Below are 56,292 nucleotides of genomic sequence, written 5' to 3'. Positions count from 1 at the left end.
AGCCTGGTTGGACATGGACTCCAGATAGGGAAACAGCGCGCCGCCGGCCACGTCGGGAGCAAAATCCACATGCAGCCCCCATGTGGCCATCAGCGCCTTGACTTTCTCGTGCTCGAAATTGGCGTTCAGGAAGTCCCTGGGCGACGACAGCATCAGCCGCAGCAGGCCATAGAAGCCTGTGGCGCCAAGCTGGCGCCAGGCGCGCCACAGCACCTTGGCCGTGGCCAGTGACGGCATGGGCGAACCCAGCACCCCGAAGATATGCGGCGCCTTTTGCTTGAAATCGTCGACCATCGAGCGCCAGGCCTGGGCATCGTGTTCGGACAGATTGCGAATATCGGCAACCGTCTGCTCCAGGTCGCCCCCCACCCCCAGGCTTTGGCCATCGCGAAAGACGCTGGCGAAGCAATGAGGCGCCGGCACGAACCCCAGGCCATGCGCGGCCAGTTCGTCCTTGTATCGGGCATGAAAGGCCGAGCCCGCGAACATGGACAGGTTCATCGCGCCCCAGTCGTGCCTGAAGCCGGGCAAGGTCAGCTCCTGGGTCTTGACCGCGCCGCCGGGCTCGGACCTGGCCTCGACAACCGCCGCCTTCCAGCCCTTGGCCGCCAAATGCACCGCCGCCGCCAAACCGTTATGCCCCGCGCCTATGACTATTGCATCGTACGTCACGCCTTATCTCCTTTAGGATTAAAGCAAATAATGCCATCCCGGACGGCAGCCCGTCCAGCCGCCCGGGGCGGCGCCTTCGGTGCCGTATCGATATTGCCTCGCTAGACCTTGACCCGAAGGCCAAGGCTTGCGCTTTGGCGCGTGGTCATATTGCCAATTGGCGCGCCGTCAGGCGGTAGCTGAACGTCTTGGCATCCAGGCTGTCCAGGCGGCCATCGCTGGTTTCACCATTGGGATACATGAGAAAGGGAACGGAACCGTGCTGGGCGCCCGGCAAGGCGACGTCGTGGCCATGGTTGTAGGCCACCCAGTTCATTTCCCATGAGCCGAACAACATGACCTGCGCGGCATGCACCTTCGGATCGGAAAGCGGCAGATCGCCCTGGCCTTCCTGCAGCATGACCTTGCGCACGTCGGCCGGATCCACAGGCACCCACCCATAGCCGGAGGCGTAGAATTCGGCGCGGCAATGCTGCGCCCCCGTAACATCGCCCGACGCGCCCAGGCTTTGATAGCCCAACTGGGAAGCGGCTACCCGTATCCCGTAGGCGTCGCGTGCCGGAATGCCCGAAGCACGGGCCAGCGCCACGAACAGGGAGTTGATGTCGGCGCATTTGCCATTGAGATCGTTGGCTATGAGCATGTAGCGCACGTCGCCGGTGCCACAGCCCGGCGTGGATGCCTTGCGGCAGGTGTTCAAGACCACCCAGGTGCATATGGCGCGCGCCTTGTCCAGGTCGCTTCGGTGGCCGCGCGTAATGCGGTCGGCGGTTTGCTTGACGATGCCATCGGTCGGCAGTAAGGCGGTAGGCTGCAGATAATGCCGAAGAACCTCCCGGCTTTCAGCGGGCGCATCGGCCGAAGGCGGCTGAGTCAGGTCGACACGGCGATTGCGGGTCTGGAAGGTGCTGACGACCTTGATCTTGCGAGGCGATTGGGAATCCGGCCACTGCGCGGCCAGCATCTGCACGTCGTAACCCGGCGCCAGCATGAGCCGCGCGCTGCCGCCGCCCTCGATGCGCCATGTGGTCTGCGCGGCGCGCTGGTACGACGTATTGCGGGCATACGGCACGGGAACCCAGATGCGCGCATGGGCTCCCGGGTCTTGTATATTGATTTCCGTCGTCAGCTCGAAAGTGCGCCAGTCCGACGCAACCGGCACCGAGGCGGCGCGCGCCGGCAGGCTGGCAATGCCCGAAGCGTACAAAGCCCCGGCGGCGGATGACAAGCGAAGAAAGTTGCGGCGATCCATGGCGACTCCTGTAAACAAGAATACTTTGGAACAAGCGGCTTGCCAGGGCTTGCGAACAAGCCCCGATCCTACCATTGCCAATTACCACCAGGGCGAGATAGGCTTGTTCATCATAGCACCGGAGCGGCGGCTATTTCCCCTCGTCCTGCGCCGCCGCCCTTAGCTTGCCGCCATGCGGCGTCGAGCGGGCGCCCAGCACTTTGCCGTTGATCCTTTGCCCGTACAGATCGGTCTTGGCATCGTGGTATTTTCGTTGGGTTTCGTCGACCGAGCCGTTGTAGCGGGGGTCTTGCGGCCTTTCGTGCGCATTCATGTAATAGGCTACGTCCCAGGCTTCCTGGTCGGTCAGGGAGTTGCCCTTGCTGAGCGGCATATTGGCCTTGATGAAAGCCGCCGCCGTGGGAATGCTGTGCATGCCCGCGCCCCAGTTGAACGAGCCGTCGCCCCACAGCGCCGGAAACACCATATGGCCGTTGACGCTTTGCCCCTGGCCATTGGCGCCGTGGCACAACACGCAATTCTTCTGGAAAACCTGCTGTCCACGTACATAGTCGGCGGCCTGGGGGGGCTTGGGCAGCCGGGGGAAGCCCTGCCCCGCGAGCTTGACGCCGGTAGGCGCGTTCTTGGCCATCCAGTACATATAGGACTCGAGCGCGACGATGACTTCGCTGTCCGCCGGCGGCTTGGCGCCGTTCATGCTGAACTGGAAACAGCCTTGCAGACGCTCGGCCAGGGTATTGACGTGCCCGTTCTTGGCGCGGTACGCGGGATACAGCACATAGGCCGCCCACAGCGGCGACGCATCGGCGCGCCGTCCGGCGTCCATGTGGCAGCTTGCGCAGCTCAGGTCGTTGCCGACGAACTTGCCGGCATAAAGGCTGGGCTTGAGGAAGATGTCCTGGCCCTTCCTGACCATTTTCCCGAACTCGTCGTCGGGAATCGCCGTAGAGTCGGGCGGCGTGAACTGCGGCGCAGGGGCCGGTGCGGGAGCGTTTTGCGCCATTGCCGGCGCCATGCCGGACATGGCCAGAACCAAGACGCTGCGAGCGAAGATCGTGGACAATGGTTTCATCGTTTGGCTCCTTGCACGGGCGTTGCGGCGGCTTTGGCCGGCTGAGGCAAGGCTGCGAAATAATCAGCCACAGCCGTAATTTGCGCTTCGTCCATGCGCTGAGCGATCTCGCCCATCAGCCCCAGAGGTCCCGGATCGCGTTTTTGCTGCTTCCAGGCCAGCAACTGCCCTTTGATATAGGCGGCGGACTGGCCCGCAATGGCGGGGAAATTCTGGCCCACACCGACTCCCCCAGGCCCATGGCATTGAATACAGGCGGGAACGTCGCGACTCCAGTCGCCCCGGTTTGCCAGCCAGGCCCCTGTAGCGGTTTTGGGCGGCTGGGTGTCCAGATGGCCGCTCAGGGTCTTGGCGTCGAACACCGGCGGCAGGCTTGCGTAGTAGGCGGCGACCGCCTTGATCTGGTCGGCATTCATGGACTTGGCAATGGGCGCCATGACGGGATTGTTCCGGGCGCCGCTGGCAAAGGCCGCCAGTTGCGCGGCCAGATAGGCCGAGCCTTGCCCCGCCAGGTATGGAAAACCGGCTGCCGCCATGCCTTCGCCGTGCTGGCCATGACAGGTGACGCAGGCCAGCACGGCGCCGCTGCCCGAGGCCGCGATAGTACCCCCCTGCTCGGCCGTCTGGGCCAGAACCGGCGCGCCCATGGCCAAGGCGCTTCCGATGACCAAGCCTGCCGCACAGTTGCCGAAATGAATTTTCCAAGTCATAGGCCAACCTCCCTTTTATATCTATTAAGTATAAATATATAACGAAAAACCTTAAAAACTACCTTCCCGAAACCGGCGAACCGCCTCGAACGCGGCTGAAATCGGCAAGACGGCTGCCGCGCCGTTCGTTACCAAAAGCGAAATCCCGCAAGCCGCCCCATTGTTTTTGGTACTGTGTCATTTCCGGACCGTGCTTTGTACCCGCGAATGATTTTCCGCGCCTCTCTTCGAACAAGGATAGTCAAATGCGTAAAACCTGCCGCCGATCGGCCAGATTCGCCGCCTCCAGCCTGATTCTTGCCGGCGCGCTTTTCTCCGCCGCGGGGCAGGCGGCAAGCCTGCGCAACGAGGCAAACGGCGGAATAAGCCTTCGCGCGGGCTCCGGCGATCATTTCGAGCGCTACGAGCTGGCCTGGGAATCGCCTTCGCTCTGGAGCCACCGGTTTTCTGGAAATAACGGGCGGCTCGACCTGGTGGGCGAACTCGGCGCCGCGTACTGGACCGCCGACCACTCGCCCGGGCCATCGCATGCCTGGCAATTCAGCGCCATACCGTTTCTGCGCTGGACGATAGACCAGCGTTTTTACATCGAGGCTGGGGTGGGGGCGACCGTTTTCACGCGGACACGCTTTGCGGGCAAGGAGATGAGCAGCGCATTTCAATTCGGCGACCATCTGGGGCTTGGCGTGTATCTTTCCGAGTCCAGCCGAGTGGGACTGCGGCTTTCGCACTTTTCGAACGCCGACATCAAGACGCCGAATCCCGGCCTGAATATTGTGCAGCTGACATACACCTATCAGTATTAGCCATCGGCCGGCAAGCATCGAACCGGCCTCTTGCCAACACACAGGCAAAGGACATATGCTGGGAAAATCGGTTGCCAAGCATTGCACAGCAAATAGGTAAGCACATGAACGACGCATCAATCAAGATTCCCGGCCCCGATCATCCCATCACGATAGAGCGCAATCCGAACAGGGTCATCGTGAGCATCGCGGGCAAAATCATTGCCGACACCCGCCAAGCCCTTGCGCTGCGCGAAGCCTCCTACCCGGTAGTCCAGTATATTCCCCGCAAGGATGTCGACATGGCCATGCTGGAACGCACCCGCCACAGCAGCCATTGCCCGTACAAGGGCGATGCCAGCTACTACAGCATTCCTGCGGGCGGCGCCCGTTCGGTCAATGCAGTATGGACGTACGAGACGCCGCCGGCCTCGGTTGCGCAGATCAAGGACTATCTGGCGTTCTATCCCGATCGCATCGACGCCCTGGAAGAACGGCCAGACTGAAAGCCGGGCGGGCGCCCGCCGGCGGCCCCGTCACCCAAGCAGCTTGAGCAACGCCTGGGCGGTGGCCTCCGAGGACGCCGGGTTCTGTCCGGTAACCAGCAAGCCGTCCACCACGAAATGGGATTGCCAATCGCCGGCCTTGGTGTAATGACCGCCGTTTTTCTTGAGCATGTCCTCGACCAGGAAAGGCACGACATCGGCCAGGCCGGCCGCGGTTTCTTCCGTATTGGAAAAGCCGGTCACGTTCTTGCCCTTGACCAGCGGGCTGCCGTCGGCATCCTTGACGTGGCGCAGCACCCCCGGCGCGTGGCAAACCGCCGCAACGGGCTTGCCCTCAGCCAGGAAAGACTTGATCAGGCCGATGGAAAAAGCGTTCTCGGCCAGATCCCATAACGGCCCATGGCCGCCAGGATAGAACACGGCATCGTAATCCGACGCGGACACTTCGGACAGCTTCTGCGTTTGCGCGAGCGCAGCCTGAGCCTTGTCGTCTGCCTTGAAGCGCCGGATGGACTCGGTTTGCGAAGCAGGGTCGTCGCTGGCGGGATCCAGCGGCGGCTGGCCCCCAAGCGGGGAGGCCAGCGTCACCTCGGCGAAGGCATCCTTGAACGCATAATAAGGCGCCGCAAACTCTTCCAGCCAGAATCCGGTACGGCGTCCGGTAGCGCCCAGTTTTCCGTGCGAAGTCAGCACCATCAAAATCTTCATGTCCCGCTCCCGATTTCCCGCTGCTCCAGCGCTAGGCGGGTTCTTCCATCATAGAGCCAGGCAGGCCGGCATACAACCGGCCCACGGGCCGGATCAACGCCTCAGCCGGCTCACGAGGGCAAGTCGCCATGCGGACCACCTGGGAAGAGAAATGGCAATGAGAAGGGCCAGCCCATTGAAGAACTGCTCGATGTAGAAATCGGCGCCAAGCTGCTGCAAGCCGTTGATGCCCGCCGCCAGCACATAGACGGCCAGCACGGTGCCTGGCGCGTTGAAGCGGCCGGGCCGAATGCTGGTGGCGCCCAGGAAAGCGGCGGCAAATGCGGGCAGCAGGAAATTGCCGCCGATGTTCGGATTCGCCGAGCCCAGGATGCTGGTCGACAATACGCCGGCCAGCGCGGACAACAGCGAGGCCAGGACAAAACACTGAAAACTGATGCGGCGCACATCGATGCCGGTCAAGGCGGCCGCGCGAACATTTCCCCCCGTTGCAAAAGCGCGCCGCCCCCAGGTGGTGTATTCAAAAAGCAGCCACAGCAATGCCCCCACCAGCAGGACGTAAATCAGGGGCAGCGGCACGAAGCCCAGGTCGGTCCGCCCCATGGCAAGAAACCACGACGGCAAGGCGCCGAAAATCGATTCCCCGTTCGTATACCACTGTGTGCATCCCTGGACGACGATGCCGGTGGCCAGCGTCGTAATGAACGCATTGAGCCCGCCATAGGCAACCAGCAGCCCATTCACGACGCCGATCAACAGGCCCGCGGCCAGCGCAATGGCGATGGCCGCGACCGGGCTCATGCCGGCATGCAATACCAGACCGGCCGCCAGGGATTGAGCCAGCGCCATCTGAAAACCGATGGACAAGTCGAATTGCCCGCAGATCAACGGGGGGATAGCCGCCAATGCCAGCAAAGCAAGCACGGCATTGGTCGAGGCGATCATGCGGGCATTGCCGGCGCTAAGGTAGGTATCGGGACGCAGCAGCGCGAACAAAACCACGACTCCGATCAGCACCAGCACCAATCCATAATTGGACACCCAGTTTTTCAACTGCCAGGAAAAGCCGCTTTCAGCGGCCTGCCGCATTTCGGCGCGAGACGGGGTCGCTTTCGGCGCCGTCTCGACCTTGCCCCGCTTGACCTCGGCCTGAAGTCCGAGGCTTGCGCTTTGGCGTGTGGTCATTTTCATCTTGGTATCTCCTTGTCATCGGCCTGCGCGCTTGTTCTTTGAGCGTCGACCGGCTTTAGCGCCTCGTAGACGAGCCGCGACTGGGTCAGGGCCGCGCCCTCCAGCAACGCCACCGGACTGCCATTGGCAAGCACCAGCGCGCGATCGGCAAGCGATTCGATTTCCTCGAAATCGCTGGACGCCAGAATTACCGCCATGCCGCGCGCGGTCTCCCGCCGGAGCAGGTCGTACAGTTCGGCGCGCGCGCCGATATCCACGCCCGCGGTCGGATCGATCATCAGCAGCGCCCGGGGAGTGCTTTCCAGCGCCCTGGCGAACAAGACCTTTTGCTGGTTGCCGCCCGACAGCATCCCTATTTCCAGCTCGCCGCACTCGTCCGGCTGTATTCCGAACCGCCGTATCAATTCAGCGCAGCGACGCCGTTCCGCGGAAATGGATCCCGCGCGCCCATGCTTGGCCAGCGCGAAAATATTTTCCCGGACAGTCAGCCCCGGAAAGACGCTGGCCGCGCGCTCGCCGCTTATGACTTGATAGCCATGGACACGCAACGCACCGGCATCGCCAAGCGGCAGCACCTGCCCATCCAGCATGAACGAGCCGGCTTCCGGCTTGCCCACGCCAGCCAGCCAATGCGCGGCGGCTTCATAGCCCGACCCCACCAGCCCGGTAATGCCCAATACCTCGCCACAGCCCACCTCGAAATCCAGCGGGCTGTTCAGGCCCTTGCCGAGCAAGCCCCGCGCCTGCACGCATGCCGCCCGGGCCATGGACGCCGCAGGCTTGGCTCGATGCTGCACGTCACGGCCGACGATCCAGCGAACGATCTGCGCATGATCCACCTGATCGAGCGCCGCACTGGCCACCCGGCAGCCATCGGCAAACACCGTGGCCCGGTCGCACAGGCCGAAGATTTCCTCGATGCGATGCGTTACGAAAACAACCGAAACGCCCTGCTCCCGGGTGCGCCGGATCACACCATGCAGACGCGTCGCCTCCGGCGCCGGCAGGCTTGCCGTCACCTCGTCGAGCACAATGATTCTGGCCTGGCCGGCCAATGCGCGGGCGATGGCCGTAATGACCTTCTCCGCCTGCGACAAGTCGCCGACCAATCGGCCAGGATCGATGTCGGAGCCAAGCGCTCTCAAGCGTTCGGATACCGCCCGGCTGGTCGCCGGAAAGTCGATCAATCCCCCCTTGCGAGTCACGTAGCCCGTTTCGATCGCCACATTGTCGAGCACGCTCAGGGCATCGACCAGGCCAAGATCCTGGTGAACGAACCGCAGTCCGAACGACGCCGCATCGCGGGGTGTCGCCACAGCGGGCCAATCGCGCCCCGACACCTGGATCTCGCCTTCGTCGGGCCGCAACAGACCGGCCAGCACCTTGATCAGGGTGGATTTTCCGGCGCCGTTCTCGCCGAGCAGGGCATGGATCTCGCATGGCCCCAACTCGAAATCGGCGCCGGCCAGCGCCACGGCCGAGCCATAGCTCTTCTTGAGGCCGCGAACCTGCAAGGCCCACGGCGTATCGGCCATCACTTCTTGCCCCACAACTTTTCATAGTCGGCCCTGAAGTCGACGTCGCCCAGCCAGCCCTTCGTGGCGGGCGCGTTGCTGCGATCGATCAGGCGGAACGCCACGGGTATGTTCGCGGGCTTGGCCTTGCCGAACGCACGATTCATCTCGTCGATGGCCTGCCACCCCATCCATTCCGCCGGATTGGCTATCGTCATGGCCTGGGTGCCCGCGCGAATGGCCTGTATGGCCTGGGGATCGCCTTCGTAGCCGGCCACCTTGACCTTGCCGCTCCTGCCGGCCTGGCGCACCCCTTCTGTCACGAAGAAGGCGTTGGAATCGAAAGGCGCCACAATGTAGTCCGCCTTGGCCTTGCGCATCAGTTCCGCCGCCACAGCGCCCGGCAGGCGCTGCGCCATGGTGCCGATGGTGGACTCGATGCTGCCCACGATCTTGCACTGGCCGCACTGGACGATCTCGGCCTTGAATCCAGCCACCCTCTCGTTCAGCTCTGGAAATTCCTTGTCTTCAACAACGAGGATATTGGCATTTCCACCGGAATCTGCCGCCACCCATTTCGCCATCAGGACGCCCTGCGCCCTGTGATCGGGCCGCACGTACGCGAAAACCGGGCTGCCCGCATCGGGCGGCGGGTTGAAGATGGATACGACCGGAATCTTCGCGGCGGCGGCGCGGGCCAGCCCATCGCCCACCAGCATGGGGGGAACGGCATCGATGATGATGCCATTGGCGCCCGCGGCAATCGCGGACTGTATTGCACTATTCCAGGTGCCGGGGTCGCCCTTGCCGTCGATGACGCGTACCGTCCAGCCGAGTTTTTCGCCGGCTTCCTTGGCGCCGTTGGCGGCCCGCACGCAACCTATGCCCTGGGATGTGCAGGTGACGACATAGATAGTCTTGCCCTTGGCCGGGGCGGGCGCGGCAGGCGGCGCCTGCCACTGGACCACCGGCGCCTTGGCCTTGGCAACGGCCGCAGCCGGATCATCGGCGGCGGGCGCCGCCGAGGAAAACGCCGCCGCTGCCAGCAGCAGGGCGCCGCTCAATATCTTATGGTTCATGATTATGTCTCCGTGGGTTCTAAAATTTCTTCTGATACCTTCAGTTCTACGTCATGCAGCGAAGCGCTGTCTTTGCGAACCACCTCCAGCTCCAGCAGAGTGGCGCACGACGGGCAGCTGAATTCGCGCATCTCCAGCTCCTCATGCAATTTCAGGTGCTCGCCGATATCGGCGGCGGCCAGCCGCCGCGTGGCGGCGTGCTTCTTCCAGTTGCCATCCATCCGCCCCAGCTCCGCGCCGCAGCGGCAGACGAAACTTCCGGCGCCGTTGACGCTTACCGCGGGAACGGGAGCCGCCGTTTGGGGTGAAGGCAGCGGCCGGGCCGGCTTCTTGCCACCGATCCGGGCCGACCGCAGTTGGTCGCGCTGGCGCACACTGGCCGGGAAATCCACGGCGCCGTCGTCCGTCAATACGACGCCATAGCGCAGCGATGCCGCCGCGCGGCTTACCAGGCCGCTTTTCACATCGGCAGCCACGGCTTCCGGGTTCCGCAGCAGCGGATCCCCGTATCCGCCGCCTCCCTGGAAGGTGTAGGCAAGCACGTCCCCCGCCGCCAGGCGCATGCGTCCCGGCTTGGCGCACAGCGACTCTGTCCGCTCGTCCGCCAGCAGCGATGCCGTGCTGGTATAGCGGCTGGCGAGCGCCGCGATATCGCCTCCACCGATCCGCCGCAGGTTCTTGCCGCAAGCGCCGGGCAGCCCGCCGTGCAGGCCGATCGAATTGGGCACCTCCACGCCGTGTCCCAGCATCATGGCGTTCAGGCTGTCCGTGTCGTAGGGCGTAACGGCCAGCCCCACCCCGGCCCCTCCGCGCCGTTCGCCCGGGCCTCCGGTATCCGGCACGAAGGAACGGTACAAATACAGATAAGGGCCATAAGCCTCGTTGACTTCGACATTCGCAATGGTCGGCTGCGGCACGACGTAGTCCCCGGAGCCGTCCAGCCCATCGTGGTCGATGAAGGCCCCGCCGCCCCCCGCCGTGGAATCCAGCAGGAAGGTGCCGAAGGGTTCGCCGTCGCGCCCCTGGCCGGCGAGCGTCATGACCATCATGTGGCCCTTGGTTACCGCCTGGCCTTCGCGCATGAGATCCGGAGAGCAGGCCACCATGCGCGACAGCGCCGCGACAGCCGTGTTCATGACAATCCACGCCGCCGAGATGGTGCCCGACGAGGTAGGCGCGGGCCGCGTGGCATTGCACAGGATTCCTTCCGGCGCCTTGACGACGACCGGCCGCATGACGCCGTCGTTCCAGCGCATGTCATACCCGAGAATGGGCAGCAGGCCGGTGAACAATGCGCCGCGCAGCCCCGACATGGTGCAGTTGATGAACCCGCCGGCCTGCGGCGAAGTACCTTCCAGATCGAAGGTCAGCGTATCGTCCTGCTTGGTGACGGTGAGCACGACCTGGAACAGCTCGTTGGTGTGGCCGTCATGCTCGATATAGTCGCGCGCGCGGAACTTCCCGTCGGGGATGGACCGCAAGCGCTCACGCAGGCTGCGTTCGCTGCTGGCGATCTCCTCGTGCATGACCTGCTCGACGGTGCCGGCCCCATAACGATCCATCAGCTCGCCCAGGCGCTTGGCCGCCACGTTGTTTGCGGCGATCATGGCCTTCAAATCCAGGCCGAGCATGTGCGGCAGCCGCGTCATGCCCATGATCATGCGCCACAGGTCGTCGCGCAGCACGCCTTGCTCCACAATGCGCACACCGGGGATCAGCACGGCCTCCTGCTGGACTTCGGTTGCGCCTATGCCCCAGCTGCCGAAATTCATGCCGCCCATGTCGAGCTGGTGCGCGCAGGAACCGGACCATGCTATATGCCGGCCGTCGTGGAAGATAGGAGCCACGATGGAAACGTCAGGCTGGTGGATGGCGCCCTTGTAGGGGTCGTTGAGGATGAACATGTCGCCGTCCCGGATGTCCTCGGGCCGGAAGTCGTCGATGATGCTCTTGATGACCGTGGACATCGTTCCCGTATGGAAGATCACCTGGGGCCCCATGGTCACGATGGAGCCGTCGGCCAGGTACAAGCCGTTGTTGAAATCGGTGGCTTCCGTCACGACCGGCGAGCCCGATACCGACTTCAGCGTAATGGCCTGCTCTTCCGTGATGGCCTGCAGCTTGTTGCGGATGACCTCGAAACTGATCGCATCGACGTTGTGGGTGGTGGAGGTTTTCATTCCTGCGTCTCCTGGATATCGATCAAAAGGTTGCCGGCGGCGTCCAGGCTGGCGGATTGCCCGGCGCCTACATAAACGGCGGTTTCGGGATGCTCGATGACGGCGGGCCCGTCGACCACCTGGCCCACCGGCAGATCCAGCCATTGCCAGATCAGCGCTTTCACCGCCACGCACTGGCGCGGCTCGAACACCTCCCTCGAGGCCGGCCTGGCCGCCTGATCGGGAGAATTGGCGACAAGATCCGGCTTTTTCAGCCGGCCCACGACATTGACATGGAAAGCGCTGATCTCGACGCCCGCGTCGCGGAATCCCGATCCTTTGCCGTATGCGCCCTCGTAGGCGTTCTCGAATCTTTCCACCACCGCGCGCACACTCTCGGGACCGATTTCCCCATCGGGAAAGGGAATGAGCAGATCATGTACCTGGCGGCGATAGCGCATGGCGACGCTGCGCGCCACCTCGGTATCGTCCCTGGCCACGCCCGAACGCAGGACGCCCTCGAGCGCCTCGCTTTCCAGATCGCCGAAGATTTCCTCGATGCGACCGGCATCCAGGCCCTCCCAGGGCGCCTTGCCTGCACCGCCGCCGGACATGGGTTCGCTGCGCTCCGAGCTGTAGTGGACGTCCGAGGCCAAGGCCCCGTAGGCCGAGTGCACCATGCTGGTGGCCGGCACGACGATGCGCCGCACTCCGAGTTCCGCGCCGAAGCCCGCGCAATGCACCGGGCCGGCTCCGCCATAGGCAAACAGGGTAAAGTCGCGCGGATCATGGCCCCGGCCAACGGTTACCTCGCGCAGCGTATCCGCCATGTGATCGTCGACGATGCGGCGTATGCCCGCGGCGGCCTCATACACCGACAGGCCCAGCGGCCTGGCGATTTGTTCGTCTATCGCCGCCTCGGCGGCGCGGCGGTCGAGCTTCATGCGTCCGCCCAGAAAATTGTCGGGATCGATGATGCCCAGCACCACGTCGGCATCGGTCGTCGTGACGCGGGTTCCGCCGCGCCCGTAGCAAACGGGCCCGGGCCGGGCGCTGGCGCTTTCAGGGCCGACGCGCAGCTGCCCTTGCTCGACTCGCGCTATCGACCCGCCACCGGCGCCGATGGCGCGGATGTCGATCATGGGAGAAGACAAATGAAAGCCGCCCGCCTCGTGGTTGACGGAAACAATGGGAACGCCATCGACGATCAGCGCCACATCGAAGCTGGTGCCGCCCATGTCGGTGGTGATGACATTGCGAAGACCCATGGCCGTTGCAAGCTCCAGCGATCCCATGACGCCGCCCGTCGGTCCGCTGGTCACCAGGGCGACGGGGCGATTGGCCGCCTCGTCGGCGGGCATGACACCGCCCGCGCTGTTCAGCACGAAGAAGTTGCCCTTGAAGCCCTGCTCGCGCAACAGGCCATCCACCTTGCGCAGATAGGCCACCACCTTGAGCGCCAGATAGCTGTTCATGGCCGTGGTTGCCGTGCGCTCGTATTCGCCGATGGACGGCGCCACCTCGCACGACACGCTGACGTAGGCGTCGGGAGCCTGCTCGCGGATCAGCTCGCGTATTCTCAACTCATGCGCCGGATGCCTGAACGACCAGAGCAGCGACACCGCGAACGTCTGGACGCCTTGCTCGAGCAAGCGCGCTATGGCGGCTCGAACCTCGGACTCGTCCAAAGGCAGAATCACCCTTCCGGCATAGTCGACGCGCTCGGTCACCTCTTCAACCAGATGCCGCGGCACCAGCGGTTGAGGATACCGGCGGCGGCTGTACCAGCCCAGTTGGGTGGAGGGTATCCCCGCCGTAAAGCCTTTCAGGCGCTGCAGCGCGAGCGTATCGCCAAACCCCTTCGTCGTGATCAGGCCCGTCAGCGCGCCATCGCGCTCGATCAGGGCGTTGGTCGCCTGCGTCGTTCCATGACCGAAAGTCGTGATGCGGGCAAGCAGTTGCCCGGTGGACAGCCCCTTGCCCTGCGCCGCGTAGTCTATGGCCTCGAACAAGCCTGCCTCCAGGTTTCCCGGCGTGGTCAGCGCCTTGGTCGTGCTTACGCGGCCCTCTTCGTCCATGAGCACGAGATCCGTGAACGTGCCCCCGATATCGATACCTAAATACATGATGTTGTCTCCGTTATTGCGTAACGGCGCGACGCGAGGCCCGGTTCGGAGCCCTGCCGGCCGCGCCATATCCAGGCCCTAGCGATACTTCTGTGCGACGGCCTTGAAGATTTCGTAGTCCGCCTTCTCCTGGGGGTTCTTGCTGAATACAGCTTCGGCGCTTTCCTGGGCAAGCTTGACGAACCGGGCCGCGTCGGGCGCATCGAGCGTCAATGACTTGCCGCCATGCTGCTCCCACACCTTGCGGGCGTTGTCGGCATCCTGGGCGGCCCACGTGTAGATATGTTCGTCGGCCTTGCGTGCTTCCTCCTTGACGATGGCGCTCAGCTCCGGTCCGATGGTTTTCAGGAACTGGGAATTGATGATCGCCACCACGGCAATGTGCGTGGACGGCAAGTAGGTCATCGTCTTGGTGACGTCGTAGAACTTCAGCGACGTGAAAATCGTATTGCCGCTTACCGCGCCGTCTATCGTTTTGTTCTGCATGGCGGGCAGCACTTCGCCCAGCGACATCGACAGCGGCGCCGCTCCCAATGCCTTGAACATATGCAGGAACAGCGGCGAGCCCGGAACCCTGAGCTTCTTGCCCTGGATATCGGTCAGGGTTTTAAAGGGCTCGTTGGTCGCCACGGCGACCGGCGTGTGCATGAACGTCGTCAGCACTTCGTACCCCTTCGACTTTCCGTAGGACGCAAGCAGCTTGCGGATTTCCGGATCGCTCAGGACCTTGTTGCCCTGTTCCATGCTGTCGAAGATGCCGGTCGCCGACAACACGCCGAAGCGCGGATCCAGACTTTCGTAGAAACCCGAGGCGTTCAGCGCGACTTCCACGGTGCCCATCGTCACGCCCTCGATCGTCCTGGGCGCCGAACCCAGCTGGCCCGCTGGGTAGACCTCGACCTTGATCCGCCCGCCGGAGCGCGCATCGATCCCCTTCTTGAGCGTGTTGAGCCACTCCACGCCGGCGTCGTTGGTGGTCGTGGTGGTCAGCTTCATCGTAAATCGAGGCGCCGCCACCGCCGCGGCAGCAATCAGAAACGAACCCGTCAGCGCGGCCAGCATGGCCGCCATCATATTTTTTGCTTTCATTGCCTGGTCTCCAGAAATTTCCTCTTCCACATGTCCCAGGCTCGTTCGACCTGGGTTTCGATTTGCTGCGTCGCCGCCTTCGCTTCCGCGGGCGACAGGAACTCGATGGCGCCCAGATGGGATGCCTGTATCTGGGCCCGCGCATTGATCTCGGCGTACACGGCCCGATAGACGGCCTTTTTAAGCGTGTCCGCCACGACGGTCACGCCATGGCCGCGCATCAGCACCAGCGACTCGTCGCCCAGCGATTCGGCCAGCGCCTCCCCCAAACGGTTGTCGGTAACCAGGAGGCTGGTGCCGTCCCCGCCCGCATCGCGTATCTCGAACACCGGGGCGCCCTTGCCGATGAATCCGGCCATGTGGCAAAGCGGCCTCAACGGCGCCGTCTTGACCACGCTGAACGGCACGACGGAAGGAGAATGGCTGTGCACGACAGCCATCACGTCGGGGCGGGCGCGGTAGATCTGGCCATGGATGAAGCGCTCCAGGTACACCGGACGGCCGGCCGCGTCGATGGGGGTGCCGTCCAGTTCGAACTGCACAATGTCGTCGGCGGCAACCAGCGCAGGCGCCATATTGCGGCACTGCAGGAAGCGCCCCGCGTTTTGCGGGTGCCGCATGCTGACATGGCCGAAGGCGTCGAGCACGCCCTGGTCGAACAGGATGTGGCTGGCCGCCACCAGGTCTTCGATGCTATCCATGATTGATCCGCCCCAGGATATGGTCGGACGCCTTTTCCGCCATCATGATGATGGGCGCGTTGGTCGGCCCCCGGGTTATCCTCGGCATGGCCGATCCGTCCACGACGCGAAGGCCCTCGATGCCGCGCACGCGCAAATTCCCGTCCAGCACCGCCATGGGATCCCGCGACGCCCCCATCCTGCAGGTGCCCACAGGATGGTGCAGGGTGATCGCAGTGCTGCGGACGAACGCATCGATATCCTCGTCCGTCGTCGCTGCCTTGCCCGGCGCAAGTTCCGCGCCGCGCAAGGGCGAAAAGGCATTCTGCGAGCCAATTTCCCGCATGATCCGTATCATCCTGCGCACGGATTCGCGGTCGCTCCGCGTATCCAGGAAATTCTGCCGGATCAATGGCGCGGCGGCCGGATCGGCGCTCGCCAGGCTTATGCTGCCCCGGCTCTCGGGAGTCAGGAAAACCCCCTTTATGGAATACGCATCGTCGTACGGCTTGAGGAGCGCGCCCAGATGCGGCCCGGCGGTCATGGGCGCCGCAGCCAGTATGATCTGCACGTCGGGCAAAGACAGGTGCGCATCGCTGCAAACCAGGCCCACCGCCGCGGCCGGGATTTTGCTGGATATCCCCGTTCCGAAATACCAGGTGCGCAGCATGTCGATGGCAATGCGATCCAGACGCAAAGCGCGATGCAGGGGACCGGGCTTGCGCCGCCGCCAGCGCACGTCGCAGGCAATATGGTCATGCAGGTTCTGGCCGACACCCGGAATGTCCGCATGGACCTTGATTCCCAGGCGCTCCAGCGACGATGCCGGGCCGATGCCCGACAGCATCAGCAGTTGCGGCGAATTGATGACGCCGCCGGCCAGCAGGACCTCGCGCCGGGCAAACACCTTCTCGATCTTGCCCGCCGCCCGAAACTCGACGCCCACCGCTCGTCCGTTTTCCAGCAATACCCGGTTCGCCAGCACCCCCGTGCGCACCACCACATTGCCCCGGGCAACGGCGGGACGCAGATAGGCCGACGCGGCGCTCCAGCGGCGCCCCTTGCGTATGGTCACCTGCATGGGGCCGAAACCCACGGGGCTGCGCGCGTTGTAGTCGCTGTTGCGCGGATAGCCAAGCTGCTGCGCCGACGACATGAAGGCATCCAGCAAGGGGTCTTCGAAGCTCAGCCGGTTGACGGTCAAGGGGCCGCTGCCGCCGCGCAGTTCGCTGGCCCCTTCCGCCCACGATTCGCTGCGCCTGAAATACGGCAGCACATCGGCATACGACCAGCCTTCCAGCCCCAGCTCGTTGGCCCAGCAATCGTAGTCCTGCGCCGCGCCGCGCCCATAGGCCATGCCGTTTATGGACGAGCTGCCGCCCAGCACCTTGCCGCGCGCGCATTCTATGCGCCGATTGTCCATGCCCGGCTCGGGCTCGGTGGCATAGCCCCAGTCGTACAGGCGGTGCTTCAGGATGAGACCCCACGTCAACGGCAGCTGGATGATGGGCGAACGGTCCTTGCCGCCCGCCTCGAGCACCAGGATCTTCAGATCCCGCTCTGCGCCAAGGCGATACGCCAGCGTGCAGCCGGCCGATCCCGCGCCAACGATGATGTAGTCGTATTCCGTCATATCAGGCGAACTTCACGTTGACGTTCTTGGTGTAGGTGAACTCCAGCAGTTCCTCGAAGCATTCTTCGCGGCCGATGCCCGACTGCTTGACGCCGCCGAACGGGGCGCCGATGAAATGCTGGCTGGTGTTGTTCACCCAGACGAAGCCCGTATGGATGCGCCGCGCGGCCCGATGGGCCGTGTCCAGGTCGCGCGTCCAGATGGAGCCCGTCAGGCCGAACTCCACGGCATTGACGTCTTTCCATAATTGCTCTTCATCTTCCCAGCTGAACACCGAAAGCACCGGGCCGAACACCTCTTCGCGCGCCAGCCGCATATGCGGCTTCATGCCGGCGAATATCGTCGGCTCGAAGAAGAAACCGTCTTTCAGCTCCGGCGCGTCGGGCTGCCTGCCGCCGCACACCAGGCGGGCGCCCTCGTCGAGGGCGGACTTCACGAAGCCCTGAACTTTTTCAAGCTGCGCGCGGCTGACCAGCGAACCCATGGTCGTCGCGGGATCGGTCGGAATGCCGGGCTTGTGCCTTTCGGGCAGCACCTTCGCCACACGGCCCAGCACCTGGTCGTGGATGTCGCGGTGCAGAAAGACTCGGCTCGTCGAACCGCAGCTTTGGCCGGACCAGGTGAAATTCATGCCTCCGACGATGCCATCGACCAGCCGGTCGATATCGGCGTCCGGGTAGGCCACCAGCGCATTCTTGCCACCCAGCTCCAGCAGCACGGGCTTCAATCCGTCGGCCGCGCTTTTCATGACCGCCTTGCCGGTCGGCACGCCGCCGATCAGGGTGATCTTGCGCACCAATGGGTGCACGGCCAGCGCTTCGCCGCACTCGCGGCCGCCGCACAGGAAATTGACCACGCCTTTCGGAAAGATGGAACCGATCAGCTCGGCAAGCCGGATGATGGACAGCGGCGCCTGATCGGGGGACTTGACCACCACGGTGTTGCCCGCCGCCAGCGGCGCGGCGATGCGCAGCGCCGCGAACATCAGCGGATGGTTGTAGGCGACGATACGCGCCACCACGCCCAGTGGTTCACGCACCGAATAATTGAGGTTGCCGTTCCCCATCGGCAGGGTTTCGCCCTTGACCTCGGTCGCCAGGCCGGCGAAATAATCGATGCCGTCGGCGGCGAAATCCGCATCCTTGGCGAGAATCGAAACCGGGTTGCCGTTGTTCAGCGAGTCGAGCAGCGCCAGCGAATGCGCATGCTCCCTCAACACGGCGGCGGCCTGGTGCAAAAGCCTTGCCCGTTGAAGCGGCGGCGTTGCCGCCCAGGCCGGAAACGCATCCTGGGCCGCCCGCACAGCGGCGTCGACGTCGCGCGCATCCGCCACGGGCGCCTTGGCAATGGGTTCGTTGTAGGCGGGATTGATGGTGTCCGCATAGACACCGGCCTGGGGCTCATGCCAGGCGCCGCCATAGTAAAGCGCCCGCCGCTGGGGCAAAACGCCATCCGGGATTTGATCTGCACGCATGAAAGCAACCTTCCTTCTATGGGTGGGTACGGAAAACAGGCTCGAAGCGGCGCCGGAACTGGCGATCGCCGTGTGCCCACCGTTGGTCTTCAGACGTATGCTAGGTTGCCAAAACATATACGTCTAATCGATAATTAAGCAATCATTCATAGCCATATGGCTATGAATTCTCTTTTTTCTCTTTTTCCCCTTTTCCCTTTTCCTGCGAGGCAACGCCCATGCGCGGACTCAATGCCCACGTCACCCTCCAGAAGCTGGAGGTGTTCTGCACCGTTGCCGAACTGCGCAGCGTCACGCGCGCCGCCGACTACCTTTGCATCACCCAGCCTGTCGTCACCTCCCATATCCGCAGCATGGAGGACAAGCTGGGGGCCAAACTCATACGCCGCGAAGGACGCGGCATCGTGCTGACGCCAACCGGGCTGAAGGTGCTGGAATGGGCCCGGGACGTCGTGCGGCGCACCCTGGAAATGGAACGCGAAATCGGCGCGGCCACGCCCTTCGGCACAGACAAGGTGGTCGTCGGCGCCTCGATGAGCGTGGGCACGTACCAACTGCCCGGCCTGATCTGCGACTTCCAGACGGAACATCCAGACGGCCAGGTCGAACTGTCGATCTCCAACCCCAAGATCGCCCTGGAGGACGCGCGAACCGGCGAATGCGACATGGCGGTGGTCGTTCTTTCCCCCGAACAGCGCCTGGACGGCCTGGCGGTTCATGCCTTATGGAACGAACCGCTGTTGCTGGTGAGCGCGCCGCACAGCAAATGGGTCGGGCGAACCGCCACGCGCGAGCAAATATCGAAACTGCCGTTCATCAGCACCACCAGCGGGCGAGTCATGAAGCACCTCGAAGAAAGCCTGCTGCGCACCAGCGGCATCGCCTCCCGGCGCATCGTGCTGGCGCTTGGCCACCCCGAAGCCCAGAAAACAGCCGTGCTGCGCGACTTCGGCGTCTGCCTGCTGTTCCGGTCGGCCGTGGCCGACGAACTGGAGCGCGGCACTTTGCGCAGCGTCGAAACCCCCGAATTCGGCATGTCCGTCCCCATCTATCTTGCCCACCGGAAAGACAAGAACTTTTCCCCGTTCCAGCTCAGGTTCAAGGAACACATGGAATCCGCAAACCCCTGACTGGACAAAACCCGCCGGCTTGTGCGTAAATTTGCGTTCTTGAACCAGGGCCCAGGAGAAAAGCATGGAGAAAAATCGCCTTGAAGCCTTCAGCGACGGTGTGCTGGCGATCATCATCACCATCATGGTGCTCGAAATGAAGGTGCCGCACGAGCCCACCTTTCCCGCGCTGCTGTCGGTGCTGCCCGTATTCCTCAGCTACGTATTGAGCTTCATCTACGTAGGCATCTACTGGAACAATCATCACCACATGCTGCATCTGGCCGGCAAGGTCAACGGCGCCATCTTGTGGAGCAATCTTCACCTGCTGTTCTGGCTTTCGCTGCTGCCCTTCACCACAGGCTGGATGGGCGAGAACCATTTCGCTCCCGTCACGCTGTTCCTGTACGGCGTAAACCTGCTGTGCTGCGCCATTGCCTATGTCATCCTGCAAAGCCGCATCATCAGGCAGCAAGGGCCGGGCTCGGTGCTGGCGCATGCAGTAAGCCGCGACTTCAAGGGCAAGATCTCACCCGTCCTCTATCTGCTCGGCATCGGCACGTCGTTCTTCTCGCAATGGGTATCCGGCGCGTTCTACGTCATTGTTGCCTGCCTGTGGCTAATACCCGACAGACGGGTGGAAAGGGAAATCGCGCAGCATATTTCCCAGAACCCCCCTCAATAGCCCTGCAGACGCCCGGAACGGCCCGTCCAGGCCCGTGAAAGCCCGGCAACCGGGCATGCCGGCGATGGCGGCACGGCAAGAGGCCGCCCTTTTGTCAAGGCATCCGGCGCCCCTTGGCATACAATTACCGCATCGCGCTCCCAAGCGGCTGGCCGGGCCTTGCGTAGCCGGGCCACAGATTCTTCTTATGCATTCATCGTCATGATCAAAATCCTTGTTGTGCTCTTCATTGCAGCCAGCGTCCTCTATGTGCATTTCCGCGGCAAGGTGCGCTTCCGGTTCTTCCGCCAGCTTTCGGATCACTCCAGCTTCATGGCGCCCATCAATGCCTTCCTGTACATGTTCTCGAAGGTGCCGGATCGCGCCTACCATTCGCAGGACGAATTCCCCGAGCTCAAGGCGCTGACCAGCCGCTGGCAGGAAATCCGCGACGAGGCGCTGACGCTGCAAGGACACATCAAAAGCTCGCAAAAGCTCGACGACCTGGGCTTCAACTCGTTTTTCAGCCGGGGCTGGAAGCGCTTTTACCTTAAGTGGTACAGCGACAACCATGAATCGGCGCGCCAGCTTTGCCCCCGAACCACCGAGATCCTCAACGGCATCCCCAGCATCAAGGCCGCCATGTTCGCCGAGCTGCCGCCTGGCAGCAAGCTGATGAAGCACCGCGACCCCTACGCCGGCTCGATCCGCTACCACCTCGGCCTGGTCACGCCCAACGATGACCGCTGCTTCATCAACGTGGACGGCATTCCCTATAGCTGGCGCGACGGCGAGGCGGTGCTGTTCGACGAAACCTTCATCCACTACGCCGAGAATCAGTCGGAGGCGGATCGCATCATTCTGTTCTGCGACGTAGAACGACCCATGAAGTACCGCTGGGCGGCCGCCGTCAACCATTGGTTCGCGCGCAACGTCATGGCTGCCGCCTCGTCGCCCAACGACGACAACGACCGCACCGGCGGGCTGAACCGCTCGTTCAAGTACATCCAGAAATTCCGCCTGGCGGGCAAGCGGCTCAAGCAAAAGAACAAGCCGCTGTACTACATCATCAAGTGGCTGCTGCTGGCCGGCATTCCCATCGGGCTGATCTCGTTGCTCTAGGGCCTGCCCACAGGCTCCGGGCAAGGGGGGGCGATGACTGCCCCTTGCCCAACACCCGCTGAAACCACCTGGGTCTCGAACACGCGAGGCCTGAAACCCATGACCGCAATGCGCACCAGCAAAGACCGAATCCGGCACACCCTGCTTTTTGAAGCCATCGCCCTGGCAATCGTCACTCCCGCCGGCGCGCTGCTTTTCGACCTGTCCTTTGCCAGCATGGGCATCCTCAGCGTGCTCGCCTCCCTTGTGGCGACCGTCTGGAACTATCTGTACAACTACGGCTTCGACCACGCAATGCTCCGGCTGACGGGATCGACCGCGAAAAGCCTGCCGCTGCGGGTCTTCCACGCCGTGGCCTTCGAAGCCGGCATGCTGGCCATCATGCTGCCGCTGGTGGCCTGGTATCTTGGCATCAGCCTTTACATGGCCTTCATGATGGACATCCTGCTGGCCGCCTTCTTTATGGTCTACGCCTTCATCTTCAACTACGCCTACGACTGGATATTCCCCATACCGGCCGCGCAGGTGAAAACCCAGTCGTAGCTGCGCACGCCGGCAACGCTCCGCCACGCACCTGTTTGACGCATCCGCTCCCATATAGCGGTGCGCCGGCGCACCATCATCAGCCATAGCTGCGCCGCGGCGCGCGAAATCATCGCCCCCAGAAGGGGCGTTTCGCATTGGGGCGGCCCTGCGGCGGAACGGTACCCCCACGCTTCACCGCTTGCGCGGTTTGCTGCCCCCCGAGGGGGCTTTTTTGCCTTGGGGCGGCCCTACGGCAAAACAGTACCCCCACGCTTCACCGCTTGCGCGGTTTGCTGCCCCCCGAGGGGGCTTTTTTGCCTTGGGGCGGCCCTACGGCAAAAAGACTGGCACGGTTATTGCTTAGTGTGGTGTATCGGGCATTTTGCATCGCGGGCCCGCCTTCGACTGTCCTTCTTTTATCTGGAGCCATCATGCAACGTAGACGAGTTCTCAAGCAACTAACCGCCGCCAGCCTGTTCGCCCTGTCGGGCTGGATCCCGCAAGTGTTTGCCGCCGATACGATCAAGGTAGGCATTCTTCATTCCTTATCCGGCACGATGGCGATTTCCGAGACGTCGCTCAAGGACGTGGCGTTGATGACCATCGAGGAAATCAACGCCCATGGCGGCGTCATGGGCAAGAAACTGGAGCCCGTCATCGTCGACCCCGCCTCCAACTGGCCTCTTTTTGCCGAAAAGGCGCGCCAGCTCCTGGCGCAAGACAAGGTGGCGGTCGTCTTCGGCTGCTGGACGTCCGTTTCGCGCAAATCCGTGCTGCCGGTTTTCAAGGAATTGAACGGCCTGCTGTTCTACCCCGTGCAATACGAAGGCGAAGAGCTGGAGAAGAACGTGTTCTATACCGGGGCGGCGCCCAACCAGCAGGCCATTCCCGCCGTCGAATACCTGATGAGCGAAGACGGGGGCGGGGCAAAACGGTTCGTGCTGCTTGGCACCGACTACGTCTATCCCAGGACGACCAACAAGATCCTGCGCTCGTTCCTGCACTCGAAGGGCGTCAAGGACAGCGACATCAAAGAGATCTACACGCCGTTCGGCCACTCCGACTACCAGACCATCGTGGCGGACATCAAGCAATTTTCCGCGGGCGGGAAAACAGCCGTCATCTCCACCATCAACGGCGATTCGAACGTGCCGTTCTACAAGGAACTGGGCAATGCCGGCATCAAGGCCACCGACATCCCGGTCATCGCATTCTCGGTGGGCGAGGAAGAGCTTAGAGGCGTGGACACCAAGCCCCTGGTCGGGCACCTGGCGGCCTGGAACTACTTCGAGTCCATCAAGAACCCCGTAAACGCCGCCTTCGTCGAGAAATGGAAGGCCTACGCCAAGGCGAAGAACCTGCCCAATGCCGGCACCGTGGTCACCAACGACCCCATGGAAGCCACCTATATCGGCATCAATATGTGGAAGCAGGCCGTCGAAAAAGCCAAGTCGACCGATGTGGACAAAGTCATTGCCGCCATGGGCGGACAGACATTCAAGGCGCCGGACGGCTTCACGATAGAAATGGACAAGACCAACCATCACCTTCACAAACCGGTATTCATCGGCGAGATCCGGGCCGACGGCCAGTTCAACATCGTCTGGAAAACCAAGGGCCCAATCCGTGCCCAGCCTTGGAGCCCGTACATTCCGGGCAACGAAGGCAAGCAAGGCCTTTAATTGAACGGAGCCATCATGTTCGTCAACGGGCCCGCCATGTTCATCGCCACGATCCGGACCATCGCCCTTGCGCTGCTCCTGGCATTGCTGCTGTCGGCGGCGGCCATGGCGGCGGGGGCCGGCACAGTCGACCCGGCGCTGCTCGCCCCCTTGGCGAGCGGCGATACCCGTGCCAAGCTGCAGGCAATCGAACAGCTCGGCGACGCCTCCAGCCAGGAAGCCGTCACAGTGCTGGAGGCGTTGGGCAGCGACAAGCTGTACGTCACCGCCCAGGGAAGAATCCTCGTCTCGGACGACGCAAAACGCGCCGTCGATCCGGCCACAGGCCAGGAACAAGTTTTGCCGGAGGACGCGGAAACCATAGTCCTCAACAACCGCCTGCGCAGCGCCATTGCGGACGCCCTCGCTACCTCCAGGATACTTTCAAAAGAGGCGCCAACACGCCTTGCGGCGGCCAGGCATCTCCAGAAAAGCAGCGACCCGGCGGCGCTGGCGCCCATCACACGCGCGTTGGCACAAGAAACAGACTCCGAAGTGCGCACCGCTTTGGAAACGGCGCAGGCCGGCCTGGAATTGAAAAGCCCGGATCCCGCCATCCGCGAACATGCCGTGAACCTTCTTGGCTCAACCGCCAATGCGGCCTTCCGCCCCGCCTTGGCCGCCTTGCTCGTACAGGATGCCGGCGGCGCCTTTGCCGAACCCGATGCCAACGTGCGCGCAAGCGCGGCAACCGCGATCTCGCGCATCGACAGGCATCTGGCCGCCATAGAGTGGGCCGGCAATATTTTCTATGGCCTCAGCCTGGGCAGTGTGCTGCTTCTGGCCGCACTGGGGCTGGCCATTACGTTCGGGCTGATGGGCGTCATCAACATGGCCCACGGCGAGCTGTTGATGATAGGCGCATACATCACCTACGCCGTCCAGCTTCTGTTCCAGCGGTTCGCCCCCGCGTGGCTGGACTGGTACGTGCTGGCCGCCCTGCCCGCGGCTTTCCTGGCGACGGCCGCGATAGGCATGGCCCTGGAGCGCACGGTGATCCGCCGGCTGTATGGGCGGTCGCTTGAAACCCTGCTGGCGACCTGGGGCATCAGCCTCATCCTGATGCAGGCCGTGCGAACCCTGTTCGGCGCGCAAAACGTCGAGGTCGCCAACCCATCCTGGATGTCCGGCGGCATAACGGTGCTTGGCGGACTGGTGCTCAGCTACAACCGTCTTGCCATCATCGTCTTCGCCTTCCTGGTCGTGGCGTTCGTGTGGCTGATACTGAACCATACGCGCATAGGCTTGTTCGTGCGCGCCATTACCCAGAACCGGCAGATGGCCGACTGCGTGGGCGTTCCAACGGGCCGCATCGACATGCTGGCCTTCGGCATCGGCTCGGGCATAGCCGGCCTGGGCGGGGTGGCGTTGTCCCAGTTGGGCAATGTGGGGCCCGACCTGGGCCAGAACTACATCGTCGACTCGTTCATGGTGGTCGTGCTTGGAGGCGTCGGGCAACTGGCCGGCACCGTCGTTGCGGCAATGGGCCTGGGCGGCGTCAACAAGCTGATGGAACCCTATGCGGGCCCCGTCATCGCAAAAATAGCCATCCTGGTGCTGATCGTGCTGTTCGTACAAAAACGCCCGCAAGGGCTGTTCGCACCCCGGGGGAGAAGCGCGGAATGATCTCTGTCCACCAGCGCGCGGGCCGTTATGCCTTGCAACCGAACCTGTTTTCCCCGGCAGCCTGGACCGCGCTGCTGATTGCCGTCGTCGTTCTGGCGTTGCTGCCGCTGATGAACCTGTCGTTTCCGCCGGGCCATCCGCTGCATGTCTCATCATACGCGGTCAGCCTGATCGGCAAGTTCATGTGCTACGCCATGGCCGCGCTGGCGCTGGACCTGGTGTGGGGCTACGCCGGCATACTATCGCTGGGCCATGGCGTATTCTTCGCGCTGGGCGGCTACGCGCTGGGCATGTACCTGATGCGATCCATCAGCCACGACGGCGGCCAGCCGGCCGGGCTTCCAGGTTTCATGACCTTCCTGAGCTGGCACGAATTTCCCTGGTATTGGGCGTTTACCGACCACTTCCTGTACGCCGTTCTGCTGGTCGTCCTGGTTCCTGGCGCGCTGGCCTTCGTCTTTGGGTATCTGGCCTTTCGCTCCCGCATCAAGGGCGTGTACTTTTCCATCATTACACAAGCCTTGACCTATGCCGCCATGCTGCTTTTCTTCCGCAACGAGACCGGCTTCGGCGGCAACAACGGATTCACGGGATTCAACCGCATCCTGGGCTTCGACATTACTTCGCCCCAGACCCGGGCAACGCTTTACTGGGCAACGCTGCTCATGCTGGCGGGCTGCCTGGTGGCGGCCCGCGCCATCACCCAGTCCAAGCTTGGGCGCGTCCTGACGGCGCTGCGGGATTCCGAAAGCCGGCTGCGCTTCATCGGCTACGACCCCGCCGGCTTCAAGCTCTTCGTCTGGGTCGTCTCGGCCATCATGTGCGGAATCGCGGGCGCCCTGTACGTGCCCCAGGTGGGCATCATCAATCCCAGCGAGATGTCCACGCAGAACTCGATAGAGATGGTCATCTGGGTGGCCATGGGAGGCCGGGGAACCTTGATCGGCCCCATCGTGGGGGCAGGGGTGGTGAACGGCCTCAAGACCTGGTTCACGAGCGCGCTTCCCGAATTCTGGCTGTATGCGCTGGGCCTGATTTTCGTGCTGACGACGATGTTCCTGCCCCAAGGCATCGTGGGCCTTGCGCGCCGGATTGCGCAAGGCCGTTCTGGAAGGAAATGACATGAATCCCTCCCAATCGACCCAAATCGTCGACGCATGCGACGAAGGCGCCGGCGGCAATGCCTCGTACGGCCGCCCGGCGCCCTCCGGTGTGGACACCACCCACGGCGTCATCGTCTATCTGGACGGAATCACCGTCGACTTCGACGGCTTCAAGGCACTGAACAACCTGACCCTGGATATCGGCGTCGGCGAACTGCGGTGCATCATCGGCCCCAACGGCGCGGGCAAAACCACCATGATGGATGTCATCACAGGCAAGACCCGGCCTACCTCAGGCACGGCCTTCTTCGGGCAGAACATCGACTTGGCCATGCTCAGCGAAGCTCAAATCGCCCACGCCGGCATCGGCAGGAAATTCCAGAGGCCCACGGTTTTCGAAAACCACACCGTTTTCGAGAACCTGGAACTGGCCATGAAAGCCGACAAGCGCATCGCGCCGACCCTGTTCTCGCGGCTATCCGGCGAGCAAATCGATGCCATAGAAGCTACGCTGGAACTGATACGCTTGAAGGAATCGGCGGGGCGCCTTGCCGGCCTGCTTTCCCATGGGCAGAAGCAATGGCTGGAAATCGGCATGCTGCTCATGCAGGAGCCGCAATTGCTCTTGCTGGACGAGCCCGTGGCGGGAATGACCGACGCCGAAACGGAACGAACCAGCGAGCTGCTGAACGAATTGAAGGGCCGCCACTCGCTGATGGTGGTCGAGCACGACATGGACTTCGTCGCCCGTATCGCAGGCCAGGGCAAGGTGACCGTGCTGCACGAGGGCTCGGTGCTGGCCGAAGGCACCATGGAACAAGTCCAGGCCGACCAGCGGGTCGTCGAAGTCTATCTGGGGCGCTGACATGCTGCAAGCCAAGGCAATACACCAATACTACGGCGGCAGCCATATTCTTCGCGACGTCTCGCTCCGGCTGGAGCAGGGCGAATGCCTGGCGCTTCTGGGCCGCAACGGCGTCGGCAAGACCACGCTTCTGAAATGCCTCATGGGTGTGGTTCCCATCGGTTCCGGCAGCATCGAGCTCGACCGCAACCCCGTCACCCGCATGGCCCCCCACCAGCGCGCCGCTCTGGGCATGGCCTACGTACCACAGGGACGCGATATTTTTTCCCGGCTGACCGTCGAGGAAAACATCCTGATGGGCCTGGCCTCCAAGCCCGCGGCCCGCGCCCGCCGCATCAAGCAAGAGATCTTCGACCTGTTTCCGGTTCTCGAGACCATGCTGGCCCGGCGCGGCGGCGATCTGTCGGGGGGCCAACAGCAGCAGCTTGCCATTGCGCGGGCGCTGGTGGCGGAACCCCGGTACATCCTCTTCGACGAGCCGACCGAGGGCATCCAGCCGTCCATCATCAAGGATATCGGCAAGGTCATACGACTGCTGCGCGAACGGGGCGACATCGGCATCCTGCTGTGCGAGCAGTATTTCGATTTTGCCCGCGAACTGGCCGACCGGTTCATCGTCCTCTCACGCGGCGAGGTGGTCTCCACAGGCGACAAGACCCAGATCGACGGCGATGATGTGCGCCGGCATTTGTCGGCGTAATATACGCAAGATCAACCGATCACGAGACTCCTGGACATGGCCGCGCTTCCGGACGAATGGCATGCCGCGCTGCAGCTCTCTTTTTTGCGCCAAGAACAGCGCAGGACCGTGCTCGCCGGGCGCAAGCACGAAGGTCCCCTGCTCGTCCAGAAAGCGCTCTATCCCGAAGGGCCGCAAGTCTGCCATGTCGCCATCCTGCACCCCCCATCGGGCATAGCCGGCGGCGACACTCTTTCCATAAGCATCCATGTCGGCCAGGACGCGCATGCCCTGCTGACCACCCCGGGAGCAACCCGCTGGTACAAGGCGAACGGCAGGCGCTCGGCCCAGGATGTCGATATCCGCGTCGAACCGGGCGGGCGCCTGGACTGGCTGCCGCAGGAAAATATTTTTTTCGAACAGGCCGACGCTCGGTCGAGCACCCGGCTGCATCTGCAGACCGGCGCCGGCGCCATAGGCTGGGAAATCACGCAGTTGGGCAGCATTCAAAAGCCCTCGCACTGGGACGAGGGGCGCATTTTGCTCGATACGCAGATTTCGCTGGATGGGCGCCTCATATGGCTGGACTCTGGTGAACTGGACGCAGGCAGCCCTTTTCGCCATAGCCTCAACGGGCTGGCCGGCTATCCCGTACTGGCAACCCTGTGGGCGTTCGGAACCGGCCTGAGCACCGAACAGGTCGACGGCCTGGCCCAGGATCTGCCCTGGACCGACACCCTGCGCATGGGCCTGACCCATATGCCGCAAGAAAACGGACAAGGGCTCTGTCTTGTCCGGGCGCTGGGCGTGCATGCGCAAGATGTAAAAACCAAGCTTATCGAGCTATGGCAGCACTTGCGGCCCTTGCTGCTGGATATCGACGGCGCCCCTCTGCGCCTGTGGAAAACCTGAAAGAGGAAACATCGATGGAACTTACCCCCCGAGAAAAGGACAAGCTGCTCATCTTCACGGCGGCGCTGCTTGCCGAGCGGCGCAAAGCGCGCGGCGTGAAGCTCAACTACCCGGAAGCGGTGGCGCTGATAAGCGCCGCCCTGATGGAGGGCGCTCGCGATGGCCGGACGGTGGCCGAGCTCATGCATTACGGCACGACCATTCTCACGCGCGACGACGTCATGCAAGGCATACCCGAAATGATTCCCGACGTCCAGGTGGAAGCCACCTTCCCGGACGGCACCAAGCTCATCACCGTGCATCACCCCATCCTCTGACCCACAAAGTCGTTCGTGCGCAACCTATGAATTTCTGGAGCCTTCCATGACCACCCGCTCTTCGCTTCGCGCCGCCGGCATCTTCGCCGCCCGCACCCTCGGCCTGGCCTTTCTGGCGCAGGCCGCCGCCTTCGCCCATCCCGGGCACGAACTGCCCATAGCCGGCAGCATGCTCGCCGCGGGCTTCGTACACCCCCTTACGGGGCTGGACCACCTGTTCGCGATGATCGCCGTGGGGCTCTGGGCCGCATCGACACATGAAAATGTTCGACAGGCCATCTGGACGCCCATCAGCTTCCTGTGCCTGCTGCTTTGCGGCGCGCTCATGGGTATTGCCGGCATCGGCGGGGCCGGCGCCGAACCGATGATCATGGCATCGCTCTTCGTGCTGGGGCTGCTGGTTGCAAGTCGGCGATCCATGCCCGGCTGGGCCGCCGCGGCGCTTGTCGGCCTTTTCGCTGTATTCCACGGCATTGCGCATGGGGCCGAGCTTCCCGCCAACGGCAGCGCCGCCGCTTTCATCGCGGGATTCATGCTTAGCACGTTGATGCTGCACGGCGTGGGGCTGGCGGCCGGATTTGCCTTGAAACGGCGTGGCGCTTGGCTGACGCGCATGGCCGGCATCGGCATCGCCGCCTACGGCGTTGCCCTGTTCACCATGGCCGCCTGATCCAGGCGCCATACATTCTTGGAGAAACCAGAATGATTCCAGGCGAAATACTCGTCGAGCCCGGCCATATCGAGCTGAACCGCCAGCGCGCCACCCGCAGTCTCGATGTCGTCAACACCGGAGACCGCCCCGTGCAAGTGGGCTCGCACTACCATTTTGCGGAAACCAATTCGGCGCTGCAATTCGATCGCGCCGCCGCGCGAGGCTGCCGCCTGAATATTGCCGCGGGCACCGCGGTACGATTCGAACCCGGCCAGAAACGAACCGTCGAAATCGTGGAGTTGGCGGGCGACCGCCATGTATACGGCTTTCATGGCGACATCATGGGAGCACTGTGATGGTTGATATTTCACGTCAAGCCTATGTCGAGATGTTCGGCCCGACCTTCGCCAACGGAACCGGCGACCGCGTGCGCCTGGCCGACACCCAGTTGCTGGCCCAGGTCGAAAAAGACCACACCGTTTTCGGAGAAGAAGTGAAGTTCGGCGGCGGCAAGGTCATACGCGACGGCATGGGCCAAAGCCAGCGCGCAAGCGCCGATTGCGCCGACACCGTCATTACCAACGCGCTCATCATCGATGCCGTTACCGGCATCGTCAAGGCCGACATCGGCATCAAGCATGGCCTGATCTCGGCCATCGGCAAGGCCGGCAACCCCGACATACAGCCGGGCGTCACCATCGTCGTGGGGCCGGCCACCGAAGTCATCGCGGGCGAAGGCATGATCGTTACCGCCGGAGCCGTGGATTCGCACATCCACTTCATCTGCCCGCAGCAAATCGACGAAGCGCTGGCCAGCGGCGTCACGACCATGATAGGCGGCGGCACGGGCCCGGCCACGGGAACGCTGGCCACGACCTGCACCCCTGGCCCCTGGCACATTGCCTCGATGCTTAGCGCGCTGGATGCCTTTCCCATGAACATCGGCCTGCTGGGCAAGGGCAACGCCAGCGATCCGCGCCCGCTGTTCGAGCAGGTCGAGGCGGGCGCCATAGGTCTCAAGCTGCACGAAGACTGGGGCACGACTCCCTCGGCCATCGATACCTGCCTGGGCGTCGCCGAGAAAACCGACGTCCAGGTCGCCATTCACAGCGACACGCTGAACGAGTCGGGCTTCGTCGAAGACACCTTCCGGGCATTCAAGGGCCGCACCATCCATTCCTTCCACACCGAAGGCGCCGGCGGCGGCCATGCTCCCGACATCATCCGCGCCGCGGGCATGCCCAACGTCCTGCCGGCATCCACCAACCCCACCATGCCCTTTACCGCCAATACCATGGATGAGCACCTGGACATGCTGATGGTGTGCCACCACCTGGATCCCTCCATCGCCGAGGACGTCGCATTCGCGGAAAGCCGCATTCGCCGCGAAACGATCGCGGCCGAGGACATCCTGCACGACCTGGGCGCGTTTTCCATCATGAGCTCGGATTCGCAAGCCATGGGCCGCGTCGGCGAGGTTGTTCTGCGCACCTGGCAGACCGCCGACAAGATGAAGGCCCAACTGGGCGCCCTGGAAGGCGACAGCGCCCGGGCCGACAACGAACGCATCAAGCGCTATATCGCCAAGTACACCATCAACCCGGCGCTGACCCATGGAATCGCACATAAGGTCGGCTCGATCGAGCCGGGCAAGCTGGCCGACATCGTGCTGTGGCGACCGGCATTTTTCGGCGTGAAGCCCAGTCTCGTCCTTAAAGGCGGAATGATCGCAGCCGCTCATATGGGCGATCCGGGCGCTTCCATCGCCACGCCTCAACCCGTGCATTTCCGCCCCATGTTCGGCAGTTTCGGCAAGGCCGTCAAAACGTCGCTCACCTTCGTTTCCCAGGCTGGGCTGGCCAACCCGCAAGTGCATGCGCTGGGCCTGGCCAAGACGCTCGAAGCGGTGCACGGCTGCCGCAGCGTGAAAAAGAAGGACATGGTGCGTAACAACTGGCTGCCCCATATCACTGTCGATCCGCAAACCTACCAGGTCATGGCAGACGGCCGGCTGCTAAGCTGCGAACCAGCTGCCGTCCTGCCCATGGCCCAACGCTACTTCCTATTCTGATCATGCGCATCGTCAAAAAACACCTGCATGGCGTCAAGGTTGCCGCGGCGCTTACCCGCCACGCCCCCAGGGCTGTCCTGCCATTCGAGCTGCGGCGCCGCAGCCGGCAAAAGCTTACCCTGGACAACGGCGAGGAAATCGGCCTTGCCCTTTTGCAGGGCACGGTCCTGGCCCACGGCGATCTGCTCCTGGCCGACGATGGAAAATTCATTGTCGTCCAGGCCGCCCCGCAATCCGTCCTGAGGGTAACGGCCAACACCGCGACGCAGCTGACGCGCGCCGCCTACCACCTTGGCAACCGGCATGTGCCGCTGGAAATCGGCGAGGCTTACCTACAGCTGGAGCACGACCCGGTGCTCATGGACATGCTAAAGAAGATAAGCGGCGTGGCCGTCGAACAGGTCGAGGCGCCGTTCGAACCCGAGACAGGCGCCTACGGCGGCGGCCACAAGCACGGCCACGACGCCACCTTCGAAGAAGACTACGCCCTGGCCCAGGCGGCCTACGCCGTACACGGCCATGAGCATGGCGACCACGGGCACAAGCACGAACATGGCCACGACCACAGGCATGATCACGATCACGCCGCCGGGCACGGACACGGCGGCCATCATGACGCCAACCCGAACCGCCCCGACGACTCCGGCGATACGTCCAGATAGCATCCATGGAAACAGCCCAGCTTGCCGCCCTGCTGCAACTGTCTTCGCCGGCCCTGCCCATAGGCGGCTACAGTTATTCGCAAGGCCTGGAGGCAGCCGTCGAAACGAAGATCGTCACCGACGAAGCCAGCGCCGGCCGCTGGATCGCCGAACAGTTGGAACTGGTCGTCGCGCAATGCGAAGCCCCGGTCTGGCTCCTGTTGTTCCAAGGCTGGGCAAGCCGCGATCCGGCTCGCATTTCATACTGGAACGACTGGTTTCTCGCCTCGCGCGAGACACGGGAAATGCGCCAGGAAACCGCGCAAATGGGCTGGTCCTTGGCCAGGCTGGCCAAAGACCTGGCATGGGGCGAGCCCGACGCGCTGGACCATCTGCTTGCCCCGGCCACCATCACCCTGCCCACCGCCCATGCATACGCCGCGCACGTCCTGGGTATGGATGATCGGGCCGGCCTTGCGGCATATCTGTTCACCTGGCTGGAAAACCAGGTCATGGCGGCCGTCAAGACCATTCCGCTGGGGCAGATTGCGGGACAGCGCATTCTCGACTCCACGCGCCGGCAAATACCCTACGTCTGCGAGGAAGCCGCGCAAAGGGCTGCGCAAGACCCGCCACGCCTACACACGCTGGCGCCCCAGTTCGCCATCTTGTCGTCTCGCCACGAAAGCCAGTATTCCCGTCTATTCCGCTCTTGAAAGGTCACGCCATGTCCAGCTCACGCAAAACCTCCGCCGCATCCTCTTTGCGCACCAAGCCCCTGCCCCCGCTGCGCATAGGCGTGGGCGGCCCTGTCGGCTCGGGGAAAACCACCTTGCTGGAAATGCTGTGCAAGCGGATGTCCGAAAAATACGATCTGGTGGCCATCACCAACGACATCTACACCAAAGAAGACCAGCGCCTGCTCACGGTTTCGGGCGCGCTGCCGCCCGAACGCATCATGGGCGTGGAAACCGGCGGCTGCCCGCACACCGCCATCCGCGAAGATGCTTCCATCAACCTGGAAGCCATAGACCAGATGCTGGGCCGGTTTCCCAATGCCGACATCGTCTTCGTCGAATCGGGCGGCGACAACCTGGCCGCTACGTTCAGCCCCGAACTGTCGGACCTGACCCTGTATGTCATCGATGTGGCGGGCGGCGAGAAAATACCTCGCAAAGGCGGCCCCGGCATCACCAAATCGGACCTGTTGATCATCAACAAAACCGACCTGGCGCCTTATGTGGGCGCTTCTCTGGCAATCATGGAAGAAGACGCGGGGCGTATGCGCGGCGAGCGCCCCTTCGTGATGGGCAGCATCAAAAGCGGCAAAGGCCTGGACGAGATCATTGCCTTTATCAAAGACCGGGGCATGCTGGCGTAGCGGGAGTCACGCAGAACCGGCAGCCACCGTCACCAGGCCCAAAACGTCCGCTTGATCGAATATACGCCGAACCCGGTCCTGCCACATCTGGGCAAACTGGCGTTTCTGTTCTTCCGAGGCGCCGGCATCCAGGGCTTTATGCAATGCCGGCATCATTTGGGGTGAGGCCGGAACCGCGCCCGCATTGAAGCTTGCCGTTGCCTGGGCGCCCGTATCCAGGCGCTGGAACCGGATCGTGCCGTCGATCGGCGCATTGAAAAACAATAGATTGCGCCGGTCGAACCGCCCGCCCAGACCCTTGAAGCCGTTGTCCGTGGTGGCCCCCGTAATGAAGGCCGCCACATTGGCCATGACGCCGGTCACGCCGTCCTGCTGGCCGTCGCGGAATTCCACCCGGATGGCGCCGCGCTCCGGCAGGTCGTCGCCGTAAAGCGTTTGCAGCGCCTTGATGGTCATAAGATAGGCGCCGGCGACCGTCGGGCACGAATGCCCGGCCAGCTTGACGATTTCAGGGTAAGAATACCGAATGACGCCGTCACTGGCCGCGCCCAGGAATTGGGCCAGGGGATCGCGCAGGGTAATGGTGGGGGTCGTATCGAAAAACGAAGGGAAGCTCATGGTGTATTCCTGGTCTCTACCTTGAAGCGGCTGGGTGGATGGCTTGCCGCGTCGGAGGGCGCGCTTGCGCCCACTGGAGAAACTATAGTGCCGGCACGCCGAAAATCGGGCAGAACCCGGACGGCAAACGTGGATACCCGGCGCGCACAACCCTAAGCACCGAACGAAGCCGCCAGGCGCCGCACCAATCGGTCCGTGCGCTCTTGCGCCGCTGCATCGCCCGACCCCGTGCCAACGGCCACGCACTCCCCCTCGATCCGTTCGGCAAAATCGAACCTGTCCACGGGAAGGCCAGTCTGGAGCAGTTCGTCCGTTTGCGCAACCAGAATCAATGCGCCGACGTTCTTGTTCATGAGCAACGCCATGGTGCGCGCGAAAAGCCCCTGAACCGCCATGGGCATCAGCCGGCCGCCTGGCTCCAGGGTTTCGGCATGGGTGGTTACGTAGCAGGCATGGCCCTGGCCCATCCATTGCTGTTGCACCGCCCGCGCCCTGGCCGCCGCGTTCCCGCCGCCCACGACCACCCCGATGGGAATGCGGCCGTTCCCGTGCATGATCCGCCCCATCAATGCCTGCAGGGTATTCAGCGAGCTTTGGCTGGCGCCGAGCAGCGGCGCGGCATTGACCTCGTTGATGGCGGCGCCGTTCTCGTGCCAGGGGCGCGTAATATCCAGGGAAATGATATCGACGCCCGCGATGTCCAGCCCGAAAAGGGCCGCGGCCTGAACCGCTATGGCCACATTATCGGCGTGCAGCGTCGTCGAATAGTCCACATCCAGTCCGCCCCACTGTGTCGACTCGATGCGACGCAGCGGCGCCCATTGGCCGGCGTCCAGCACGGTATCCATCGTCAGCCCGGCTCGGGCCAGCACCTCTTTGGCCAGGTCGTCCTGCGGATAAAGCGGCTGCCTGTTCCAGATAGGGATGTCCATTTGCCGGTCGTTCGCCGCCTGTATGCATTGCGCGACCGTCATCCGCCCATCGCCCTCGACGGCAATAGGCATGCGCTTGACCGTATACAGAACCTTCCCGCGCACGACCAGAAGGCGATGGCAGACACCGGGGATGGCGCGCTCGACCAGCACCTCCCTGGAAAACTGCGCGGCATGCCGGAAGGCTTGCCGCAGCGCTTCCTCGGTGCTCACGTCGACCGTAACGCCCTCTCCCCGGTCGCGGTCGGCGGGTTTCACGACCAGGGAACCGCCAAGGTCCTGCGCGGCCTTCACGGCGCTGTCCTCGTCCAGAACCAGATGATGATCGGGCACCGGCAATCCTGCCTGGCGCATCCATTGCGCCGCCATGAATTTGTGCTGGGCCGCCTCGGCGCCTATCAGGGAGTCGGTCCCCGCCTTGCTGCGCAGGATGCGCAGCGCGTGCCGGCCCCACCCCAGCTGGAAAATGCCATTGCCCAGATGCCGCCATGGAACGCCGCACTCGCCCGCGGTGCGTAGAATATGGATGGACGATTTCCCCGCCGGCAATATGGACAGCAGAGGCTGCAGCACGCGCTCCTGCAATTGCTGGTAAAGCGCCTCGGGCCTGGCGGGAAGGCTGGAAGCGGCGGCCGCCTCCAGGATGAGGGTTGTCGCCGAGTTATAGGCCAGGTGGGAGGACTGCACCGGAATGAAATCCACGCGCGGCACGGCGACGGTGCACAGCCAGGCACCCGGATGATCCGCATCGGGGCGGCAGGACAGGATGCGACCCGGCTCGAACACCGGAATGCGGGCGGCGCGCTGCAGCCCGGCGGCTATTTGCAGAATGCGCCACATCAGCCGTATCGCGCCGTTGGGCTCGTTTTCGTCGCCGCCCTGCAGCGGCATGGCCAGCTTCCGGGACAGCCATGCGTCGAACTCCTCCCAGTCGATGTTGGACGGACACTGGCCTATCCGGATCGTCAATGCCTGATCCGGCTGGCGCAAGCCGTTGTGAAAACCCGCGTAGTTCAAACTGTCGACGATCATGGCCTGTTTCTGTGCATTATTGGGTTCGGTGCCCGAATGGTTTCGCCAACTATACCGAAAAGCCGGCAAGCCGCACGAAGCACGCCCGGCCGGCTTACCCGCCATGGCAATGGGGTTTCGGCTGTAAAATTCCACCGCCCCGCCCCAGAAACTCCTTTGCCAGCCCATCCATAACACAAGCCCCGCCATGCCGCGCGTCAATCTCGTCGAACCTGTCGTCATGCTGGCCACCGTCATACAGTGGCTGGTTCTTGCCAGCATTACCGGAGTCGTCGTGGGAGCCGGCACCAGCATTTTCCTGCACGGCCTGTTCTTCTTCACGGATGCAACGGCCTCGGTGCCTCTATGGCTGCAAATGACGCTGCTGCCTGTGGGCGGCCTGCTGAACGGCCTTTTGCTGTACTACGGCTACAAGCGCAACACCACCGGTCTGAAGGATTCGATCATCGCCGCTGTGCACAAGCAGTCGGGCAAAATGCCGTTCAAGACGCTGGCAATCAAGCCCATTGCCGCCATCATCACACTGGCCTGCGGCGGCTCCGCCGGGAAGGAAGGGCCTTGCTCCCACATCGGCGGTTCGCTGGCCTCGGGCATCGGCCGCATTTTCAAGCTGAACAGCGAATTGCAAAAGCGCATCGTGGCCTGCGGCGTCAGCGCGGGCTTTGCCAGCGTATTCGGCACCCCCATCGCCGGGGCCATATACGGCGTCGAGGTGCTGGCCATCGGCCGCATTCGGCACGACTTTCTGTTTCCAGCCATCGTGGCCGGCATCACGTCCTTCGAGATCAGCAAGTTTCTTGGCATTCCCTACCAGTACTACAGCCTGAACCTGCTTCCCCAGTTTTCCGAGATCCTGTTCATCAAGACCATCGTCATCGGCATACTGTGCGGCATCGTCGCCTGGATATTCGTGGACATGGTGGGGCTGGTGCGGGCGGCATTCGGCCAGCTGCGCATGAAATCCAACCTATGGCCCCCGCTCATGCCATTGCTTGGCGGCCTGCTGCTTGCGGCCCTGATTCTCGTCATTCCCACGGACTACCTGGGCTTGAGCCTGCCCCTCATGGACAAGGCGCTGGACGGCCAGGCCATGCCTTACCTAGGGTTCTTCTGGAAAACGCTGCTGGTGGCGATTACCCTGGGCTCCGGCTTCTACGGCGGCATCGTGACCCCGCAATTCGTCATCGGAACCATAGCCGGCAACGCTTTCGCGCCGCTGCTTGGCCTCAGCCCCTCGCTGGGCGCGGCCGTTGGCCTGGTGGCCGTGGTGGCCTCGGCGTCCAACACCCCAATCGCCGCCGTGCTCATGGGCATGGAGCTGTTCGGCGGAACCATTGGAACCGTCTACCTGGCGGGCGCCGGCATCGCCGCCTACCTGATCATCGGGCACCGCAGCGTCTACCCCGACCAGCTCATCGCCTATTCCAAATCGTCCTGGCTGCAAGTACGGCCGGACATGCCTTTGGGACAGGAAAAAATACACCTTTCCTACGGCTTGCTGAGATGGTGGGGGCAGTTCCGCGCCAAGCAGGGCCCCCGCTACTGGCGGCAATTGCTGGCATGGTGGCGGCAAAGCAAGCAGCAATAGCCCGCAAACACTTGCAAAACATTCCAACAGCGCGAAACGGCGGAAGGCGGTACCGTGACGGCATAACGGGCAGGCGGAATAATGAAACCACCAAAGCGCTCTGTGCTTTACCTTCCCCTCATCGGCCTCGCGACGATGCTCATTGGAGGCTGCGTTACCGCACCCTCGCTGCAAAACCGGCCCGCCTCGCACGCGCTTTCGGTCGATGAATCCCGGGCCACCACGCTGGGCAGGGCCGAAGCCAGGCTGGCCGCCGCACACCCGGGCAAAACGGGCATACACATGCTTTCGAACGCGCACGAGGCCTTCGCCGCGCGCGCCCTGCTGGCGCGGGCCGCACAGCGCACACTGGATATTCAATACTACATCTGGCACAAGGATCTGACCGGCACCCTGCTGTTCCAGTCGCTCAATGCTGCCGCCAACCGCGGCGTGCGCGTGCGCCTGCTGCTCGACGACCTGAACACTTCGGGGCTCGATCCCTTGCTGGCGGCGCTCGATGCCAACCCCAACATCGAAGTCCGGCTGTTCAACCCGTTTTTCATACGCGCCCCGCGCTGGATCAATTATTTAAGCGATTTCTCCCGCCTCAACCGCCGCATGCACAACAAATCGTTTACCGCCGACAACCAGGTGACCATCGTGGGCGGGCGCAACATCGGCGACGAATACTTCGGCGCGACGGACGACATGGTGTTCGCCGACCTGGACGTGCTGGCCATCGGGCCCGTCGTCAAGGACGTCTCGGACAGCTTCGACAGCTACTGGAGTAGCTTGTCGTCGTATCCCTCCAATCTGCTCTTGCCCGCGGCCAATCCCGCCTTGCTGCGGGAACTGGCCAACGACGCGGCCACCCTCGAACAAGACCCCCGCGCCCGCCCCTACCTGCAGGCGGTGGAAGGCTCCGGCCTGATCCGCCAGCTCCGGGACGGAACCATAGACTTGCAATGGGCCGACACGAAAATGGTCAGCGACGATCCGCGCAAAGGCCTGAACCAGGCGCCGGCCAGCCAACTCCTGCCCAGCAAGCTCGAGCGAATCGTCGGCAGGCCCAGGACCGACCTTGAATTGGTGTCGTCGTATTTTGTGCCCACCGCTGCCGGCGTGGACAGTTTCACGGCCATGGCCCGGCGTGGAGTCCAGATAAAAATACTGACCAATTCACTAGACGCCACCGACGTCGCCGCGGTTCATGCCGGCTATGCCAAATGGCGCAAGCCCTTGCTCGAAGCCGGCATAAAGCTATACGAAATGCGGCGCCTTTCCCCGGCAAGCCAGAAGCGGGAGAGAACCGGCCGCTTCGGCATTTCAGGCACCAGTCTGCACGCCAAAACCTTTTCGGTCGATGGTTCGCGCATTTTCGTGGGCTCGTTCAACTTCGACCCCCGATCCGCAAAACTGAACACCGAGCTGGGATTCGTCATCGACAGCCCGGTGCTGGCGCACGCCATCGCCAAGGCCTTCGACGACAAAGTCCCCGAGGTAGCCTACGAAGTGCATCTTACCGACACCGGCGACCTGTACTGGACAGAGGAAAAGGACGGAAAGGAAATCCGCCACGACACCGAACCCAACGCCAGCCTGTGGCGCCGCCTGGTGGTGAACTTTCTTTCGCTGCTGCCCATAGACTGGATGTTGTAGGACGGCGGCCTGTTCAGCGGCGACGGCGGATTGTGAACCTGAGTCCTTATATAAGCACCGATTCATGTTCGCGGCACAGCCGGGTAATGAACTGCGCAACCGCCTTGACCCTGGGAGAGCGCCGGACATCGGGATGAATGACCATCCACACATCCCGGCTCAGCACTCCTTCGTATCCCGGCAATCTCGACAAGGCCGGATCCTCGCCGGCAAGAAAATGCGGCAATACCGCCACGCCCAGGCCGCTACGGCAGGCCTGATACAGTGCGGCAGCGTCGTTGGACACAAAGGCGAAGCGCCTCCCCGCGGCCAGTTCGTGCAGCCACTTCTGCTGTGGCGTCTCCCGCAAGACATCATCGTAGCCGATGAATTCCCACTCACTGGCCGGGCGGTTCCGCCATTTTTGCGCGGCATACAGGCTGTAACCCATGCCGGCAAGAGGCCGGCCGGCCAGACCGAGTTCCTGCGGACGGGAAAGCCGCAAGGCAAGGTCCGCCTCGCGTCGATACAGATTGGCCTGGCGCGATTCGCCGATCAGCTCCAGCGTAATGCCCGGCCATTGCCGGGCAAGCGCCGCCAGGCGCGGCGCCAGAAAATGGCTGGCAAGGACCGGCGGCGCCGACACCCTGACGACACCCTGCACCGCCCCGATTCCCATGCTGGCACGGCTGAATGCAAGGGTTTGCTCTTCAATGCGGTACGCATGAGCCAAAAGGGCTTCCCCCTCGACGGTCAGGTTCCAGCTCTTGGCCAACCTGTCGAACAAGCGGATGCCGATCTTCTTCTCCAGTGCGCCAACGCGGCGCGATACCGTCGAATGCTCCACGCCCAGCACCCGGGCCGCCGCCGTCAGCGTCCCTTGCCGTGCCAGCTCGAGAAAATAGCGCACATCGTCCCAGGCCAGGGCTTCGTTGGCGACCGCATTTTCTGATGATTTTTGCACAATCAATGCCAATTTTTTCCTATTTCGGATAAATTTTGCACTGATTATCCTATCCCTTCAACACATTTCTGAAGGGTATCGTCATGAAAAACCTGTCTCAGCACGTACGCATCCACGCCTATGGCGCGGCCGAAAAACTCGGGGTGGAGCTGCTCGAGGTGCCGCCGCCTTCAGCCGGGGAAATCCAGATCCGGCACACGGCAATAGGCGTCAACTTCGCCGATATCTACTACCGCACCGGCTTTTATTCCTTGCCCGGCCTGCCGGCGACATTGGGCATCGAAGGCGCAGGCCTGATCCAGGCAGTGGGGCCGGGAGTCACTGGCTTCGCCGCCGGGCAACGGGTTGCTTATGCCGGCCCTCCGGTCGGCAGCTACGCGGCTATCCGGAACCTGCCCGCTGAACGTGCCATCCCGCTGCCGGAAGGCATCCCGTCCGACATTGCGGCGGCCTCCATGTTGCGCGGGATTGCGGCCCACATGCTGTTCGCCTATGTGCGTCCGGTAAAGCCTGGCGACACCATACTCGTGCATTCCGCAGCGGGCGGCCTGGGGCTGATACTGACGCAATGGGCGAGAACGTTGGGCGCCCGGGTCATCGGAACCGCGGGAAGCCGCGCCAAAGCCGACCTGGCCCTTGAGCACGGCATCGACCGGATCGTGCTGTACCGCGAGGAAGACTTCGTCGCCGCGGCAAAGGACTTTACCCATGGCAAGGGCGTCGATTACGCCATCGATGGAGTGGGCGGCGAAACCTTCAGGCGCACGCTGGATGCGGTGGGGCCTTACGGCATGGCGGCCAGCATAGGCCAGGCGTCGGGCGAGATCGGCACCATCCACCCCTCGGAACTGGGCCCTTCCCGTTCCATTGCGATTACGCGCCCCAGCGTCTTGCACTTCATGGCCGACCCAAGCCGCTACCGCGAAGGCGCCAAGGCCACGCTGACCAAACTGGAGGAGGGATTGAGAGTCCGGATAGGGACACAGCTTCCCCTGAAAGAGGCTGCGCAAGCGCATAGCTTGATGGAATCCGGACAAACCGCCGGCTCGATCCTGCTGTATCCGGAATAGTCCGTAACAGTGCCAGTCGAATCCCGTATCGGGGCAAGCAGTCCATCGACAGACTTGCCAGCTGCGGCCGATGCAAACCGGTCGCTGCCGCCTGTTTGCGTAAACACCGACGACGGCCGCAGGCAGCAACAGACTCGACCCGCCGAACCGCTTACGAAAGCCCGGCCTTGTCCAGCCCGAACGCCGCATCCGACGAGCCGGGAACGGTTCTGAAGGCGACATTCAGGCGGTTCCAGCCGTTGATCCCCACCACCAGGAACGTCAGGTCGGAGATTTCCTGTTCCGACAACTGGGCGCGCACTTCGTTGTAAATGTCGTCGCTTACGCCATGCGCCGGGATTTGGGTAAGCGCCTCCGTCCAGGTCAGCGCGGCGCGCTCGCGCGCATTGAACAGGGGCGACTCGCGCCAGATGGCCACATGGTGCAGGCGCAACTCGCGCTCACCGTGGATTTTTCCTTCTTTGACGTGCATGTCCAGGCAGTACGCGCAGCCATTGATCTGGGAGGCGCGCATCGTCACCAGAACGCCGAATTCCTTCACCGCCGGCTTGCTCTTCATGGAAGTACTGAAATCCAGGTATTTCTTGGCAATATCGGGGGAAACTTCAAAGTAGTTCAAACGAGCACTCATCAACGACTCCTATTGGAAAATAATGCCCGGACGCGGCGCCGCACCATGCAGTAACGGCCTCGCCGCGCTACGACAATCTATCTTGCCGCCAGGCCCGACAACAATATATTGATGGAACTTGGCCTATTTAAAAAGTGCCAAGAAGCAGTTTTTGGTATAGGCCATATTATGGGTGCGGGCCTTTATCGCTTCCACCCCCATGCGGGCCACGGCAACCACCGTTTTCCGCGATCTCGCACACACCCGCACCGCCGCTACAGCAAGGCCAGGATGCGTTTGCCCAACTGCTGCGCCTGATGCTGCGATTCGATATTGGTAAAACTCAATAGCAACCCCGGCTGAACCTCGGCTTGCGTCGCCCAACCCGACAAGGCTTCGGCAAACATGCCATGCTCGCGCATCAACGCGTTCAGGGCCTTGTCCGATTGGCGCCCGCCAAGCCGCAGCACCAAATGCATGCCGCCCGGCTGCGGCTGGATATGCATGCCCGCCGCACCTAGCACCTGGCCCAGCCCCTCCGCCACCGCGGTTCGGCGCTCGGCGTAAAGCTTTCTCATGCGATGGATGTGCCGCGCGAAATGTCCTTCGTTCATGAAAGACGCCAGAATCGCCTGGCCAAGCTCCGGAACTCCGGCGGAAAAAACCTCCCGGGTTCGCCCGAACCGTTCGACCTGGGACTCGGGCACCACCAGATAGCCCACCCGTATGCCGGGGAACATGACCTTGCTGAAGGTGCCCGCATACAGTACCCGGCCATGGCGATCCAGGCTTTTGAGGGCAGGCAGGGGACGGCTTGCATACCGGTATTCACCGTCGTAGTCGTCCTCGATGATCCATGATTTTTTTTGCCTGGCCCATTCCAGCAATGCCAGCCGCCTGGGCAGGGAAAGCGACAGGCAAAGCGGGCTTTGATGCGCCGGAGTCACCACCACCGCCCTGGCGTCGGGCGCAGTCTGCACGCCCCGCGACACCACCAGCCCGTCGTCGTCGACCGGAACCGGAACCAGCTCGATCCCCATCTGCCCAAGCAATTTGCGGGTGGGCGGATACCCTGGATCTTCCACCCATGCCTGATCCCCCTCGCGAAGCAGCGCTTCGGCAATCAAGTGCAGCGTGTCCCGATACCCCGAAGTAATGAACACCTGCTCCGGCGCGCAAGTGATTCCCCGCGCCATTTGCAGATAGGCGGCAATGGCCTGGCGCAAGCCGTGCAGACCCTGCACCGGAGGATAGGCCATCTCGACCGCCTGCATGGCGCGCAGGTGCCTGGCGCCCAGCCGCGCCCATATTTTCCGGGGAAAGGCATCCAGCGCGGGCAAACCCAACTGGAAAGGCAGCACGGTGGGCGGATGCCAGCCGAATTCTTTGCCACGCCTGGCCGATGCCGGCGCGGGCTTTACCGCCATGGCCTGGGATGCGACGATTCCGGGAGTAACAATGGTGCCGGCCTGGCCCCGAGGCTGGACGTAGCCCTCCGCAGCCAGCAGGGCATAGGCGGTTTCGACAGTTCCCCGGGCCAGGCCGAGCTCTTTGGCCAGCGCCCTGGCCGAGGGAATGCGCCCACCCGGCTTGAGCAGACCATCGGCGATGGCCCCCTGGAAACGCCAATAGATTTGCCGGTACAGCGGCTGATCCTGGGAAGAATCCACCGTCAGCAGGCTGTGGTTGTTGGAAGCAGACATGGCCCAATCACAATATTGATTTATGGATCTTTTAATTATGGCATTCCGAACCTAGCATGGATAGTGCCGCCGGTACCGCAAGGGAAAAGCCCGCGCGCACCGACGCCATCACTCACCATTCATCCCTAACCTCAAGAAGCCGTCCATGAACGATATAGAACTACGCCATGCCGAAACCGATGATGACCTGCGCGCCTGCTTTGCCGTCATGCGGGAATTGCGGCCCAACCTGCAGAACGACGCCGACTTCCTGCAGCGCATCGCGCGGATGCGTGGGGAAAGCTACCAACTGCTTGCCGCCTGGCAGGCCGGCAAGCCCATTGCCCTGGCCGGATATCGGCATCAGGAAAACCTCATACACGGCCGCTTCCTCTACGTCGACGACCTGATCGTCACGGAAAAAAGCCGCAGCAGCCGATGGGGCGCCAGGCTGCTGGACGAAATGGAGGCCATCGCCCGCAACACCGCATGCCAGCGACTGGTGCTGGACACCGGCCTGGCAAACGCCCTGGCGCAACGGTTCTACTTCCGGTGGGGGCTGCTGACCAGCGCAATACGCTTCGGCAAACCCCTGGCGGAGGGCAGCTGATGAACCTATTGCACATCGCTTGCAGCCCGCGCGGCGCACAGTCCGAAAGCTACCGGCTTTCGCTGGAGATCATCGCGCATATGGAAAAGCGTCACGGCGAAACGCCTCTTGCCATAGAAAAGCTCAATGCCGGCACGCTGGCCCACGTCGATGTGGAATACGCCGACGCGGTGGGCTACCGCGTAGAGCCTCCGGGCGGCCCCTTCGACCCGGGCTCGCTGAGCCAGTCCGAGCAACTGATACGCACCCTGGAAAACGCCGACACCCTCGTAATCGCCACGCCCATGCACAACTACACGGTTCCATCGGGGCTCAAGGCATGGATAGACCACGTCGTGCGGGTGCGCCGCAGCTTTCGCTCCACCCCGCAGGGAAAGGTGGGCATACTGCCGGACCGCCCGGTATTCGTCGCGGTATCGTCGGGGGGCAGGTACTCCGGCGAAAACGCCCGGCAACCCGACTTCCTGACACCCTATCTGAAAGCCGCGCTGGCAACCATAGGCCTGAAGGACGTGACCTTCTTTTCCGTCGAAGGAACCGCCCTGGACAATGAGTCGGTCGCCGCGTCCAGGCGCCTGGCCAGTCGGGCAATGGCGGAGCACTTCGAGGTAATGACATGACCACGAAATTCAAGATCGGCGACCACGTAGGCTGGAACTCCGAAGCCGGCCGGGTCAGCGGCCGCATCATCGAAATCCATACCAAGGATTTCCCGCACAAGGGCTATACGCGCCACGCCAGCGCGGACGATCCTCAATATGCGATCAAAAGCGATAAAACCGAGCACATCGCCATGCACAAGGGCTCGGCCTTGCACAAGCTGGACTGAGTGGCGCCTACACCTTGCGTATACGGGCATCGATCAGCATTGCGCCATCCTGTTCCGGCACGATGTCAACGGCGGCGCTGCGACAGCCGGCCGGCAATTCCACCAACAGGCTGTCGCCCGCGGCAAGCCGATAGCCGCTTGCAGGCCCGGATTCCGGCAATACCGCGAATACGCCTTCCACACAATGCAGGACAGCGCTTCCCACGGATAGGACCAGCCTTTGCGCGGCATGCCTTACGGCAAGTTCGCCCGCGAACCCTTGGTCCCGCCGAACCATGAGATTGAAATCCCGTATGGAGCCAGCGGGCAATTCGGCGGACAACACGGCCTCGCCCGCGAACGCGAACGGCTCTCCACGCCGCAAGCCGCGCCGTCCTTGGTCGGCGGCGTCGACAAGCACCATGCACTCTCCGTGCGTCACGACGATGTGGCGATCGATGCCCGGGAATAGGGAAAACAGGCCGGCTTGGCCGACGTCCGCCGCGCTGATGCGCCAGGCAAAGGTATCCAGGTTGGCGCCTTCGGGGAAGATGGCGATCTGGCGGGTCGTGCCGCCGCCGTTCTTCCATGGAACGGGAGTGATGTCCGACGCCCGGATCAAACAAAAGTCGATCTCCGGTGAAGTCGCGGCAAGGGGTGACGGCATTGGCTTATTTGGTTGGTGGGACACATATTGCACTATAACAATGACAGTTACGGCGACCACCGTCCTTTCTATGCCTGGCTAAATCGGTTGCTTTTATATATCATGCAAAGTAACATGAAACTAAACATGTTTAACACTGAGGCCACCCAATGAGCGACATATCAACAGAGAAGGTAACGCGCCATCGCGCCCGGCTGCGCGCCAGCGGCATGAGGCCGATTCAGTTATGGGTTCCCGACACCCGCGCATCCGACTACATCGACCGCATCAAACGCCAATGCCTGGCACTGCACAATGATCCGGCCGAGCGTGACGTCCTGGCATTCACCGAAGCCGCCGCTGACGATACCGAAGGCTGGAAATGATCCACCGGGGTGATTTCGTTGTAGTGTCGCTACAAGGCAGCTATGGCAAGCCCCGGCCTGCCCTAGTCATCCAGTCCGACCTCCTGAGCGAACTCGATAGCGTAATGATCTGCCCAGTGACCAGCGAGATAAGGGATGCCGCATTTCGCGTCGTTGTAGAACCCGATGCACTCAACGGCCTACAGGCACTTTCACAGGTCATGGTCGACAAGGTGGCCACACTGCCCCGCTCGAAAGTCGGGCCCGCTTTCGGACGTTTGAACGCTGACAAAATGCGGTCAGTCGAGCGGGCCTTGCTGGTTGTTACCGGGATCGCCTGAATCAAGCAGTCCCTGCCACACCATCCAGCTCCCGAATCGCGTCATCCGGCAACACGAGCTCGGCCGCGGCCAGGTTTTCCCGCAGGTGCCCAACCGACGAGGTGCCTGGAATCAGGAGGATGTTGGGTGAGCGGCGCAGCAGCCAGGCAAGCGCCACCTGCATGGGCGTGGCCTTCAGCCGCTCGGCGACGCCGGACAAGATGGAGGACTGCAAAGGGTTGAATCCGCCCAGCGGGAAAAACGGCACGTAGGCGATGCCGTCCCGGGCCAGGTCGTCGATGAGGGCATCGTCATCCCGGTGCGCCAGGTTGTACTGATTCTGCACGCAGGCAATTTCACAAAGCCCGCGCCCTTCGGCGATCTGCGCCGCGGTCACATTGCTCAGCCCGATGTGGCGCACCAGGCCTTGCCGTTGCAGCTCGGCGACGACCGTGAGCGGCTCTTCGATGGACCCTTCCGCCGGGCCATGAATGCCGAACATGCAGCGAAGATTGACGACTTCAAGAACGTCGACGCCGAGGTTGCGCAGGTTGTCGTGCACCGCCTGGATCAGTTCTTCGCGCGAAAAAGCCGGCAGCCACGAGCCATCCTCGCCGCGCCGGGCGCCGATCTTGGTGACGATGACGAGATCGTCCCGATAGGGATGCAAGGCCTTGCGGATCAATTGGTTGGTAATGTGCGGGCCGTAGAAATCGCTGGTGTCGATATGATCGACGCCGCGCGCAACAGCCTCGCGCAGCACGGCCAGCGCCGCATCGCGATCCTTGGGCGGGCCGAACACGCCCGGCCCCGCCAGTTGCATGGCGCCGTAGCCCAGACGCTTTACAGGGCGGCTGCCCAGAACGAGGCTGCTGGATGACTGAATATTGGACATGACCGGTTTCCTTTGAATGAACGATAAGACATCGTAGACAGATTCCATCTGCTTGATAAGCACACCCAATCAATACATACTGTGCTGATTTACGCACAACACACTATGAAAGTGGATCTGGCCAATTTGAACGCCTTCGTGGCCGTGGCGCGTGCCGGCGGTTTTCGCGAGGGCGCGCGCGCCAGCGGCAGCAGCGCTTCCGCGCTGAGCGAGGCGGTGCGCCGCCTGGAGGCCCAGCTTGGCGTGCGGCTGCTGAACCGCACCACGCGCAGCGTCGTTCCCACCGAGGCGGGCGAGGGCCTGTTGCAACGGCTGGGCCCCGCCCTGACCGAGGTCGAGGCGGCCCTCGACGTCGTGAACGGCTTTCGAGACAAACCAACGGGTTCGCTGCGCCTGAATGTTCCGGTCAGCGCGGCGCGGCTGGTATTGCCCCGCATCGTCCCGCCCTTCCTGGCCGCTTACCCCGACATCCGCCTGGAAATCATTACCGAGGACAGCTTCGTCGATGTGATCGCGGCTGGATGCGATGCCGGCATCCGCTACGACGAACGGCTGGAGCAGGACATGATTGCCGTGCCCATCGGGCCGCGCGTCCAGCGCTTCGCCACCGCCGCGTCCCCCGCCTATCTCGATCGCCACGGCCGGCCGAGGCACCCGCGCGAACTGCTCGGGCATGCCTGCCTGCGCAGCCGCTTCTCCAGCGGAGTGATGACGTCTTGGGAGTTCGAGCGGAACGGCGACGTGCTGCGGGTAGACCCCACGGGGCCGCTGCTGGTTCGCGCCGGCGGAGGCACCGACCTTGCCATCGAGGCCGCCATCGCCGGCGTGGGCGTCATCTATCTTTTCGAGGACTGGCTGCGCCCCTACCTCGACAGCGGCGCCCTCGAGCCCGTGCTAGAACCGTGGTGGCCACGCTTTTCAGGCCCCTTTCTTTACTACCCCGGACGCCGCCTGGTTCCCGCGCCTTTGCGGGCTTTCATTGATTTCATCAAAGAGTCCTGACGATCCGCCCACAGCGTTGCGCACAACCGCTCCCACGTCCAGCGACTGGATCGCATCGATCACCATCTCCCAGCGGCCCTCTTCGCACAGGCCGCCAAGCCCCGCCCTCTCGTACCCCTCCATCGCCGCGTGCAGGCACGCGGCCCGCACCGCCTCGGCGGCCTGGTTCAGCTTTTCCTCCGAAATTTTCCGTTCCATAGGCATATTCCTGGAAAGGTTCTCCACTACGGCTTGGCCTGCTCTTCACCCGCGGCAGCCTGCTTGCCCTGCACCATCGTGCGAATCTCGTCCACGACCGCCGCGTTGGCCAGGGTCGTTACGTCGCCCACGTCACGGCCGTTGGAAATCGCGCCAAGCACCCGGCGCATGATCTTGCCGGATCGGGTCTTGGGCATGTCGGGCACAATGAGCACCTGCCGCGGCCGCGCGATCTTGCCGATCATGTCCTCGCACGCCTTGACGACCCGCTCGGCAACGTCATCCGTGTTCTTCGCATCCGGGCTAAGGGAAACATACACGTCGGGCACGCGCCCCTTCACCTCATCCACGACGGGCACCACCGCGGCTTCCGCCACTTCCGGCACCGTCATGCATGCCGACTCGATCTCCTTGGTGCCCAGCCTGTGGCCCGAAACGTTGATCACGTCGTCCAGTCTGCCGAGGATGCGGAAGTACCCGTCCTGCGCCTGCATCGCGCCGTCGCCCGACATATAGGGCCAATCGCGCCAGTCCTTGCTCTTGGGGTTCCTGCAATAGCGCTTGTAATAGGTGTCGACGAAGCGCTGGTCATCGCCCCAGATGGTCTGCATGATTCCCGGCCAGGGATTGCGGATGCACATATTGCCGGCCTGGCCGGAGCCCTTGGGCACTTCCTTGTCATCATCGTCGTAGATGACCGGGTAAATGCCCGGCAGGGCGGGGCCGGCGCTGCCGGGCTTCATGGCATCGAGCGCGGGCACTGTGCTGCACAGGAAGCCGCCCGTCTCGGTCTGCCACCATGTGTCCACGATCACGGCTTCGCCCTTGCCCACCTCGTCGTAATACCAGCGCCAGGCGCTGGGTTCGATGGGTTCGCCCACGGTCGTCATGTGCTTGAAGTGGTAATTGCACTTCCTGGGTTCCTCGGGCCCCTGCCGCCGCAACGCGCGCACGGCCGTCGGCGAGGTATGGAAGATATTCACCCCCAGACGCTCGGCGATGCGCCACGGACGCCGCACGTCGGGATACGTGGGAGTGCCCTCGTAGACCACGCTGGTTGCGGCCAGCAGCAGCGGGCCATAGACAATGTACGAATGCCCCGTGATCCAGCCGATGTCGGCCATGCACCAGTAGGTGTCCGTGGGGTGAATGTCCTGAATGTATTTGGACGTGCCGGCCACATACGCCAGGTAGCCGCCGGTGCGGTGCTGGCATCCCTTGGGCTTGCCGGTGGTGCCGCTGGAATACATCAGGAACAAAGGCGCTTCGGCATCCATCGACACCGGCTCCACCCGCTTGCCCTTGTACTGCTCGAGGACTTCGTTCACGAAAAAGTCGCGTCCCTCGACCATAGGCGCGGCTGAACTGTACTTGCCCGGATACCGTTGCCAGATCAGGACTTTGTCGACTTCCTGCCCCATCTCTTTTGCCGTTTTCACCGCAATGTCGGCATTGACCTTGTGGTCGATCAGCTTGCCCGAACGCCAATAGGCGTCTGCCGAGATAAGGATCCGGCTGCCGGAGTCCTGGATGCGCGAACCGCAGGACTGGCCCGAGAACCCGCCAAACACCTGAGAGTGGACGACCCCAAGCCGCGTGCAGGCCAGCATCGTAATGGGCAGATCGAGCGTCATCGGAAGATGCAAAGTCACCCTGTCGCCCGCCTTGAGCCCGCAGAAGTCGCGCAGCAGCGCCGCCATCTCGTTCACGCGCACGTACAGCTCCTGGTAAGTCAGCGCCGCCGGCGGGTCTTCCTCGGGTTCACCGACAAAGATGAAGGCCGCCTTGTTGCGATACTGCGCCAGATGGCGGTCGACGCAGTTGAAGCACGCATTGAGCTTGCCTCCCGTAAACCATTTCCAGAAAGGCGGATTGTTCGTGTCGAGCACCGTGGAGTACGGTGTCGACCAAGTCAGCATGTCCGCATATTCCTTGAAGCAATCGGGAAAATTATCTTCGCCGAATCGCTTGCGAATATCCGGATCGCGCATATTCGCCTGCTCGATGAATGCCCTCGGCGGCTGGAAATACTGCTCTTCCTTCCAGTGCACCGCAATCTGGGCCTCGGTGGCCTCGGTGCGTTCCTCGGCGTGAGTCTTGTTGGTCATAACCGTCATCTCCTTGCCGGAGCGGGACGCTATCGAGCCGGCCGGCAGCAATAGCGCGCTCCGTGCCTGTTTGTATCGACTGTTTGTTCAATCGGAAATGGGCGCGCCCAGAGGCAGGACCGTGCGATTGAAAGTTATGTTGGTTACCAGCGCGAAGCTCGTGTATACCGCGATGAGCCCGCACAGGACGCCAACCCACCCGCCGGCAACGCTAAGGCCGCTCACACCCAGCAATGCGCCAAAGCCCAGCAGGAAAAAGGTGATCCACAGGGTAAGGAATACCCACCAAAGCGCTTTGTTCAGCTTGAACGTGGCCACCCACATGTAAAGCGTGAATACCCCCCAGCCGAGCAAGGCCACCGCAATGGTGCTGCCGGCCTGCGAGAGGTCCAGCACGCCATGCCCGCCAAGCAGAACCAGGAACGTAAACCACCACCAGAACGCGCCGTACGACAGAAACGCCACCATGCCGAACGTATTGCCGCCCTTGAATTCCAGCAGCCCGGCCAGTATTTGAATGAGACCGCCAAACGCGAACGCTAGCGGCAACACCACCTGCTCGCCGCCCTTGGGCAGCACGCCCGCGTTGATCAGGCTGAGCATTACCGTGGTGAACCCGAAACCGACCAGTCCCAACGGGGCGGGGTTGGCTTGTTTGATTTCTTCTGCCATGAAAGTCTCCTGTCAAGGACACTCAATCCCCCATAGCTTTATTCGTTTATCATGCGCTTACAGGGATGACATTTCAAGGTATTTCCGGGGGGATTTTGTTCAAGATGACAGGAAGCTGAACAGACTGCGCGCACGCGGGGATTCATCGGTTCATGATGTCGGCCGCAGCACGCTCGATATGCTGCATGAATATTTCGCTCAACGATGAAAGCTGCGCATCCCTGCGAAAAATAAAGCCCATGTCCCGTTCAGTGCCGGGGAGCTCGACATCCAGCATCCGCACTTCACCCGAAGCGATTTCATAGGCCAGGTATTCCGGGGACACCGCGGAGACGACATCGCTATGCTGCAAAAGGCCTCGCAATATTCCAAGATCGCCTGCTTGAACCGAGACATGCGGCGGCTTGACGCCAAGGCGTAGAAACAGATTGTTCAGCAGCTCGCGCGTCGGCGCCCCCCTATCCCGCAATACCCACGGATAACGCACCAGGTCGGCGATTTCCACCCTGTCCTTTGCACTCAGAGGATGTCCCGCACGCACCACCGCGACCAATCGGTCCCGGCCGATTACTCGAACCTGAAAATCGCGATGGGCATACTCCGCGCTCAGGCCTGTCAGGATGAAGTCGATCTCACCCGATCGCACACCTTCGAACAGGATTTCAAAAGGCGCATCCACCATGGACACCTGGATATTGGGATGCTTGCCGATCAGCGTTGCAATCGCCTGAGGCAGAACACGGGTACGCAAGGCAGGAAGCGCCGCAAACCTCAGGTGCCCGGACATTTCGCCGCGATGCTGCGCAATATCGACTTCCAGGTGCCGCAGTTCTGCCAAGACCCGCTGAACGTGGAACAGCAGGAGGTCGCCCGCCTCGGTTATGGCCATACCCTTGGATGTGCGCCGGAACAAGCGCAGCCCCAAAGAATCTTCGACCTGGCGAAGCAGCGCGCTGACCCCAGGCTGCGACAATCCCATTATCGCCGCGACGCTGGGCATATGTCCCATCTCGCGCAGACGCACCAACACGGCCAACTGCCGTTCGCCGACCAGCATCGAGAATAACGGCGCATTGGAAGGCGCCTGGTACGGCGCCAGTTCGATGGAAGCCAGCCGCAGCTCCCCGGCGATTCGTTTTGCCCGCCGATAAGCGGCATCGCCGAAGCGGGTGGGCGCCATCCCCGAAGGCTCTCTGTCGAAAAGATTCGCTTCGAACGCAATTTCGAGTTGGCGGATGGAATTGGCCACTGCCGAAGAAGTGCGTAAAAGGTGCTCCGCCGCGCGGACGATGCTGCCCGCCTCGACAACCGCGATAAGCGCCCGCAAGTGCCGCAAATAATTTCTTTCGCTCATGCCAAGCACCTCTTGCGCAGCCAGGTAGACATCATCCGATAAGTAAAATCGTTTCAGGGAACAGCATAACTCACTACCCATCGCGCCGGTGGAAACCTACACTATTTGCAGGCAAATCAGTTATAGCCATAAAGGAGAAGACATGATGCCGCATCTCAAAAAGGCGCTGGGCGGCGCCTTGTTCGCACTGCTGTCCCTGGGTTTCAGCACCAGTCACGCCGACCCGCTCACCCTGCGGGTCGGATACGGTTCAGCGGCCGAGGAGCCGCTATGGGTCATGAAAGCCTCACCCGAAGTCACCCCCAACCAGGGCAAGGCCTATAAGCTCGACTACACCTTCTTCCGGGGAACCGATAAGCGTTTTCAAGCTCTCGAAGCCGGCGATCTCGACATTGCCACCGGTTCCACCCACAGCGTCATGATGGCCGCGGCCCACGGCTTGAAATTCAAGGTTGTCGCGTCCCTGTCCCGCGAGGGCGGCAACGGCTTTGCCACGCAATACATGGCGCTGGACACTTCGCCCATCAAGACGATCAAAGACCTCAAGGGCAAAACCATCGGCATCAACGGGGCCCGTTCCTCTGCCGAGATCTGGGCGCGTCTTGCGTTGACCAAGAACGGCCTAGATCCCGCCCGCGACGTCAAATGGGTAGCCATCCCGTTTCCAAGCCAGGGCGAAGCCGTGCGAGCCGGCCAGCTCGACGTGGGCGCCTTTCCCCAGCCATTTGCCGCATTCGAAGAAAAACGTGGCGGCATGCACACTGTGTTCACGTCCACCGACGGCACCGGTCACGAAGAAGACCTGATGCTGCTGCTGGCCAGTGAAAAAATGGTGAAGGAACATCCCGACGTACTCCGCGCCTTCCTGGCCGACCTGGTAAAAGCCGCTCATTTCTACGCCAGGGAACCACGTAAAAGCGGCCAGGAACTCATCGCTGCCAAGTTCGTCAACATCCCTCTGGACACGTTCGTCAACATGCGGAAAAACGGGCTTCCCCTGGACGGCAAAGTCAATATGGACGCCATGCACAGCCTGGTGGACGACTTGACAAAATTCGGCTACATCGACACGAAGCTGGATCTGAAACAAGTCATCGACATGTCCTATCTGCCGGGGTAAGCAAGCATGCAGCCAAGTACGGAATACCTGAAAGCCGAAGGAATATCCAAGCAATTCCTGCGTAATGGCCAAGCCGTCGTCGCCCTGGAGAACTTCGACCTTTCGATTTCCGAAGGCGAGTTCGTCAGCATAGTGGGGCCCTCCGGCTGTGGGAAGAGCACCTTCCTTCACATCGTCGGAGGCTTCGAAGCCCGCACGGGAGGCACGATCAGCCTTGCCGGACAGCCCGTTTCGAAACCCGGCCCGGATCGCGGCATGCTGTTCCAGGACTACGCCCTGTTTCCTTGGCGCACAGTCCTTGGCAATGTCGCCTGGGGCCTGGAAGTGAAGGGCCTGGACAAGTCCGAGCGGCTTGCCCTTGCCCGCAAGTACATCGACATGGTGGGACTTTCCAAGTTCGAGAACAGCTATCCAGGCGAACTCTCTGGCGGCATGCAGCAACGCGTCGCGTTGGCGCGCACACTGGCCTACGAGCCCCAAATGCTGCTCATGGACGAACCATTCGGCGCGCTGGATGCGCAAACGCGCGAACTGATGCAGGAAGAATTGACCGATATCTGGCAGCAGAATCGCCGGACCGTGCTCTTCGTCACCCACGACATCGAAGAAGCCATCTACCTTAGCGACCGGATCATTGTTTTCACGGCGCGGCCCGGCCGCATCAAGGCCGACCTGCGCGTAAACCTGCCGCGCCCGCGTTCCGCTGCCATTAGAAAATCGCAGGCGTTCATGGGTCAGCACGCCGAAATCTGGGACATGCTGCGCGAGGAAGTCCTGCGGGCCAAGGAGGCGGCATGACCGCCCTGCGCAAGAGTGTTGCCTGTCCGGCCCGCGCGCGCAGTACGTTGCGCGGCCTGATCGGCTGGACGCTTCCCGTCCTGCTGCTGGTTGCGATGCAATGGGCCGCTGGCCGCCACGACGCGCCTCGCTACGTGGTGGCGCCGACAACCATAGCCGCCACCATCTGGCACCTGCTCGTCAGCGGCGAACTATACGTCGACACCGTGGCATCGGGCATCCGATCCTATAGCGGCTTCGTCCTTGGCGCCACGTTCGGTGTGTTCATCGGACTGCTCAGCGCCGTATGGCGCAAGGCGGAGGCTTTCTTCGACCCACTGGTATCGACCTTGTACCCCGTACCCAAAATCGCGCTTCTGCCGGTAATCATCACCTGGCTGGGATTCGGCGACATCTCCAAAATTGCCGTCATCGCGGTGGCGGTTTTCTTCCCGACCTTCATCAATACCTTGTACGGAGCCCGGGCCACGCCCGTCCGCCTGATCTGGGCGGCGCGCAATATGGGTGCAAAGCGCGCCTATATTTTCTGGCACGTCGTGTTGCCGGCCGCCCTGCCGCAAATCTTCACCGGACTGCGGACTGGCCTGGCCTTGTCGTTCATCGTTTTGTTCGCCGCCGAAATGGTGGGCTCGCACAATGGCCTGGGCGACCTCATCATGCGTTCGCAAGACGCCATGCGATACGACTGGATGTATGCGGCGATCCTGGCCATCGGTTTGCTGGGTTTCATCAGCGACAGGATTCTACTGGCGGTTCGGCGCAAGCTCCTGGCGAACAAATACTCGGGAGAAGCGAACCGTGGCTAAAAACATGCTTGCCGCCGTCCGGCGAACAGCCGCTGTGCTCTACCCGCTTGTGCTCCTGGCCATTTTCTGGGAGGTGCTTTCGCGCACCGGACTGGTGTCGCCACGGCTGATGCCATCGCTGGGCGCCATCGGCACGGCCTTTGTCAAAGGCGTCTGGAGCGGCGAAATCATTCACCACGCCTCGGTCTCGCTGCTGCGTGCGCTCAGCGGCTTCGGCATCGCCATCGTCGCGGGCATATTGCTAGGCGTGTTCATGGCACGGATCCGCTGGTTCGAACAACTGGTCGAACCGATATTTTCGTTCGGCTATCCCGTGCCGAAAATCGCGCTGTACCCCGTGTTCATCCTGATACTGGGCTTCGGGTCTTCATCGAAAATCGCCTTGATAGCCCTGGAATGCTCCTTTCCGATCGCCGTCAATACCTATTTCGGCATA

The 56,292-nt window shown here is 62.7% G+C and carries 56 protein-coding genes (1 of these 56 only partly in view); 32 read left to right on the top strand and 24 right to left on the bottom strand.

What is annotated here, in order from left to right; translation table 11 throughout:
• The 4 genes from VNT00_RS13330 to VNT00_RS13315 all read right to left on the bottom strand — a co-directional run.
• Nucleotides 1-672: the beginning of a phytoene desaturase family protein gene (locus VNT00_RS13330; RefSeq protein WP_325588238.1), read on the bottom strand. 900 nt of this gene lie to the left of the window's left edge; 672 of the gene's 1,572 nt are visible here — the first part of the coding sequence; the start codon lies at nt 670-672; its stop codon lies off the left edge, out of view.
• A gap of 145 nt (nt 673-817) precedes the next feature.
• On the bottom strand, nt 818-1,924 hold the full coding sequence (locus VNT00_RS13325) for a transglutaminase-like domain-containing protein (RefSeq protein ID WP_325588236.1): 1,107 nt from the start codon (nt 1,922-1,924) through the stop codon (nt 818-820).
• A gap of 130 nt (nt 1,925-2,054) precedes the next feature.
• The gene (locus tag VNT00_RS13320; RefSeq protein WP_325588234.1) at nt 2,055-2,996 is read right to left on the bottom strand and encodes a c-type cytochrome; all 942 of its coding nucleotides are present in this window, start codon (nt 2,994-2,996) and stop codon (nt 2,055-2,057) included.
• Entirely contained in the window at nt 2,993-3,706 is a 714-nt protein-coding gene (locus tag VNT00_RS13315) for a c-type cytochrome (RefSeq protein WP_325588232.1), read from the bottom strand. The genes VNT00_RS13320 and VNT00_RS13315 overlap by 4 nt, the downstream gene beginning before the upstream one ends.
• 245 nt (nt 3,707-3,951) lie before the next feature.
• Here VNT00_RS13315 and VNT00_RS13310 point away from each other — a divergent pair, with 245 nt between their 5' ends.
• A complete protein-coding gene (locus VNT00_RS13310) occupies nt 3,952-4,512 on the top strand; it encodes an acyloxyacyl hydrolase (protein ID WP_325588230.1) in 561 nt (186 codons plus the stop codon).
• A gap of 104 nt (nt 4,513-4,616) precedes the next feature.
• Nucleotides 4,617-4,997: a DUF427 domain-containing protein gene (locus tag VNT00_RS13305; RefSeq protein ID WP_325588228.1), complete on the top strand. Its 381-nt coding sequence runs from the start codon at nt 4,617-4,619 to the stop codon at nt 4,995-4,997.
• A gap of 30 nt (nt 4,998-5,027) precedes the next feature.
• Here the strand turns inward: VNT00_RS13305 and VNT00_RS13300 are convergent, their stop codons facing one another.
• The 10 genes from VNT00_RS13300 to VNT00_RS13255 all read right to left on the bottom strand — a co-directional run bounded on the left by VNT00_RS13300 (nt 5,028) and on the right by VNT00_RS13255 (nt 18,650).
• Nucleotides 5,028-5,705, bottom strand: coding sequence for a type 1 glutamine amidotransferase domain-containing protein (locus VNT00_RS13300; protein ID WP_325588226.1), 678 nt, complete (start codon nt 5,703-5,705; stop codon nt 5,028-5,030).
• A gap of 93 nt (nt 5,706-5,798) precedes the next feature.
• Nucleotides 5,799-6,896: an ABC transporter permease gene (locus VNT00_RS13295; RefSeq protein ID WP_325588224.1), complete on the bottom strand. Its 1,098-nt coding sequence runs from the start codon at nt 6,894-6,896 to the stop codon at nt 5,799-5,801.
• Complete coding sequence (locus tag VNT00_RS13290) at nt 6,893-8,446, bottom strand: sugar ABC transporter ATP-binding protein (protein ID WP_325588222.1); 1,554 nt, start codon at nt 8,444-8,446, stop codon at nt 6,893-6,895. Before VNT00_RS13290 ends, VNT00_RS13295 begins: the two co-directional genes overlap by 4 nt.
• On the bottom strand, nt 8,431-9,489 hold the full coding sequence (locus VNT00_RS13285) for a sugar ABC transporter substrate-binding protein (protein ID WP_325588220.1): 1,059 nt from the start codon (nt 9,487-9,489) through the stop codon (nt 8,431-8,433). The genes VNT00_RS13290 and VNT00_RS13285 overlap by 16 nt, the downstream gene beginning before the upstream one ends.
• Before the next feature lie 2 nt (nt 9,490-9,491).
• A complete protein-coding gene (locus VNT00_RS13280) occupies nt 9,492-11,669 on the bottom strand; it encodes a hydantoinase B/oxoprolinase family protein (RefSeq protein WP_325588218.1) in 2,178 nt (725 codons plus the stop codon).
• Complete coding sequence (locus VNT00_RS13275) at nt 11,666-13,774, bottom strand: hydantoinase/oxoprolinase family protein (RefSeq protein WP_325588216.1); 2,109 nt, start codon at nt 13,772-13,774, stop codon at nt 11,666-11,668. The genes VNT00_RS13280 and VNT00_RS13275 overlap by 4 nt, the downstream gene beginning before the upstream one ends.
• 78 nt (nt 13,775-13,852) lie before the next feature.
• Nucleotides 13,853-14,863, bottom strand: coding sequence for a TRAP transporter substrate-binding protein (locus VNT00_RS13270; protein ID WP_325588214.1), 1,011 nt, complete (start codon nt 14,861-14,863; stop codon nt 13,853-13,855).
• Nucleotides 14,860-15,564 (bottom strand): class II aldolase/adducin family protein, encoded by a 705-nt coding sequence (locus VNT00_RS13265; RefSeq protein WP_325588212.1) that lies wholly within the window; start codon nt 15,562-15,564, stop codon nt 14,860-14,862. Before VNT00_RS13265 ends, VNT00_RS13270 begins: the two co-directional genes overlap by 4 nt.
• A complete protein-coding gene (locus VNT00_RS13260; protein WP_325588210.1) occupies nt 15,557-17,176 on the bottom strand; it encodes a GMC family oxidoreductase in 1,620 nt (539 codons plus the stop codon). The genes VNT00_RS13265 and VNT00_RS13260 overlap by 8 nt, the downstream gene beginning before the upstream one ends.
• A gap of 1 nt (nt 17,177) precedes the next feature.
• The gene (locus tag VNT00_RS13255; RefSeq protein ID WP_325588208.1) at nt 17,178-18,650 is read right to left on the bottom strand and encodes an aldehyde dehydrogenase family protein; all 1,473 of its coding nucleotides are present in this window, start codon (nt 18,648-18,650) and stop codon (nt 17,178-17,180) included.
• A gap of 218 nt (nt 18,651-18,868) precedes the next feature.
• Here VNT00_RS13255 and VNT00_RS13250 point away from each other — a divergent pair, with 218 nt between their 5' ends.
• The 17 genes from VNT00_RS13250 (at nt 18,869) to ureG (ending at nt 34,038) form a co-directional block, all read left to right on the top strand.
• On the top strand, nt 18,869-19,780 hold the full coding sequence (locus VNT00_RS13250; protein ID WP_325588206.1) for a LysR family transcriptional regulator: 912 nt from the start codon (nt 18,869-18,871) through the stop codon (nt 19,778-19,780).
• A 64-nt stretch (nt 19,781-19,844) separates the two neighbouring features.
• Nucleotides 19,845-20,444 (top strand): TMEM175 family protein, encoded by a 600-nt coding sequence (locus VNT00_RS13245; protein ID WP_325588204.1) that lies wholly within the window; start codon nt 19,845-19,847, stop codon nt 20,442-20,444.
• 201 nt (nt 20,445-20,645) lie between these two features.
• Nucleotides 20,646-21,545: a lipid A hydroxylase LpxO gene (lpxO, locus tag VNT00_RS13240; RefSeq protein ID WP_325588202.1), complete on the top strand. Its 900-nt coding sequence runs from the start codon at nt 20,646-20,648 to the stop codon at nt 21,543-21,545.
• A gap of 33 nt (nt 21,546-21,578) precedes the next feature.
• The gene (locus tag VNT00_RS13235) at nt 21,579-22,088 is read left to right on the top strand and encodes a PACE efflux transporter (RefSeq protein WP_325588200.1); all 510 of its coding nucleotides are present in this window, start codon (nt 21,579-21,581) and stop codon (nt 22,086-22,088) included.
• Nucleotides 22,089-22,501: 413 nt separating this feature from the next.
• A complete protein-coding gene (urtA, locus tag VNT00_RS13230; RefSeq protein ID WP_325588198.1) occupies nt 22,502-23,752 on the top strand; it encodes an urea ABC transporter substrate-binding protein in 1,251 nt (416 codons plus the stop codon).
• A gap of 15 nt (nt 23,753-23,767) precedes the next feature.
• Nucleotides 23,768-25,417: an urea ABC transporter permease subunit UrtB gene (urtB, locus tag VNT00_RS13225; protein WP_325588196.1), complete on the top strand. Its 1,650-nt coding sequence runs from the start codon at nt 23,768-23,770 to the stop codon at nt 25,415-25,417.
• Nucleotides 25,414-26,538: an urea ABC transporter permease subunit UrtC gene (urtC, locus tag VNT00_RS13220; protein WP_325588194.1), complete on the top strand. Its 1,125-nt coding sequence runs from the start codon at nt 25,414-25,416 to the stop codon at nt 26,536-26,538. Before urtB ends, urtC begins: the two co-directional genes overlap by 4 nt.
• 1 nt (nt 26,539) lies before the next feature.
• On the top strand, nt 26,540-27,385 hold the full coding sequence (gene urtD, locus VNT00_RS13215) for an urea ABC transporter ATP-binding protein UrtD (RefSeq protein WP_325588193.1): 846 nt from the start codon (nt 26,540-26,542) through the stop codon (nt 27,383-27,385).
• Nucleotide 27,386: 1 nt separating this feature from the next.
• Nucleotides 27,387-28,085 (top strand): urea ABC transporter ATP-binding subunit UrtE, encoded by a 699-nt coding sequence (gene urtE, locus VNT00_RS13210; RefSeq protein ID WP_325588191.1) that lies wholly within the window; start codon nt 27,387-27,389, stop codon nt 28,083-28,085.
• 36 nt (nt 28,086-28,121) lie between these two features.
• The gene (locus tag VNT00_RS13205; protein ID WP_325588189.1) at nt 28,122-28,976 is read left to right on the top strand and encodes an urease accessory protein UreD; all 855 of its coding nucleotides are present in this window, start codon (nt 28,122-28,124) and stop codon (nt 28,974-28,976) included.
• Between the two features lie 14 nt (nt 28,977-28,990).
• Nucleotides 28,991-29,293, top strand: a complete 303-nt coding sequence (locus VNT00_RS13200; protein WP_325588187.1) for an urease subunit gamma — start codon at nt 28,991-28,993, stop codon at nt 29,291-29,293.
• 46 nt (nt 29,294-29,339) lie between these two features.
• Nucleotides 29,340-29,963, top strand: a complete 624-nt coding sequence (locus VNT00_RS13195) for a HupE/UreJ family protein (RefSeq protein ID WP_325588185.1) — start codon at nt 29,340-29,342, stop codon at nt 29,961-29,963.
• A 32-nt stretch (nt 29,964-29,995) separates the two neighbouring features.
• Nucleotides 29,996-30,301 (top strand): urease subunit beta, encoded by a 306-nt coding sequence (locus VNT00_RS13190; protein ID WP_325588183.1) that lies wholly within the window; start codon nt 29,996-29,998, stop codon nt 30,299-30,301.
• A complete protein-coding gene (gene ureC, locus VNT00_RS13185; protein WP_325588181.1) occupies nt 30,301-32,016 on the top strand; it encodes an urease subunit alpha in 1,716 nt (571 codons plus the stop codon). The genes VNT00_RS13190 and ureC overlap by 1 nt, the downstream gene beginning before the upstream one ends.
• Before the next feature lie 2 nt (nt 32,017-32,018).
• A complete protein-coding gene (gene ureE, locus VNT00_RS13180) occupies nt 32,019-32,678 on the top strand; it encodes an urease accessory protein UreE (protein ID WP_325588179.1) in 660 nt (219 codons plus the stop codon).
• A 5-nt stretch (nt 32,679-32,683) separates the two neighbouring features.
• Nucleotides 32,684-33,373 carry an urease accessory protein UreF gene (locus tag VNT00_RS13175; RefSeq protein WP_325588177.1) on the top strand — a complete coding sequence of 230 codons (690 nt, stop codon included), beginning with the start codon at nt 32,684-32,686 and terminating at the stop codon, nt 33,371-33,373.
• 11 nt (nt 33,374-33,384) lie between these two features.
• A complete protein-coding gene (gene ureG, locus VNT00_RS13170) occupies nt 33,385-34,038 on the top strand; it encodes an urease accessory protein UreG (RefSeq protein ID WP_325588175.1) in 654 nt (217 codons plus the stop codon).
• 6 nt (nt 34,039-34,044) lie between these two features.
• On the opposite strand, the gene VNT00_RS13165 is transcribed toward ureG, so the two are convergent.
• Nucleotides 34,045-34,656, bottom strand: coding sequence for an FmdE family protein (locus VNT00_RS13165; RefSeq protein ID WP_325588173.1), 612 nt, complete (start codon nt 34,654-34,656; stop codon nt 34,045-34,047).
• Nucleotides 34,657-34,808: 152 nt separating this feature from the next.
• Nucleotides 34,809-36,620, bottom strand: coding sequence for a hypothetical protein (locus VNT00_RS13160; protein ID WP_325588171.1), 1,812 nt, complete (start codon nt 36,618-36,620; stop codon nt 34,809-34,811).
• Nucleotides 36,621-36,807: 187 nt separating this feature from the next.
• On the opposite strand from VNT00_RS13160, the gene VNT00_RS13155 reads away from it, so the two are divergent.
• Nucleotides 36,808-38,208, top strand: a complete 1,401-nt coding sequence (locus VNT00_RS13155) for a chloride channel protein (RefSeq protein WP_325588169.1) — start codon at nt 36,808-36,810, stop codon at nt 38,206-38,208.
• Between the two features lie 81 nt (nt 38,209-38,289).
• Nucleotides 38,290-39,849 carry a phospholipase D family protein gene (locus VNT00_RS13150; protein ID WP_325588167.1) on the top strand — a complete coding sequence of 520 codons (1,560 nt, stop codon included), beginning with the start codon at nt 38,290-38,292 and terminating at the stop codon, nt 39,847-39,849.
• 46 nt (nt 39,850-39,895) lie between these two features.
• Here VNT00_RS13150 and VNT00_RS13145 read toward each other — a convergent pair whose 3' ends face one another.
• The gene (locus VNT00_RS13145) at nt 39,896-40,753 is read right to left on the bottom strand and encodes a LysR family transcriptional regulator (protein WP_325588294.1); all 858 of its coding nucleotides are present in this window, start codon (nt 40,751-40,753) and stop codon (nt 39,896-39,898) included.
• 122 nt (nt 40,754-40,875) lie between these two features.
• Here VNT00_RS13145 and VNT00_RS13140 point away from each other — a divergent pair, with 122 nt between their 5' ends.
• Nucleotides 40,876-41,862 (top strand): quinone oxidoreductase family protein, encoded by a 987-nt coding sequence (locus VNT00_RS13140; RefSeq protein WP_325588165.1) that lies wholly within the window; start codon nt 40,876-40,878, stop codon nt 41,860-41,862.
• Between the two features lie 151 nt (nt 41,863-42,013).
• Here VNT00_RS13140 and VNT00_RS13135 read toward each other — a convergent pair whose 3' ends face one another.
• Complete coding sequence (locus VNT00_RS13135; RefSeq protein ID WP_325588163.1) at nt 42,014-42,493, bottom strand: carboxymuconolactone decarboxylase family protein; 480 nt, start codon at nt 42,491-42,493, stop codon at nt 42,014-42,016.
• A 254-nt stretch (nt 42,494-42,747) separates the two neighbouring features.
• Nucleotides 42,748-44,175 carry a MocR-like pyridoxine biosynthesis transcription factor PdxR gene (gene pdxR / locus VNT00_RS13130; RefSeq protein WP_325588161.1) on the bottom strand — a complete coding sequence of 476 codons (1,428 nt, stop codon included), beginning with the start codon at nt 44,173-44,175 and terminating at the stop codon, nt 42,748-42,750.
• Nucleotides 44,176-44,320: 145 nt separating this feature from the next.
• Between pdxR and VNT00_RS13125 the strand changes: the two genes are divergently transcribed.
• From VNT00_RS13125 to VNT00_RS13115, 3 genes are read left to right on the top strand one after another with little or no spacing between them, the layout of a single operon-like run.
• The gene (locus VNT00_RS13125) at nt 44,321-44,764 is read left to right on the top strand and encodes a GNAT family N-acetyltransferase (protein ID WP_325588159.1); all 444 of its coding nucleotides are present in this window, start codon (nt 44,321-44,323) and stop codon (nt 44,762-44,764) included.
• The gene (locus tag VNT00_RS13120) at nt 44,764-45,384 is read left to right on the top strand and encodes an FMN-dependent NADH-azoreductase (protein WP_325588157.1); all 621 of its coding nucleotides are present in this window, start codon (nt 44,764-44,766) and stop codon (nt 45,382-45,384) included. Before VNT00_RS13125 ends, VNT00_RS13120 begins: the two co-directional genes overlap by 1 nt.
• On the top strand, nt 45,381-45,593 hold the full coding sequence (locus VNT00_RS13115; RefSeq protein ID WP_325588155.1) for a hypervirulence associated TUDOR domain-containing protein: 213 nt from the start codon (nt 45,381-45,383) through the stop codon (nt 45,591-45,593). The genes VNT00_RS13120 and VNT00_RS13115 overlap by 4 nt, the downstream gene beginning before the upstream one ends.
• A gap of 7 nt (nt 45,594-45,600) precedes the next feature.
• On the opposite strand, the gene VNT00_RS13110 is transcribed toward VNT00_RS13115, so the two are convergent.
• Nucleotides 45,601-46,194 (bottom strand): HutD/Ves family protein, encoded by a 594-nt coding sequence (locus VNT00_RS13110; protein ID WP_325588153.1) that lies wholly within the window; start codon nt 46,192-46,194, stop codon nt 45,601-45,603.
• 194 nt (nt 46,195-46,388) lie between these two features.
• Here VNT00_RS13110 and VNT00_RS13105 point away from each other — a divergent pair, with 194 nt between their 5' ends.
• Both VNT00_RS13105 and VNT00_RS13100 read left to right on the top strand, forming a co-directional pair.
• Nucleotides 46,389-46,604 carry an antitoxin MazE family protein gene (locus VNT00_RS13105; RefSeq protein ID WP_325588151.1) on the top strand — a complete coding sequence of 72 codons (216 nt, stop codon included), beginning with the start codon at nt 46,389-46,391 and terminating at the stop codon, nt 46,602-46,604.
• Nucleotides 46,601-46,924, top strand: coding sequence for a type II toxin-antitoxin system PemK/MazF family toxin (locus VNT00_RS13100; RefSeq protein ID WP_325588149.1), 324 nt, complete (start codon nt 46,601-46,603; stop codon nt 46,922-46,924). Before VNT00_RS13105 ends, VNT00_RS13100 begins: the two co-directional genes overlap by 4 nt.
• A 1-nt stretch (nt 46,925) precedes the next feature.
• Here the strand turns inward: VNT00_RS13100 and VNT00_RS13095 are convergent, their stop codons facing one another.
• Complete coding sequence (locus tag VNT00_RS13095; RefSeq protein WP_325588147.1) at nt 46,926-47,798, bottom strand: aldo/keto reductase family oxidoreductase; 873 nt, start codon at nt 47,796-47,798, stop codon at nt 46,926-46,928.
• Between the two features lie 105 nt (nt 47,799-47,903).
• Between VNT00_RS13095 and VNT00_RS13090 the strand changes: the two genes are divergently transcribed.
• Nucleotides 47,904-48,800, top strand: a complete 897-nt coding sequence (locus tag VNT00_RS13090; RefSeq protein WP_325588145.1) for a LysR family transcriptional regulator — start codon at nt 47,904-47,906, stop codon at nt 48,798-48,800.
• Nucleotides 48,801-49,024: 224 nt separating this feature from the next.
• Here VNT00_RS13090 and acs read toward each other — a convergent pair whose 3' ends face one another.
• The 3 genes from acs to VNT00_RS13075 form a co-directional block, all read right to left on the bottom strand.
• Nucleotides 49,025-51,106 carry an acetate--CoA ligase gene (gene acs / locus VNT00_RS13085; RefSeq protein WP_325588144.1) on the bottom strand — a complete coding sequence of 694 codons (2,082 nt, stop codon included), beginning with the start codon at nt 51,104-51,106 and terminating at the stop codon, nt 49,025-49,027.
• 87 nt (nt 51,107-51,193) lie between these two features.
• Nucleotides 51,194-51,778 carry an acetate uptake transporter gene (locus VNT00_RS13080; RefSeq protein WP_325588142.1) on the bottom strand — a complete coding sequence of 195 codons (585 nt, stop codon included), beginning with the start codon at nt 51,776-51,778 and terminating at the stop codon, nt 51,194-51,196.
• Nucleotides 51,779-51,920: 142 nt separating this feature from the next.
• Nucleotides 51,921-53,105 carry a LysR family transcriptional regulator gene (locus VNT00_RS13075; RefSeq protein WP_325588140.1) on the bottom strand — a complete coding sequence of 395 codons (1,185 nt, stop codon included), beginning with the start codon at nt 53,103-53,105 and terminating at the stop codon, nt 51,921-51,923.
• Nucleotides 53,106-53,274: 169 nt separating this feature from the next.
• Between VNT00_RS13075 and VNT00_RS13070 the strand changes: the two genes are divergently transcribed.
• The 4 genes from VNT00_RS13070 to VNT00_RS13055 form a co-directional block, all read left to right on the top strand.
• Complete coding sequence (locus tag VNT00_RS13070) at nt 53,275-54,252, top strand: ABC transporter substrate-binding protein (protein WP_325588138.1); 978 nt, start codon at nt 53,275-53,277, stop codon at nt 54,250-54,252.
• 6 nt (nt 54,253-54,258) lie between these two features.
• Nucleotides 54,259-55,050, top strand: a complete 792-nt coding sequence (locus VNT00_RS13065) for an ABC transporter ATP-binding protein (protein ID WP_325588136.1) — start codon at nt 54,259-54,261, stop codon at nt 55,048-55,050.
• Nucleotides 55,047-55,856 (top strand): ABC transporter permease, encoded by an 810-nt coding sequence (locus tag VNT00_RS13060; RefSeq protein WP_325588134.1) that lies wholly within the window; start codon nt 55,047-55,049, stop codon nt 55,854-55,856. The genes VNT00_RS13065 and VNT00_RS13060 overlap by 4 nt, the downstream gene beginning before the upstream one ends.
• Nucleotides 55,849-56,292 (top strand): ABC transporter permease (locus VNT00_RS13055; RefSeq protein WP_414650938.1); only part of this gene is annotated, 444 nt, incomplete at its 3' end. The genes VNT00_RS13060 and VNT00_RS13055, both read left to right, overlap by 8 nt.

Source organism: Eoetvoesiella sp. (genome assembly GCF_035555955.1).
GTDB lineage: Bacteria > Pseudomonadota > Gammaproteobacteria > Burkholderiales > Burkholderiaceae_B > Eoetvoesia.
Note: the sequence above shows the minus strand (reverse complement) of the source record. Positions and strands in the feature narration are given on the sequence as shown.

Excerpts from the sequence above, each read along its gene's own strand:
- VNT00_RS13325 (WP_325588236.1), bottom strand. The coding sequence starts at position 1,924 with ATGGATCGCCGCAACTTTCTTCGCTTGTCATCCGCCGCCGGGGCTTTG.
- VNT00_RS13320 (WP_325588234.1), bottom strand. The coding sequence starts at position 2,996 with ATGAAACCATTGTCCACGATCTTCGCTCGCAGCGTCTTGGTTCTGGCC.
- VNT00_RS13315 (WP_325588232.1), bottom strand. The coding sequence starts at position 3,706 with ATGACTTGGAAAATTCATTTCGGCAACTGTGCGGCAGGCTTGGTCATC.
- VNT00_RS13310 (WP_325588230.1), top strand. The coding sequence starts at position 3,952 with ATGCGTAAAACCTGCCGCCGATCGGCCAGATTCGCCGCCTCCAGCCTG.
- VNT00_RS13305 (WP_325588228.1), top strand. The coding sequence starts at position 4,617 with ATGAACGACGCATCAATCAAGATTCCCGGCCCCGATCATCCCATCACG.
- VNT00_RS13300 (WP_325588226.1), bottom strand. The coding sequence starts at position 5,705 with ATGAAGATTTTGATGGTGCTGACTTCGCACGGAAAACTGGGCGCTACC.
- VNT00_RS13295 (WP_325588224.1), bottom strand. The coding sequence starts at position 6,896 with ATGAAAATGACCACACGCCAAAGCGCAAGCCTCGGACTTCAGGCCGAG.
- VNT00_RS13285 (WP_325588220.1), bottom strand. The coding sequence starts at position 9,489 with ATGAACCATAAGATATTGAGCGGCGCCCTGCTGCTGGCAGCGGCGGCG.
- VNT00_RS13280 (WP_325588218.1), bottom strand. The coding sequence starts at position 11,669 with ATGAAAACCTCCACCACCCACAACGTCGATGCGATCAGTTTCGAGGTC.
- VNT00_RS13275 (WP_325588216.1), bottom strand. The coding sequence starts at position 13,774 with ATGTATTTAGGTATCGATATCGGGGGCACGTTCACGGATCTCGTGCTC.
- VNT00_RS13270 (WP_325588214.1), bottom strand. The coding sequence starts at position 14,863 with ATGAAAGCAAAAAATATGATGGCGGCCATGCTGGCCGCGCTGACGGGT.
- VNT00_RS13265 (WP_325588212.1), bottom strand. The coding sequence starts at position 15,564 with ATGGATAGCATCGAAGACCTGGTGGCGGCCAGCCACATCCTGTTCGAC.
- VNT00_RS13260 (WP_325588210.1), bottom strand. The coding sequence starts at position 17,176 with ATGACGGAATACGACTACATCATCGTTGGCGCGGGATCGGCCGGCTGC.
- VNT00_RS13255 (WP_325588208.1), bottom strand. The coding sequence starts at position 18,650 with ATGCGTGCAGATCAAATCCCGGATGGCGTTTTGCCCCAGCGGCGGGCG.
- VNT00_RS13250 (WP_325588206.1), top strand. The coding sequence starts at position 18,869 with ATGCGCGGACTCAATGCCCACGTCACCCTCCAGAAGCTGGAGGTGTTC.
- VNT00_RS13245 (WP_325588204.1), top strand. The coding sequence starts at position 19,845 with ATGGAGAAAAATCGCCTTGAAGCCTTCAGCGACGGTGTGCTGGCGATC.
- lpxO (WP_325588202.1), top strand. The coding sequence starts at position 20,646 with ATGATCAAAATCCTTGTTGTGCTCTTCATTGCAGCCAGCGTCCTCTAT.
- VNT00_RS13235 (WP_325588200.1), top strand. The coding sequence starts at position 21,579 with ATGACTGCCCCTTGCCCAACACCCGCTGAAACCACCTGGGTCTCGAAC.
- urtA (WP_325588198.1), top strand. The coding sequence starts at position 22,502 with ATGCAACGTAGACGAGTTCTCAAGCAACTAACCGCCGCCAGCCTGTTC.
- urtB (WP_325588196.1), top strand. The coding sequence starts at position 23,768 with ATGTTCGTCAACGGGCCCGCCATGTTCATCGCCACGATCCGGACCATC.
- urtC (WP_325588194.1), top strand. The coding sequence starts at position 25,414 with ATGATCTCTGTCCACCAGCGCGCGGGCCGTTATGCCTTGCAACCGAAC.
- urtD (WP_325588193.1), top strand. The coding sequence starts at position 26,540 with ATGAATCCCTCCCAATCGACCCAAATCGTCGACGCATGCGACGAAGGC.
- urtE (WP_325588191.1), top strand. The coding sequence starts at position 27,387 with ATGCTGCAAGCCAAGGCAATACACCAATACTACGGCGGCAGCCATATT.
- VNT00_RS13205 (WP_325588189.1), top strand. The coding sequence starts at position 28,122 with ATGGCCGCGCTTCCGGACGAATGGCATGCCGCGCTGCAGCTCTCTTTT.
- VNT00_RS13200 (WP_325588187.1), top strand. The coding sequence starts at position 28,991 with ATGGAACTTACCCCCCGAGAAAAGGACAAGCTGCTCATCTTCACGGCG.
- VNT00_RS13195 (WP_325588185.1), top strand. The coding sequence starts at position 29,340 with ATGACCACCCGCTCTTCGCTTCGCGCCGCCGGCATCTTCGCCGCCCGC.
- VNT00_RS13190 (WP_325588183.1), top strand. The coding sequence starts at position 29,996 with ATGATTCCAGGCGAAATACTCGTCGAGCCCGGCCATATCGAGCTGAAC.
- ureC (WP_325588181.1), top strand. The coding sequence starts at position 30,301 with ATGGTTGATATTTCACGTCAAGCCTATGTCGAGATGTTCGGCCCGACC.
- ureE (WP_325588179.1), top strand. The coding sequence starts at position 32,019 with ATGCGCATCGTCAAAAAACACCTGCATGGCGTCAAGGTTGCCGCGGCG.
- VNT00_RS13175 (WP_325588177.1), top strand. The coding sequence starts at position 32,684 with ATGGAAACAGCCCAGCTTGCCGCCCTGCTGCAACTGTCTTCGCCGGCC.
- ureG (WP_325588175.1), top strand. The coding sequence starts at position 33,385 with ATGTCCAGCTCACGCAAAACCTCCGCCGCATCCTCTTTGCGCACCAAG.
- VNT00_RS13165 (WP_325588173.1), bottom strand. The coding sequence starts at position 34,656 with ATGAGCTTCCCTTCGTTTTTCGATACGACCCCCACCATTACCCTGCGC.
- VNT00_RS13160 (WP_325588171.1), bottom strand. The coding sequence starts at position 36,620 with ATGATCGTCGACAGTTTGAACTACGCGGGTTTTCACAACGGCTTGCGC.
- VNT00_RS13155 (WP_325588169.1), top strand. The coding sequence starts at position 36,808 with ATGCCGCGCGTCAATCTCGTCGAACCTGTCGTCATGCTGGCCACCGTC.
- VNT00_RS13150 (WP_325588167.1), top strand. The coding sequence starts at position 38,290 with ATGAAACCACCAAAGCGCTCTGTGCTTTACCTTCCCCTCATCGGCCTC.
- VNT00_RS13140 (WP_325588165.1), top strand. The coding sequence starts at position 40,876 with ATGAAAAACCTGTCTCAGCACGTACGCATCCACGCCTATGGCGCGGCC.
- VNT00_RS13135 (WP_325588163.1), bottom strand. The coding sequence starts at position 42,493 with ATGAGTGCTCGTTTGAACTACTTTGAAGTTTCCCCCGATATTGCCAAG.
- pdxR (WP_325588161.1), bottom strand. The coding sequence starts at position 44,175 with ATGTCTGCTTCCAACAACCACAGCCTGCTGACGGTGGATTCTTCCCAG.
- VNT00_RS13125 (WP_325588159.1), top strand. The coding sequence starts at position 44,321 with ATGAACGATATAGAACTACGCCATGCCGAAACCGATGATGACCTGCGC.
- VNT00_RS13120 (WP_325588157.1), top strand. The coding sequence starts at position 44,764 with ATGAACCTATTGCACATCGCTTGCAGCCCGCGCGGCGCACAGTCCGAA.
- VNT00_RS13115 (WP_325588155.1), top strand. The coding sequence starts at position 45,381 with ATGACCACGAAATTCAAGATCGGCGACCACGTAGGCTGGAACTCCGAA.
- VNT00_RS13105 (WP_325588151.1), top strand. The coding sequence starts at position 46,389 with ATGAGCGACATATCAACAGAGAAGGTAACGCGCCATCGCGCCCGGCTG.
- VNT00_RS13100 (WP_325588149.1), top strand. The coding sequence starts at position 46,601 with ATGATCCACCGGGGTGATTTCGTTGTAGTGTCGCTACAAGGCAGCTAT.
- VNT00_RS13095 (WP_325588147.1), bottom strand. The coding sequence starts at position 47,798 with ATGTCCAATATTCAGTCATCCAGCAGCCTCGTTCTGGGCAGCCGCCCT.
- VNT00_RS13090 (WP_325588145.1), top strand. The coding sequence starts at position 47,904 with ATGAAAGTGGATCTGGCCAATTTGAACGCCTTCGTGGCCGTGGCGCGT.
- acs (WP_325588144.1), bottom strand. The coding sequence starts at position 51,106 with ATGACCAACAAGACTCACGCCGAGGAACGCACCGAGGCCACCGAGGCC.
- VNT00_RS13080 (WP_325588142.1), bottom strand. The coding sequence starts at position 51,778 with ATGGCAGAAGAAATCAAACAAGCCAACCCCGCCCCGTTGGGACTGGTC.
- VNT00_RS13070 (WP_325588138.1), top strand. The coding sequence starts at position 53,275 with ATGATGCCGCATCTCAAAAAGGCGCTGGGCGGCGCCTTGTTCGCACTG.
- VNT00_RS13065 (WP_325588136.1), top strand. The coding sequence starts at position 54,259 with ATGCAGCCAAGTACGGAATACCTGAAAGCCGAAGGAATATCCAAGCAA.
- VNT00_RS13060 (WP_325588134.1), top strand. The coding sequence starts at position 55,047 with ATGACCGCCCTGCGCAAGAGTGTTGCCTGTCCGGCCCGCGCGCGCAGT.